Raw genomic sequence first — 57,671 nt, 5'->3', positions numbered from 1 at the left:
CGATGTCCTCACCGTGAGCGCGACGCAGATGGCGGAGGGGTTCGTCGAGCAGCGCCGCGCTGTCGAGATCAATCTCTTTAGCGATCTCGGCATCCCCTTCCATCAATTTGCAGGCGAGCCAGCGTTGCGGATAGCGGCCGGCGAGATCCGGGTATTCTTTCTGCAGTGCCACCGTCACCCAACCGGCGGCCTGATCGATGTCGATGCCGTAGCTGAGTTCCTTGGGGCAGTGGGGCGCGGCACGGTCAGCTGTCGCCAGGACCGCGGCGAGAAGCTCCTTGAGACCGCGATTTTTGGTGGCGGCGGTCGGAATAACGGTGACACCGAGCATCGTCTCGATCCCGGCAACGTCGATGCGATAGCCCATCGCCTCGGCTTCGTCGAAGATGTTCAAGGCCATCACCGTCGGTATGCCAAGTTCGAGCAGCTGCACGGTCAGATAGATGTTGCGTTCGAGATTGGTACTATCGACGACGTTAAGGATCAGGTCCGGCTTCTCGTGCACCAGATAATCACGGGCGATAATCTCTTCCTGGGTGTAGGGGGAGAGCGAATAGGTTCCCGGCAGATCGACGAGACGGATGCCGCGCCCTTCAAACTCGAAGAGCGCCTCCTTCTTCTCCACCGTGACGCCGGGCCAGTTACCGACGTGCAAACGACTGCCGGCAATGGCATTGATCAGGGTCGACTTGCCGGCATTGGGGTTGCCGGCGACGGCGACAGTAATCGGGCGTTGTGCTACAGGTTGAGTCATGACAAAGCCTCCACATTAATCCCCTGCGCTTCCGAGCGGCGCAGGGAGAGACGGTAACTCTTCAGAGCCACTTCCAACGGATCGCCCATGGGAGCGATTTTGATCACCTTGACTTCTACACCGACAAGCACGCCCATATCCATCAACCGGCGCTTCAAGGGGCCAACGACGCCGATGGTGGTGATCCGTCCGCTCTGTCCGGGTTTAAGTTCATCCAAAGTCATTGCACTCTCCTGACCATGATCTTCATCGCCAGCGAACGATCGATGGCAATGCGCGCCTCATCGATCTTGAGCAGGATCGGGGCGCCGTTGTTGAGCATCGAAATGACCTTGCCGGCTCGCAGGCCGAGCTCCTCGATACGGTTATCGCTCTTTTTATGCTTCTCGCCGTTGCACTGGCCGCAGCAGACTTTCTTCTCTTCATGAACGCGGATGTCGACGATCTCGCCGCTTTCGCCGGGGCTGAGCAGGGCCAGTGGCATCATCTGCTGTCTCCTTTGTTGGGGGTGAATATCTCTTGCTTACATGATCTTGAAATCCATTATCAATAATTAGACACAAAAATTGATTTTCATTTTCAATAAGACAGACTAATACACAAACAGGGAGAGCCGCCGCAACATCGTCCTGAGTTGTTTACTTCTTTTCCTGCTTACCCTTCCCCGTCAGACAGGCAGCACAACGCCCGTATATTTCCAGACGATGCTGCTCAATCACAAAGCCGTGTTTGGCGGCAACCTGCTCCTGCAATCTTTCGATGCCGGGATTTTCAAACTCAACGATCGCCCCGCAGACCGTGCAGATGAGGTGATCATGGTGCTGCTCTTCACTGCTGCACTCGTATCGGGTATGACCGTCGCCAAAATGGCGAGGTGCCGCCAATCCACTTTCAGCAAGGAGTTTGAGGGTGCGATGCACTGTAGCGTAACCGATATGGGGATTTTTTTCACGAATGGTCCTATAAAGCTCTTCTGTCGAGAGGTGCGACCCCGCCGCCAGAAATTCATCAAGGATCACTTCCCGTTGCTGGGTAACCTTGAGACCGTGCTTACCGAGATATTCACGAAAGGAATCTTTGTAGTTCAAAAGCAACCTCTAGTTGAAATTGAATTTCAATTTAAACAATGAGGGTTGCGGAGTCAAGGTGTAATTTTATTTTTTCTTTGTATTGCGGAAGATTAATCAGGATTTTCAATGAGACAGTTTGCCCTCGACCGCCAGATAAGTGCCGGGCGGTTGATAATAATTGAGGAATGTCGCGACACGGTTATGACCGCTGCGCCGGAACAGATCGGTCAAATTCAACCCGACGCCCATGTACAGGTTTCTTTCGCCGGGCGCGCTCAGATCCGAGTAGCCGCGGACAAAGTATCCGGCATGCAACTCGACATGCTTCAGAATACTTTGATTGAACCGTTCAAAACCATTGAGTTTAAGAGCAAGCAGGTATTTTGAATTTTCGTAATCGGTCGTGATATCCATCTGCCCCGGATGAACGCCAATCTCCCAGCGCAAATCGACCTTCTGCGCCAGGTCAGGGTGGCGATATCGATAGTAGCTGGCCATCGCCCCCACGGCATTTGCAACGAGATCCTCATAAGAAAAACCATAATCACTGAAGGAATCCCCCGCCTCCATCACGCTCAGAATGGTAAATGACGACAGCGCCCCGAACCAGGCTGCCTCCTCCGGCGTAAAACACCAGTGTTCAAAAAGGCTGGAGATACCTTGAGCGGCTGCATAGGTGGCAAAGACATGACCGAGCTTATCGACTCCCCCCGATTCCGTATTCTGACCGAACCATCCCTCCGATGTCCCCTGGGGAGTACGACTAAAGTAGTCCCAGTTGACAACGCCCCACGCTGTGACCACCCCCACTCCGCCCAGCGTTACATTCATCACCTGACGATTCCGCTCCTTTGCCGTGATTGCCTCCGCACCATCAGCCCAAGCTTGCGTCGAGAAGACCACGAGCAGCATCAGCACAAAAGTTATCGCCCAGACGCTACATCGTCTTTTTGCAGACAAAAAATTCATGCGAGTCCGGCTCCTGCTCAATCAAACTAAACCAGGGAGCACTGATCTTAGCCGCTCACCGGCACGAAGCGATAAAGCCAACCGGTGACGCCGGTCAGGAGATTAAAGAAGAGCATGATGCCGACGATCATGAGGAGGACACCGGTGAGGATCTCAAAGAGGCGAATATAGACGCGGAAGCGCTTGAAGAAGCCAAGGAAGCCGTGGAAGAGGAGGCCGGAGAGGAGGAAGGGGATGCCGAGCCCGACAGAGTAAGCGGAAAGGAGAAAGATCCCCTGGCCGGCCTGGCCGGAGGTCGCGGCGATCATCAGAATGGCGCCGAGGACCGGGCCGATGCAAGGGGTCCAGCCGGCGGCAAAGACGATGCCGACAAAGACGGTGCCGAGGTAGCCGTGCGGCTTATCGTGGAGGTGAACCCTTTTTTCCCCAAGAAGAAAACCGAGCTGAAGGATGCCGGAGAGATGCATACCAAAGACGAAGATAAGGAGTCCGCCGATCTTTTGCAGCCAGCCGAGCCCTTCCTGCAGCGAGCTCATCAGCGCTCCGGACGCGACCCCGGCCAAGGCACCGAGGCTGATGAAGACCAGGGAGAAGCCGGCGATAAAGAGGAGAGAATGACGCAGAACGGTCATTCGCACCTGGTGATCGGGGTGCTCTTCCTGCAACTGGTTAAAGGAGAGACCGGTTATGTAACTCAGATAGGAAGGGATGAGCGGCAGGACGCAGGGCGAAAAGAAGGAAAGGATCCCCGCCGTAAAGGCAATCCACAGACTGATATCCGCCGCCGCTCCCACTATTTTCCCCCGGCGATCTGGGCGTTAAAAAATTTAAGGGCTTCAGTCGATGACCAGTTGCGGGCGCCGAGAATGTGTTCGGCAATGCGCCCCTGCCGGTCAATTACAAAGGTCTCAGGGAATTTAAAGACCTGGTAAAGCTTCTGAACCGTGCCGTCAGCATCGCTGAGGACGGCGAAACTGTGAGGCGTCCCCTTGACAAAGGCTTCGAGATCTTTGACATCTTCATCGGCATTGACGGCGAGCATAACAAAATCCTTGCCGCCCAGGACTTCATTAAGTCGCTCCATTGACGGCATCTCCTCGCGACAAGGGGGACACCAGGTCGCCCAGAAGTTGAGAAAGACAACCTTGCCGCGATAATCGGAGAGTTTATGCTCCTTGCCGTCAAGATCACGCAGGGTAAAATCGGCGGCAAGAGGTTTGCCGACAGGAACAGGCGCTTCTTTATTGCAGGCCGCGAAAAGGAAGAGGCAGAGGGTGAAGAGGAGAAAGCGGGAGAGGGTATACATAGTTTTGAATATCCTTATATGAGAGGGTGAATAAGCAACTTTTTACGCTTCCACCCAAGAAATGTCAAGATGAGGCGATGCCGCCACCTTCCTTCCAAAGCGTCTCGATATCGTCCATCTGTTCCTCACTGAAGCCAAAATAGTGTGCAATTTCATGAACAAGCGTCTCGCGAATCACCTGTTCCAGAGGCACGTCAGTCTCTGCCGCATACGCCTCGATCGCCCCCTGATAAAGAGCGATAAGGTCGGGGAGGCCACTGGCATCGCCCTGGCTCCGTTCCGGGAGCGGGCAGCCCAGATATTCGCCGAGAAAATCGAAAGGATCGGCATCGTCATACTCGGCGAGAAGTTCAGGAGGGGCCCACTCTTCAACGATAAAGGTGAGATTATCGATTTTGGCCAAAAACTCGCACGGGATGGTGGCGATAACCTCCTCGGTCAGGGCGACAAAAGCGCTGCGCTCCATCACGGTTTCTCTCTGTGCAGCCCGAACTTTTCCATGCGGTAAAGGAGGGTATGACGGGGGATACGCAAAAAAGCCGCCGCTTTGGTCTGATTATTATGACAGCGCGTCAGGGCTTCAAGGACCGCTTCCTTTTCGATCGATTCAAGGGAATAGCCGTCATCCGGAAGATTAAGCACCCGCTCCCCTCTACCGTTGCCGTTTCCGGCCGTGCCAACGATCTTCGCCGGCAGGTCGGCGACGCTGATCGTTTCGTTGCGACGGAGCAGCACCATCCGTTCGACGGCATTCTCCAGTTCACGCACATTTCCCGGCCAATCGTAGTCGCAGAGACGACGCAGGGCGTCAGCATCCAGGTGGAGCTGCTCACCGCCGTGGCGCAGCAAAAAGTGGCGGATCAGTAAAGGGATATCGTCACGACGTTCGCGCAGAGAGGGCAGATCGAGGAGGATCACCGCCAAGCGGTAGTAAAGATCTTCTCGAAAGCGTCCCTGCTGCATCGCCCCTTCCAGATCGCGATTGGTCGCCGCCACCAGACGCACATCAACTTTACGACTGCTGCCGCCGAGCGGTTCGATTTCGCGCTCTTGTAAGGCGCGCAGCAGCTTCGGCTGCAGATCGATGGGGAGTTCGCCGATCTCGTCGAGAAAGAGGGTGCCGCCGTCGGCAAGCTCGAACTTCCCTTTACGATCCTTGATGGCGCCGGTAAAGGCACCGCGTTTGTGGCCGAAGAGTTCACTTTCGAGAAGATCGCCCGGTAGCGCCGCGCAGTTGACAGCGACAAAGGGACCTTCGTGGCGCTCGCTGCCGTGATGCAGGGCGCGGGCGATCAGCTCCTTGCCAGTACCGCTTTCGCCACTGATCAGCACCGTTGCTTCACTGCCGGCAACGCGGCGCACGATCTCAAAGACTTCACGCATCGGCGCTGAATTGCCGACCAGTCGGCTGAAGTCACAGCGATCCTGCAACGTATCGCGCAGGCGCTGATTCTCGGCCTTGAGACCGGCGACGGTGAGCGCCCGCTCGACGCAAAGACGCAGCTGGTCGCGGCTGAAGGGCTTGGTCAGATAATCGAAGGCGCCGAGCTTCATCGCCTCCACCGCCTTTTCGACGGTGGCAAAAGCGGTGATGACGATCACGATCGTTTCCGGTTTTTGCGTCTTGATCTGGCGCAGCACATCATAACCGGAGAGCCTCGGCATCTGGATATCGGTGATGACAATGGTCGGTTCTTCTGCAGCAAAGAGCTGCAAACCCTCCTCGCCACTGGCGGCACAAAGGACGCTGTGTCCCGCTTCCTGGAGGGTGAACTCCGTCACCCGGCGCAGGGAATCGTCATCGTCGATCAGCAATATCTTGTTTTTGCTCATGTCGTTCGCTTTCGCAAGTGAGGCAAGACTTTCACCACCCCAGCGGCAAGATTACCGTAAAGGTCGTCCCGACACCAATGGCACTCTCCACTTCAATGCGGCCGCCGTGGCCGACGACGATACGGTGAGTGATCGCCAGGCCGAGGCCGGTGCCATCGCGGCGGGTGGTAAAGAAGGGGCTGAAGATACGCGCCAGATGCTCGGGCGGAATACCGCTGCCGCTGTCGGCAAAGGAGGTACTTGCCTCGTCCTCCCCGGTCTGCGTCGTTATCGTCAAGCTCCCCCCTTCCGGCATCGCCTCAAGAGCATTGAGAATCAGATTGAGAAAAGCTTGTTTAAGCTGATTACGGTCAGCGATCAGTTCGAGGGTTGGGAGACCAGCGAGAGTGATCACGATCTGCTTCTTGGCGGCGGCGAGACGGGTCAGGGCAACCACTTCATCCAGGGCCGCGACCAGATCGATCCGTGTCTGCTCAGCGCTCGCCGGTTTGGCAAAGTCGAGAAAATCAGCAACGACCCGGTTGAGACGATCAACTTCGCGGATGAGGATCGTCGCGAACTCGCTGCGCGGGTCGTCGGCCTTGATCCCGTCACGCAGAATTTCGGCGGTGCCGCGGATCGAGGCGAGGGGGTTGCGGATTTCATGCGCCATCCCCGCGGAAAGTTCACCGAGGGCGGCGAGACGATCGGCTCGCCGCAACTGCTCTTCGAAGTCAAGGATCTGCTCGGACTGACGCTTAAGCTCGAAGAAACTCGCTTCGAGCTGCTGGGCGGCGAGTTGATAACGCTCCTTCTGCTCCTGCTCCTTCCCGGCGAGAAAACCGGTGAGGCCGCCGATGACGTTAAAGAGGATGATCTCCAGATACTGCTCCGGTTCCACCGCCGGGTGGTGCTTCCACTGAAAAATAACGTGCGGAATAAAGAGGACCGAGGTGGTGAGGGCAGTAATCAGTCCGCCGCGCAGCCCGAACCAGAGGCCGGCGAGGACGATCGGCAGATAGTAAAGCCGCCGATAGATGTCGTGCATGCGGGCATCGTGAATATTCGTCACATAATGGAGGACGGTAATCACGGCCACCATCACCACGACAATGGCAATGCGCAGAAAACGGGTGTGGGTCATGCGTGATTTTTAACTGAAGGAGACGGGCATGACAAGGCTTTTCTCTGGACAGGGGGAGCGTGGATTGATTATCCTGCCGCCACGATGAGAACTATCCGCCTCACTATTGAATATGACGGTACCGCTTATGTCGGCTGGCAGCGTCAGGCCAAGGGCCGCTCCATCCAGCAACTTCTTGAAGAAGCTCTTGGCCAGATCGTCCGCGAAAAGGTCGTCCTGCACAGCTCCGGCCGCACCGATGCCGGGGTGCATGCCCGCGCCATGATCGCCCATTTTCGCACCGAAAGTCCTTTTCCTTTGGTCGCCTTTCGCGAAGGGGTCAATCGTTTTCTCCCTGACGACATCGCCGTCCGCGAGGCGGTTGAGGAAACACGCGACTTTCATGCGCGCTTTTCCGCCGGCGGCAAGTGGTACCGTTACCGGATCTTCACCGCCCCGGTCCGCTCGCCCGCCTTCACCCGCACCGCCTGGCATATCCGCCAGGATCTCGACTTCGCGACGATGGCTGCGGCCGCCCGCTTCTTTGTCGGCCGCCACGACTTTGCCGCCTTTCGCACCACCAGTTGCGACGCCCGCACCACCATACGGGAGATCTACTCTCTCGACCTGCAGCGCGACGGAGAGATTATCACCATCGATGTCCACGGCAGCGGCTTTCTCCGTCACATGGTGCGTATCATCGTCGGCACCCTGGTCGAAATCGGCCTGCATAAACGCCCGGCCGAAGACATCCCCCGCCTCCTTGCCCGCGAGCCAGGGCTGCGGGCCGGCGTCAATGCCCCGCCTCAGGGACTTTGTCTGATGGAAGTCTATTATCCGGAAGCGGAATTGATTCAAGAGAGCGGGTTGCTGTAGGGGGACCCCTCTGTTTTCGCCCAATCGGTCCTGATCATCTCTCCTTTTTATGCGGAGGCCGTTATGCCTTACATCCTTGCCCTTGATCAGGGAACGACCAGCTCCCGCGCCATCATCTTCGATCAGCAGCTCCAGGTTTGCGCCCTTGCACAGCGTGAATTCACCCAGATCTTTCCGCGGCCGGGATGGGTCGAACATGACGGGCGCGAGATCTGGGGGAGCCAGCTCGGCGTCGCCGTCGAAGCTCTCGCCCAGGCGGGATTGACGCCCGCCGACCTTGCCGCCATCGGTATCACCAATCAGCGCGAAACGATCCTTCTTTGGGAAAGGAAAAGCGGCCTCCCTCTGCACAATGCCATCGTCTGGCAGGACCGCCGCACCGCCCCTCTCTGCGAACGCCTGCGCAGCGAGGGCTTGGAACCGCTCATCACCGAAAAGACTGGCCTCCTCCTCGACCCCTACTTCTCCGGCACCAAGCTGGCCTGGCTCCTCGACCATATCCCCGGCGCCCGCCAGCGCGCTCTTGCCGGCGAACTCGCTTGCGGCACCATCGACAGCTGGCTGGCGTGGAACCTCTCCGCCGGTGCTCTGCACATCACTGACGTCAGCAATGCCTCACGCACCCTCCTCTTCAACATCCACACCCTCGATTGGGATGATGACCTGCTGCGCATCCTCGACATCCCCCGCGCCCTGCTGCCGGAAGTCGTCGATTCCAGCGCCGTCTACGGCACCACCGCCGGCCAGCTCTTCGCCGCCCGCGTCCCCATTGCCGGAATCGCCGGCGACCAACAGGCCGCCCTCTTCGGTCAGGGATGTTTTGTTCCGGGGATGGCGAAGAATACCTATGGTACCGGTTGCTTCATGCTTATGCAGACCGGAACACAGCCGGTGGTGTCGCAGAACAAGCTCCTCACCACCGTTGCCTGGCGGATGGGCGGCGTCACCGAATATGCTCTGGAAGGGAGCGTCTTTATTGCCGGAGCAGCAGTACAGTGGCTGCGCGACGGCCTCGGCATCATCCGCACCTCCGGCGAAGTCGAAGCCCTTGCCGCCTCCGTCCCCGATAATGACGGCGTCGTCCTTATCCCCGCCTTTGCCGGCCTCGGGGCGCCGCACTGGGATCCCTATGCCCGCGGCACCATCGTCGGCCTGAGCCGGGGAACGACCGCCGGCCACATCGCCCGCGCCACCCTGGAGAGCATCGCTTTTCAGAGCGCCGACCTCCTCGCTGCCATGGAGGCCGACGCCGGCATGCAACTGCGTGAACTGCGCGTCGACGGCGGTGCCACCCGCAACCGCCTGCTCATGCAATTTCAGGCCGACCTCCTGCGCGTGCCGGTGGTACGGCCGGGAATCATGGAGACGACCGCCCTCGGCGCCGCTGCCCTTGCCGGTCTGGCCGTCGGAGTGTGGCCGGATCGAGACACACTTACCGCCCTCTGGCAAGCGGAGGAGACGTTTACCCCGGCCATGCCGCAGGATGAGGCGATCCGTTTGCAGGGACGCTGGCAGCGCGCCTTGGAGCGGGCCAAGAACTGGGAGCAACCATGAAACGCGCCGAACTTTTACAAAAACTCCAACAGCAGACGCGCTGGGACATGATCATCATTGGCGGCGGCGCCACCGGTCTCGGTGCTGCAGTGGAAGCGGCAAGCCGCGGCTACAGTACCCTCCTGCTTGAAGGGCAGGACTTTGCCAGCGGCACCTCCGGCCGCAGCACCAAACTCATCCACGGCGGGGTGCGCTACCTGCAACAGGGAAATATCGCCCTGGTCCTTGATGCCCTGCACGAGCGAGGCCTCCTCATCCGCAATGCCCCGCATCTGGTGCAGAACCGCTCCTTTATCGTCCCCCTCTACGATTGGTGGGAAGGCCCCTTTTATGGCGTCGGCCTCAAACTCTATGATGCTCTTGCCGGCAAGCTCGGCCTCGGTCCCTCACAACTCCTGTCCCGCGCCGAAACCCTGAAACAGTTGCCGACGCTTGAGGAGAAGAGCTTGCACGGCGGGGTGATCTACCACGATGGCCAGTTCGACGATGCCCGTCTCGCCATCGCTCTGGCCCGCACCGCTGTCGATCAGGGCGCCACGGTGATCAACCACCTGCCGGTAACGGCATTGATCAAACAGAGCGGCCAGGTCTTCGGTGTCATCGCCAAAGATGTTGAGAACGGCCGGGAATACGAGCTGCACGCCAAAGTGGTGATCAACGCCACCGGTCCCTTCTGCGATACCATCCGCCGCTTTGACGACCCGGCTGCTGCGATGCTCCTTGCTCCGAGCCAAGGGATTCATCTCGTCCTCCCCCGCGCCTTCCTCCCCGGCGAGAGTGCGATCATGGTACCGCACACCGACGACGGCCGCGTCCTCTTTGCCGTCCCCTGGCACGAGCGGGTCCTCCTCGGTACCACCGATACGCCGGTCGACAGTGTCGACTTCGAACCGCGTCCCCTGGCAGCGGAGATCGATTTCCTTCTCCAGCACGCCGCCCGCTATCTCCGCGAGGATCCGCAACGGGAGGATATTCTCAGCATCTTTGCCGGGCTACGCCCTCTGGTCAAAAACGGCGACAGTCACGACACCGCCTCGTTGTCCCGCGACCACACCCTCCTCGTTTCGCACAGCGGACTGGTCTCCATCACCGGCGGCAAATGGACAACCTACCGCAAGATGGGGGAGGAGACCATCAACCTCGCCGCTCGCATCGCCGTCCTGCCGGAACGCCCCTCACGCAGCGCCGAACTGCCGCTGCACGGTGCCGACGCCATGGCTACTGGTGAGTGGGCTAGTTACGGCAGCGATGCCGCCGGCCTCGAAGCCCTCTGTGTCACCACGCCATCCCTGCGCCAACTCCTTCACCCCGCCCTCCCCTATCGCCGCGTCGAGATCATCTGGGCAATTCGCCACGAATGGGCATCCAGCGTTGAAGATCTTTTGTCCCGCCGCACCCGTGCCCTGATTCTCGATGCCCGCGCCGCCATCGCCATCGCCCCGACTGTCGCCGCCCTTCTCGCTGTTGAACTCGGCCGGGACGACGCCTGGCAGGCCGAGCAGATTGCCGCCTTTACCACTCTGGCGCAAGGATATCTGCCATGATTGAGATCAAGGATTCCGATATCAAACTCGAATTCTTCCGCGCCACCGGCCCCGGCGGCCAGCACCGTAACACCACCGACTCGGCGGTGCGCATCCGCCACCTGCCGACCGGTATCGTCGCCCAGGCAACCGAGAGCCGTTCACAGTGGGAGAACCGCGCCGTCGCCATGAAGCGGTTACAGGCGCTGTTAGAGCGGCGCAACCGCAAGGTCAAGGTACGGGTGGCCACCAAAGTGCCGTACGGCGCGAAGCGGGATCGGTTGACGGAGAAGAGACATCAGGCGGCCAAGAAGAGCCAGCGCTCCGGAGCGGGGGAGGAGGATTAAGATCGCTGCCCTTGACGTCTCCCCGCCAAGGTGTCAAGGTGCGAGACATCTGCTCCCTCCGGCCCGGATTCCCCGGGCCGTTGCTGTTTCAACCCCTCCCCCCTTCCTGCCGCGAGGTCAGCTCCATGTCCATGCCGATGAATCGTCCCGCTCAGTTGGCCCTTATTGACCAGAACCGCCAGGAATACGGCGACCGCTACGCCGGCCTCTCCTTCCCTTCGGCCAGCGCCGCCGACAGCGCCCGGGTCCGGCGCAGTGCCCTGCTCGCCGATCTGGAGGGCCGCGCCACCCTCAGCGCCAACGCCAGCAAACTGGAGAGCCTAAAGCTCTCCCCTGGCTGCCGCGCCTGCCTGGAAGGGAACTGGTCGTGCCTCTTCATCACCGGCAACTGCAACTGCCGCTGCTTCTACTGTCCCACCGCCCAGGATGTCGGCGGCGCTCCGGGGACCAACAACCTCGACTTTCCTAAAACCGACGATTACGTCGATTACCTCGCCCGCTTCGGCTTCACCGGGGCGAGCATCAGTGGCGGCGAACCGCTCCTGGTTCTGGAAAAATCGCTGCAATATCTCCGTGCCATCCGTCGTCGCCTCGGGGACGGGGTGCATCTCTGGCTCTACACCAATGGCACCCTCCTCACCCGGGACATCGCCCGGCGTCTGCGTGACGCCGGCCTCGATGAAATCCGCGTCGACATCGGCGCCACCGACTATGCCCTCGACCAGCTAAAGCTGGCGGTGGGGATTATCCCGCACATCACCGTCGAGATCCCGGCGATCCCCGAGGAGGGAGACCGGCTTCAGGAGAAGCTGGTGGAGATGGCCGACAGCGGCGTCAACTACCTCAACCTCCACCAGCTGCGCCTCACCAACCACAACTATCCCCAACTGGCAGGACGGGGCTACACCTACCTGCACGGGGAGAGCGTGACGGTTCTGGAATCAGAACTGACCGCCCTGGAGCTCCTCCGCTACAGCCTCGATCACAGCTTGTCCCTCGGGGTGAACTATTGCTCCTTTGTCTATAAAAACCGCTTCCAGGGGTCCGCCGGCCGGCGCCGGGCCGGGGCGCAGATCGTCAAGAAGTATGAGGAGATCACCGCGGCCGGCTATCTGCGCAGCCTCTCTCTGAGTGGACCCGGCGCGGAGGTACAACGGCAGGTCGAACGGCTGCAACGCCTCGATCCCGCCGGCCAAAAATGGCTCCTCGCCCCGAACGGCACGGAGCTGCATCTCGCCTCCTCCCTCTGGTCGGGACAGGACGACTCGGGGCTGGAACTGAAGTTGCGCTACGCCGAGGCCCGCATCCTGCCGGCGATCAGCTACCGCAACGCCTTTATCGAAGTCCCTCTCAACCCGAAGCGCAAAGTAGCAGTGGAGCGGCAAGCGGTCAGTGGGGAGTGGCGGCTGGGTGGGGCTGAATGGCGGCAGTTGCAAGAGGAGATCGCGGGAAGCGGGACTTTTCCGGCGAGCGGGAGCTCGCCGTTACAGCAGGAGATGCGGCGCTTCGAACAGCTACCGGTGGGCCTGCAGGACTATTTTTAGTCGGCGGGGAGGGAGAGGGAAAAAGGAGGGGGATTTACTGGCTGTTCATTGAAGGTCAGGAATTCTTCACTTCCACGGCCTGCAGCGCATCCTGGAGTGTCGAGAGGCGGAAAGGTTTCTGGATGAACCCGGCCAGACCTTTAGCGCCGAAAAGGTGAGAGATCTCCTCCTCGTTGTAACCGCTGGTCATAATGACTTTGACTTCAGGGTCGAGCTGGCACATGAGACAAAAAGCTTCTTCTCCCCCCATGCGCGGCATAGTCAAATCCATCACGATCTGGCCGATAGTAGCCCGATGTTCCTTGAAAAGCGCCAACGCCTCCAGGCCATCACTTGCGGTCAACACCTTAAAACCGAGTTCCTCCAGCATGACTTTACCGACAGCAAGGACTGCCTCCTCATCGTCGACCAGTAAGACCTGTCCGCTTCCGTGCCATGATGAATCGGGCGGAGCGTCAACGTGCAAGGTGGCCGGAGTCAAGAGCGCCGGCAGCAACACTTTAAAGGTGGTTCCGCTGCCAACCTCACTGTCAACCGTGATGATCCCCTTGTGCCCCCGCACGATCCCCATGACTGCGGCCATTCCCAACCCCCGACCGGTGAACTTGGTAGTGAAGAAGGGGTCATAGATACGCGTAATGGTCTCCTTCGCCATGCCGCAACCGGTATCAGCAACTTCGAGGCAGGCATAAAGTCCTTCGCTCAGGTCATGACCTAACCAGGATTCATCCAGGTCATCGCGATGGCAGTCCACTGTCCCGGTAGAAATAGTGATAACCCCGCTACTGTCGCCAATGGCCTCGGAGGCATTTATGACCAGATTCATGATGACCTGACGAATCTGGGTGATGTCTGCTTCGACAGCAGGAAGGTGTTGACTGAAATTGCTACGAATCTCGACTTTCTTGGAAATCGATACCTCCAGCATTTGCATCATCTCTTCTACGACCCGGTTAAGATCGAGCTTCTCTACAACAAACTTTCCTCTTCCCGAGTAGGCGAGCATCTGGCCGGCGAGGCCCGCAGCCTTTTTGGCGGCTATCTGGATCTGGCGCAGGTGAGTGGCGACAGGAGATTCCGGGGCGAGACGCATAAGCGCCAGATCAGTATTACCGATCACTACCATAAGAATATTATTGAAGTCATGGGCGATGCCTCCGGCTAAAACCCCGAGGCTTTCCAACTTCTGGACATGCAGCATCTGCTCCTCGATGTGTCGCCTTTCTTTTTCCAGGTGTTTTTCCTCGGAAATATCCTGACCGATTGTCATCAAGTGTGGTCGCCCCTCCACGAAGAAGCGGGCAAAAAAGTAACGGGCCCACAAAGAGCGGCCAAAGGAGGTGGTCATCTGCGCTTCCACCTGCCTGGCGGCGCCGTCAGTCAGAACCATCTCCGCTACGGAGGTCAAGCCCGCATCCTGCCAGGACTTAAGCTCTCTGAAGGACTGGTGCAGAAGAACCTCGACTGGTCCACCGGCAATATCTGCTGCGGCCTGGTTGATCTTGTTGCAGATCCCCGTCTCCCCATCAAAGACACGGATTCCCATCGGCGCCTGAGCCAGCAGTATTTCGCTAAAGCTTAGTTCTCTGCGCAGGGCATCTTCGGCCAAAGTCCGGGCGGCAACCTCCCTGGCCAACTTCTTGTTCCAAATCACGACCACCATGATGATGGCCAACAAGATAGTGCTGATCATTCCGACCCATTTCAGAACATCGCGGCGATTGATGCCATATTCGTAGTGAATCGGCGGAACCCAACGGGCGATAATCGCCTCATGTTCCGCAGGGGTGAAGGTCGCCAGCGTCTTGTCGATGATTTTAGCCAACTCCGGCCAGTCGTTGCGGACCGCCATCGCCTGATTGTCACTGCCGAAGGGGGACGGGGCCGCGACCATCAGATTGTCGAGTCCTTTGGTCCTGGCAATGTAGGTGGCCACAGCAAGACTGCCGATGTAGGCATCGGCCTCCCCGGCCGCCAACGCATGCAAGGCCTCATCGGTCGTCTCCCTGATCAGTTGCTTGACGGCGGGAAAACCTTCTGCCAGCCACTGGACGGTGGCGTAGTCACGCTCAAGGACGACGGTTTTTTCGGCCAGATCTGCGATCGAATCGACAAAGAGGCTGTCGTTCCGAGTAAATATCACCGACGGCGACTTCAGGTATTCATTCGTAAAGGTGAGATATTCCGTCCTCTCCGGGGTGATATAGGCAGCAGGAAGAATATCAAAATTATGATGCTGGCGAATATCCTGCAAAGCCTGCGACCAAGTATAACCTGGCACATAATCGATTTTGAAGCCGGCCCGTTCTGCCACCATGTTCAGATAATCGACGGAAATGCCCCTTACTCCCTTCTCCGCAGTGAAGGAATAATAAGGCATATAGTTGCCGATATGGACGCGCACCACGTGCTTCTGCGCCAGCCAGGCCTGCTCTGCCGCGGAAAAGTCGGGTTTATTCGATGTTTCGCCAACAATAGGCGGTTGCATTCCAAACCAACGGGAATAGATCTTGTTAAACTCATCTACCGGCAATGCTGCCAGCCCCTTATTGATAATGGTGACAAGTTCCGGCCAATCCTTGCGCGTGGAGTAGACAAGATTCAGAGGTTTATCTGTGGCAACGTAACCAATCCGGATTGTGCGGGCAAATTTCTTGAAATAGTCTTCGTACATGGTCGAAGCGATTATCGCTGCTGTGGCCTTCCCTTCCATGACCATGCGCAGCGCTTCTGTTTCGGACGTTTTTTCGAGGACGGTTATCTCCGGGTAGGCAGAAAGGAGCGAGCGGTAGAACTTGTTCCCGGCGAGGATGGCAACCGTCTTGCCGCGAAAATCGTCGAGAGAATTAAAACTCTGCCGGTTGTCATCGGAAACGACAAAGACTGGATAGTTCGTGAGATAGACACTGGAAAAAAGGAAGGAGGCGGCGCGATCCTGGTTGGTCACGGTCAAGGCCAGTCCATCGAGCTCACGTCTTTCAGCCTTTTCAACTGTCTCTTTCCAGGGCCCGGCGACCAGCTGAATCTTCGCCCCGGTCGCGGTGCTGATCCGTTGCAACAGGTCGACCTCAAACCCCTCTAGCTCCCCGGAAGGGCGCCGAATCACGTAAGGGGTCCAATCTTCACCGACGCCAAGACGGATCACCGGATGGGCGATAAGGAAAGCTTGCTCTTCAGTAGACAAGGAGACTTTTCCAAGAGCAGACGGCGGGGAGGAAGCTGCCCCCTGACTCGAAAAGGCCGGGGGGACAAAGAGACAGAGCAGGGTGAGCAGGACTATCAGTTGACAAACGAAGCGAGGAGGATGCATCTCACGGGCCTTTCCATGACAAGGAACAAGACAAATTGTCATTTCTTCCATGTTTAATCTTTATCACAAACATATAAGTGTGACAACGACAACACGACCCAAGCGAAACAATCCCCGCCCTTCGGACAGCGCCGTCGACGGTGCCCTGGCCCGACGCAGTACCCTGATCACCGATCTGGATGGACGCGCTACCGGTGGGCCTGCAGGACTATATTAGCAGGCGGAAACTGCCTGGTTAAAGTGAGATTTCAGGCCTTGAGCTCCCCTCCTTTATTAAGGAGGGGCCGGGGATGGTTAGTCCTTCCCCAAACTCCACATCTTCCCGCCGCGGCAGGCGATGAAAAAGAAGACAAAGCAATAGAGTGCGGCCAACTCACCCTGGTTCACCGCCGGAAAGAAAGCGGCGCCGCCCTGAAATTTCCAGTGGAATTGGAAATAGGCCACCGCCATCATGCCGCTACAGAGGAAGGCCGCGAGACGGGTACGGATCCCGAGGACGATCGCCGCTCCTCCCACCAACTCAATGATTCCGCCGAACCAGAGCTGTGAACCTATGGCCGGCTGGGAGGTGGTCAGCACCCCCAAAATCTTCTGGACGCCGTGGAACGAGAACATGAATCCTGCCATAATCCGCAGTAATGCGTAGGCAAATTCGGTAAAATTCCCCAGCCATTTCATAATATTATCTCCTGTTAGACGGACAGCTTCCGATCACCGCGCCAATCTTCTGCCGGCGGACGGCCAAAAGTTTGTCGATTCGTCCCTGCGAAATTCAGACTTCTTTCATCGGGAGGGCATTGGAGAGAAAGGCTGCGAATTCCCTGTCTGTCCCTTTGATGTGGCCGAACAACCAGCTGACCAGTGCCATATTTGCCTGAATGACCAGGGGGGAAGTGACGCCGGAGCTATCCAGCTGCTTTTCCATTTTCTTGAAATTCTGGATAAAGCTGTCATGTTCCTTTTTATGCACTGCGTAACCGGGGTAACTGTGCCGGATCTGCAAATCCTCTTCCATCGCAAAGTGAAATTTAACGTAATCATCCAAAAAGGTGAATATTTTTTGCAGTTCTGTTTGCGCTTTCCCGAGGCTGTACGCTGACTGAAAGTCATTGAATCTTTTGAACATCTCCTTGTGCTGATTGTCAATCTCTTCATTACCGGTCGCCAACTCTTGATTCCATTCAATGGTCATGACTAACCTCCTCTATAATATTAAAGCATTACTTCTTATTTCTAACCTTACACAGAAATTTCAAAAACTGATCCTGAACAGGACGATAACGACATACTTTACAGGTTACAATACAAAACGGCGCCCGTCAGCACAATACTGATCCCAGCGGCGGCCTCGCCCGGCCACCCGAATCAAGCAGATAAAAAACGTCTCACTTTGCAACCCATCCCGGATCATAAAGTCAACAGCGAAGTCGAAAACCACAAAAGCTGAAACCCTTAAATCTGATAATCCAAAGGCTCGCCTTCGACGAAGAAGCGGAGATTGCGCGGGGTGACAAAAAGATGATCCCCGACTTGCAGCTCCAGCTCACGATAACGCTCGCGCGCAACCTCGGCGGCAATCGATTCGCCGTTATCGAGCCGCTCCAGCTCCAGACGCGGCATACCACCGGCTGCGTGAATATAACAGACCACCGTCTCGATCGCTTCCTGACTGGTCCGCTCGCGGCTGACGTCGAGATCATGGGGGCGGACATAGGCGACAACCTCCTGCTCCGACTGACTGCGATCGACAGTGTCGATCCTGGCCTGCCCTGCATCGATCCGCCCCTGGAAGAGATTAACATTGCCGAGGAACTGATACACGAAAGGATTGGCGGGACGGTCGTAGACCTCGGCCGGCGGCCCGACCTGTTCAATCTGCCCGTGGTTCATCACCACCACTTGATCCGAGACCTCCAGTGCCTCTTCCTGATCGTGAGTGACAAAGACGCTGGTGACGTGCAATTCATCGTGGAGGCGTCGCAGCCAACGCCGCAGCTCCTGACGGACCTTGGCATCGAGGGCGCCGAAGGGCTCGTCCAAGAGGAGGACTTTCGGCTTGACCGCGAGGGCCCGGGCTAAGGCGACACGCTGGCGCTGCCCACCGGAGAGTTGCGAGGGGAAACGGTTCGCCTGACTCTCCAGCTGCACCAGGCGTAGTAGCTCTATGACCTGCTCGCGGATCTCTGCCTTGCTTGGGCGCTCCTTGCGGGGTTTTACCGTCAGACCAAAAGCAACATTGTCAAAGACCGACATGTGGCGGAAGAGGGCATAATGCTGAAAGACGAAACCGATCTTGCGGTCGGCAACGCTTTGGCTAGCGACATCCTCGTCGTGAAAGAGGATGGCGCCGCTACCGGGATCGGGCTGCTCCAGTCCTGAGATAATACGCAGGAGAGTGGTCTTGCCGCAGCCGGAGGGACCAAGAAGAGCGACAAGTTCACCGCTCGGGACGATGAGATTTATATCCTTGAGAGCGGCAAAGGTGCCGAAAGTTTTATTAATATTGCGAATTTCGATACTCATGGTTAATCCTCTGCCGGGATCGGCGCAAGGGCCGCAGCCATCTCCTGCCGCGCCTTCCACTCAACCAGACTCTTGGCGACCAGGGTCAGAAGCGCGAGGATGGCGAGGAGGGAGGCGACGGCAAAGGCGGCGACAAAGTTGTATTCGTTGTAAAGGATCTCGACATGGAGAGGAATGGTGTTGGTCATGCCGCGAATATGGCCGGAGACGACCGAGACCGCACCAAACTCCCCCATCGCCCGGGCGTTACAGAGGGTGACGCCGTAGAGGAGCGCCCACTTGACGTTGGGAATGGTCACCCGCCAGAAGGTCTGCCAGCCGTTGGCACCGAGGACAAGGGCCGCCTGCTCTTCATCGCTCCCCTGCTCCTGCATGAGGGGGATCAGCTCGCGGGCGACAAAAGGGAAGGTGACAAAGACCGTGGCGAGGACGATCCCCGGCACCGCGAAGATGATCTTGATATCGTGCGCCGCCAGCCAAGGGCCGAACCAGCCCTGCAAGCCAAAGAGGAGGACATAGATCAGGCCAGAGATGACCGGCGAGACGGCAAAGGGGAGATCGATGAGGGTGAGGAGCAGGCTCTTGCCGGCGAAGTTAAACTTAGCAATCGCCCAGGCAGCAGCAAGACCGAAGATCAGGTTGAGGGGGACGGCGATACCGGCGGCGATCAGGGTGAGCTTGATCGCTGCCAGGGCGTCGGGATCGTTAAAGCTGGCAAAATAAGCACCCAGACCCTTCTCCAGCGCCGCCGCGAAGACCGCCGCCAAGGGGAGGAAGAGGAAGAAGCCGAGGAAGAGCAAGGTCACAGCGATCATTCCCCGCTTGATCCAGACGTTCTCCTCGGATCTGGCCAGAGCTACCGGGCTGTTGCTGGCGCCTTTGAGCATTGAAATCGTCGCGGCCATGGTCAGGCTCCTGTCCGGTAGCGGTGACTGCTATACCACTGCAAAAAGTTGATGAGGAGGAGGATGGCAAAGGAAGCGAGGAGCATAACCGTGGCAATCGCCGTGGCGCCGGCGTAGTCGTATTGTTCAAGTTTGGCGATGATGAGGAGCGGGGTGATCTCGGTGAACATTGGCATGTTGCCGGAGATGAAAACGACCGAGCCGTATTCGCCGAGCGCCCGGGCAAAGGAGAGGGCAAATCCGGTGAGGAGCGCCGGGAAGACCGCCGGCAGAATCACCCGGAGGAAGGTCTGAGTCCGACTCGCCCCGAGGCTACGCGCCGCTTCTTCCGTCGCCGGATCGAGCTCCTCCAGGGCCGGCTGCAAAGTCCGGACGACAAAGGGGAGGCCGATGAAGGTCAGGGCAATCGTCACGCCGAGCGGGGTGTAGGCGGCCTTGATGCCGAGCGGTTCGAGATAGCGGCCGACCCAGCCATTCGAGGAATAGATCGCCGTCAGCGCGATGCCGGAGACCGCGGTCGGCAGGGCAAAGGGGAGATCGACGAGGGCATCGATGATCTTCTTGCCGGGGAAGGAATAGCGCACCAGCGTCCAGGCGACGATAAAGCCGAAGAAGGCATTGATCAGGGCGCCGACCAGCGACGCGCCAAAGGTGAGACGATAGGAGGCCACCACCCGCGGGTTGCTGACGATCGCCCAGAACTCTCCCCAGCCGAGGGTCGCGGTCTTGAGAAAGAGGGCGGAGATCGGCAGGAGGACGATCAGGCACAGGTAAAAGACCGTATAGCCGAGGGTCAGGCCGAAGCCGGGGATGACGCTCGCTTGTTTGAGTTGCGGCCATTTCATATTGCAATCCTTACGGGAATTAACGCCCCGGCTGGTAGATCTGGTCGAAGATGCCGCCGTCGGCAAAGTGCTTCTGCTGCGCCTGCTTCCAGCCGCCGAAATCCTTGTCGATAGTGAGGAGCTGCATGATTGGGAACTGTTTTTCGTACTTCCTGGCCACTTCCGGAAGGCGCGGCCGATAGAAGTTGCGGGCGGCAATCTCCTGCCCCTGCGGCGAGTAGAGGTAATGCAAGTAGGCCTCGGCGACCTTGCGGGTGCCGTGCTTGTCGGCAACCTTGTCGACGAGCGCCACCGACGGTTCGGCGAGGATGGAGAGGGGGGGAGAAACGATCTCGAACTTGTCGGCACCAAACTCTTTAAGAGCGAGGAAGGCTTCGTTCTCCCAAGAAAGGAAGACATCGCCGAGACCGCGCTGGACAAAGGTGGTGGTGGCGCCGCGGGCCCCGGAATCGAGGACCGGCACATTCTTGAAGAGGGCAGTGATAAAGGCGCGGGCCTTGGCTTCATCCCCGTTGTTCTGCTTGAGGGCATACCCCCAGGCAGCTAGGTAGTTCCAGCGCGCCCCGCCCGAGGTCTTGGGGTTGGGGGTAATCACCGTGACGCCGGGCTTGACCAGGTCGTTCCAGTCCTTTATCCCCTTGGGATTCCCTTTGCGCACGAGAAAGACGATGGCCGAGGTGTAAGGAGCGCTGTTGTAGGGGAGACGCTGCTGCCAATCGACGGGGAGGAGCTTGGCTTTCTCGGCAATGGCGTCGATATCGCCGGCCAAGGCAAGGGTGACAACATCGGCTTCGAGACCATCAATGACGCCACGCGCCTGCTTCCCCGAGCCGCCGTGCGACTGCCGGAAGCTGACCTTGTCGCCACTTTGCTTCTGCCACTCCTTGGCAAAGGCGGCATTGAACTCGCTGTAGAGCTCACGGGTCGGATCGTAGGAGACATTGAGGAGGGTGACCTCCGCCGCCTGCACATGGAACGCTGCCAGCAACAGGACCAGAACAACTAAAACCAGACTCTTTCTCTCCATGATCGGCTCACTTTCTTTTTATTCTATCGATTAAGTAGATTTATAAAGAAAAAAATCTGTCCGTGTTAAATCTGAAAATCGACCACACTCTTTTGCTGGCGCGCGACCTCTTCGGAACGCTTCACCATATCTGCCAGAGAGGTATGATCGAGAATATCGGCAATCGCATCGCGCACATCCTTCATCACAAGATGAATGCCGCAGGTACTTTCATCGCGGCATTCAGTACAGGGACGATAAGCGGTGACGCTCACACACTCGACCGGCGCCAGCGGTCCGTCAAGGATGCGGACAATCTGGCCAGCACTGATTTCACTTGGCTGCTTCCCTAACGTATAACCGCCGCCCTTCCCTTTCCGGCTCGACAGGACCCCGACATTCTTGAGTTGCAACAGTATTGCTTCCAGAAATTTCCGGGGAATACGTTCCTGCTCGGCGAGATCGGCAATGAGAACCGGGCCCTCTCCATAGGAACGGGCCAGAGCGAGGACAGCCTGCAAGCCGTATTTGGTCTTTTTTGATATCATAAATCCTATCGATTTTATAGACTTTAACAAAAAATAGCAGAGGAGCCGACGCCATGTCAACTCCTTTTCCTCTCAAAGTTACAGGACCCACAAAAAACCGATCGCCGTCAAAACCACCAGCGCCCGATGGCAGGACAGCACGGTGCGACTCAAGTTGTACTGCCGCAAGCGGCCAAGGACCACCCAAGAGATCGCGGCCGACCCGAGGAGGAGGGGCGGGATCAACAGACGCAGTGTGCCGAGTTCGGGGGTAAGGCGGGGCAGATCGAGGCCACCGGCAAGACCGAGGGCAGTGAAGAAGAGAGGTACGATCTGCGCGCCCCCTTCGGCCAGGGCGCGCAGATAGATGACAAAGATTCCGGTCATAGCCAAGGGAAGATAGGCAAAGCCGCAGAGAGTGAAGGTGACACGCCAACGGCCGCGCCGACCGAGTGAGGCAAGCATGGCAAGGGCGAAGTAGGCGGCGACGATGGTGAGGGATAGCCCGACTTCAGCGGGACTCCAGCGCACGGTCGGAAAGACCTCCCCTTGCCGGCCGACGAGGAGGGGCGTCCCCTTGGCGGCGAGGACCACCCCGGCAAAGATGACGCTGAAGAGGGCCTCGGCAAAGCTGCGGCGCGTCTGGCTGAAGAGGCCGCTGGCTGGATTGCGCAGATCGAGCTGCATCGAGTGATGCGGGCAGTGGCGCACGCAATCGAGGCAGAGGATGCAGTGATCCGAATTATCGATGCCGCTGGGATGGAGCCCCATCGGACAAGCCTTCTCTTTGATGCAATCATCGACCCGGCAGCGACTGACGCAGACGTGCGGAGTGCTGCGCATCTCCAGTAAGGAAATTCGCGCCACCAGACTGACCACCCGCCCGAGGGGACAAAGGTACTTGCACCAGCCGCGCCGCCCCAGGAGCAGATCCGCCGTCACCGTGGCAACGAGCAGCCAGGTCAGGAGGAGGCCGGTGGCGAGGGCCCAGGAAAACATGCCGCTCGCCTGCTCCAGCAGCAGGATCATCGCCAGCGCCGCCAGACTCAGGGAAGGTCCGCAGCGCCGCAGCAAGCCCGCCGGATCGTGGCGAACAGAGCGAGTGGCGCCAATGGCGGCGCTGAGCCCTTCGAGGGGACAGAAGCTGCACCAGCTGCGCGCACCGAAAAACGCGGTGACCAGCAGCAGCGGCCACCACACTGTCCAGACCGCGAGATTGGCGAGATTGTTATAGGAGGGGCCAAAGAGGGTATAAAGGATGACGGCAAGGAGGAGCGGAATCGTCCCGCGCCGCAGCAGACCGGGGAAATCGGGACGGCGGGCGAGGCGCTCGATCGCCGGCAGGGTGAGGAGATTGAAGCGCCCTTCGTTACTACTCTGCCCCGACAAAAAGATCTGTTCGGCGGTGATCTCGTCGCTGGCGCAGACCACCACAGCGCGGCTCAACACCTGATAAAGTTCACTGCAGTTGAGGGGCCAGTCGTGGCCGACCAGGCGGTTGAGCGCTTCCTGAGAAAAGCGCTTCACCCCTTTATGATGTTTGGCGTTGAGAGACTGCAAGAGGCTGCGGGCGATCACCGGAATGTCTTTCTGCCGTTCGCGCAGCGGCAGCAGCTCGACCACTTCTCCTTGCAGCTTTTCCTGGAGGCCGGCAAGAAATTCGTGGCGCGCGACCTTCTCCCCAAGCAACTCGCCGCAAGTAGCGATGATCCGCACCCGTGCCAGGCGCCACTCTACTTCGCCGTGTCGACGAAAACGACCGGAATCGAGGAAGCCCAGGAGGGCGGCCTGCACGCCGAGAGTCAGACAATCGACATTGCGCAGAATCATCTCGCCGCCGGCGGCAAGTTCGAGCATGCCGCGTCGTGCCCGGCGGGCCGAGAGGGTGCTGTCCGGGGCGTGGCCGAAGAGGGCCGATTCCTGGGCGAGTTCGAGATGGAGAGCATCTGGAGCGACGCTGGCGCCGACCGGGACTGCGCGCAGCAGCGGCGGCGTGGCGCAGTCGAGAAAGAGGATCGGCCGGCCGGGGGCGCCGTGAAAGTGGATAAGGCGGGCCGCCAGATCCTTCCAGGTGCCGCGTTCGCCGAGGATCAGCACATGATTCGCCGCATTGCCGAGGGCGGCAAGTCGGGCATTGAGCTGGCGTACCCAGGGAGAGCTGCCGGGAAAGGAGCCGAACTCGGGGATCAGCTGCCAGCCAATGACGTTGGCCAACACTTCGCGGTTTTCCCGCTCGTCGCGCTGATGGCGCTGCGCCCAGGTGCCGAGCTGGCGGGCAAAGTCGCGGCAGAGGTTGGCGTAGAGCCGGGGGCACTCGGGGAGGAGCGCCTCGAAATCCTGCCGCCCCAGCCGCGCAGCGCGCACCTCGCTCAAGGCCCGGACATCGGCGGTGCGTGGTTCGCCGGTGAGGAGCGAGCGCTCGCCAAAGACCTCCCCCGGCCCGAGTTCAACGAGGTTGAAGATCTGGCCGTGCTCCTCTTGCAGCTCGACCCGCACCGTGCCGGCCAGGATGAAGTAGATCGCCTCCGGCACTGTCACCCGAGACAAAATGACCTGTCGGGACAAAAAGTCGCATTGCGTCAAGCGCGACGCCAACCGCGCCAGTTCGTCCTCCGCCAGTCCGGACAGCAAGCGAATCCCCCGCAATTCCGCAACATCAATGGTCATACGCCCTGCCCTCAGCCGGTGGTCTCCCGGTTCGCCAAACGAAGCGGGCGACCTATTAACAGGTCGCCCGCAGAATGGCTACAATTCCCGTGCCGGAGGGAACTGCCGAACAAATCAAACTCTGGGCATAATCCTACGCCAATCCTTCAAAGAGGACGCTCGACAGGTAACGCTCCCCCGAATCAGGGAGGATGACGACGATGGTCTTGCCGCTAAACTCCGGGAGTTTGGCGATACGTACTGCGGCTGCCATCGCTGCCCCGCAGGAAAGGCCGACGAGGATCCCTTCCTCCTTGGCGAGACGGAGGGCGAATTCGATCGCTTCATCATTGCTGACCTGCTCGACGCGATCGACCATGGTGAGATCAAGGGTGTCGGGGATGAAGCCGGCGCCGATCCCCTGAATCTTGTGGGGCCCGGGCTTGATCTCCTGGCCGGCGAGACGTTGGCTGATGACCGGCGAATCAGCCGGTTCGACCGCCACCGAGATGATCTTCTTCCCTTGGGTATTCTTGATATAACGGGAGATGCCGGTGATCGTGCCGCCGGTGCCGACTCCGGAGACGATGACATCAACTTCACCGTCGGTATCGTTCCAGATCTCTGGCCCGGTGGTGGTTTCGTGAATCGCCGGATTCGCCGGATTTTTGAACTGGTGCAGCAAGAGATAACGACCCGGATCAGAGGCGGCAAGGGCTTCGGCTTCGGCAATCGCCCCCCCCATTCCCTTGGCGCCGGGGGTGAGAACGAGATTGGCACCGAAAGCCTTCAACACCTTGCGCCGCTCCAGGCTCATCGTCTCGGGCATAGTCAGGGTAACGGGGATACCGCGCGCGGCGGCGACAAAGGCGAGGGCAATACCGGTGTTGCCGCTGGTCGGCTCGACGATCTCAACGCCGGGCTTCAGTAATCCCTTCTGTTCGGCATCCCAAATCATCGCCGCACCGATGCGGCACTTGACAGAATAAGCGGGGTTGCGGCCTTCGATCTTGCCGAGTATGCGCGTTCCGGCCGGGGCAACGCGGTTGAGTTGGACCAGCGGGGTCCGGCCGATAGTGAGGGAGTTGTCGCTAAAGATGTTAGCCATGGGACGCTCCTTTTAGAGAATGGTTGAGGATCAGACGATCCGGGAGAGTTGCGCTAATAATTCTTCTGCTGTCAGATCCGCCGCAATGACGGTTCCAAAGCTCGCGCCGTGACGGCGATACAGGGCAAAACGCGGTTGGCGTTCTCCCTCTCCGCTTGCACGCAGAGCCGTGGTGATGATGCCGACATCGGCCAGTTGCGGCTGGCTGCAGCTGTTGGAACAACCGCTAATGGCGTAGGTCAGCCCCAGGCCGGCGTTGGGGAGGCCATCGAGTATTTCCCGGGCAATGACACGAGTCGGCGCCAGCCCCATCCGGCATTCGTGGTTGCCGGGACAGATGCGGAAATTGACCTGTTCGTCACGGCGCTCACCGGCAAAACCGAGCTGTGCCAATTCCTGGCGCAGGCGCATGGCGGCGCTGTGCCCGGCCGGGAAGAGTAGGAAATTCTGATCGGCGGTAACCAGAAGCTGTTCGTTTCCGTAGCGCCGTGCCAGCTCGGCAAGATGACGAAAATCACTGCTCGAGACCTGTCCGGCAAAGATCCGCGCTTCGATCACACTCTCTTCCGCTTCGATCTTGAGGTTGCAGCCGAGGCCGCGACTCGGTTGCAGCGCCACCTCGGAGATCGCCTCCAATGCCAGAAGTTCACGAAAACTCTCTTCGCCGATGTCGCGAAGCAGATGCTTAAGGCGCTTGCCCGCCGGGGTGTGCTGACGGTAGAGGTGAATAATCGCTTCAAGGTGCGCCAGCAGTTGTCCTTCACTCAGTTGCCGGGCAAAAAGGAAGGCCGGTTGCGGCTCGCGGCCGAGGCCGCCGGCGACCCAGAGGTCATAGAGCTCGCCTGCTTCCGTTGTCGCGACATGGACAATGCCGGCATCCTGAATCAGGTGACGGGCGCCGCTATATCCGGCATCGACGCTGATCTTGAACTTCTTCGGCAACCCTTCAAAGTGGGGGTTGCCGCTAAAGTGCCGGTGCAGCCGCCGCGCCAACCCTTGCGTGATGCTGAAGCCGGGGGCCACGGTCGTGCTGCAGGAGATGCCGCGCACCGCGCCGCCACAGGCGCCGCGGCTGGTGAGGCCGACCGCTGCCAGCTGCCGTCCCACCTCTTCGACGCTCTCCGGCCGCAGCCAGTGCAGCTCAATACTACCGCGACTGGTGAGATGGAGGAGATGGTTACTGAAACGTTCGCTGAGCGCGGCAATCGCCTCAGCCTGCACCGGGCTCAACAATCCGCCGGGGATCTTGATCCGCAGCATCAGGTCATTGTTGTCATTCTGGCGGTAGATGCCATCGATGCGCAGGGTTTGTAGGTCGGCAGTCATGGAAAAACTTTCTTTGTCAGGTGCTATTCTACAGTGAAATTAAAACGACGCAAAAGCCACCACCCCCGACCCCTCCTTGCCAAGGAGGGGTCGGGGGTGGTGAGGGGTCAGCGTAAACAATTAGATCCCCGACCCCAGCAACTCTTCCGCATCAAAGAGGCCGTCGCTGCAGAGTTTGGCGACGACCTCCTCAGCCAACGCAGCGAAGTCGGTGTTCACGGAGACTTCGATCGCGACAAACTCCTCCGGGGAGAAGCGGACCCGCGCTGTCTGCAGGAGAATCGACTGCGGATCATCCAACGCTGCCAGGGTGATTAAACCGGCGTCAACGAGTACAGCGGCCAATTGTACCGCTTGCTCTAACTCGCAGGAGTTGTCGTTGACCAGCTGGGTGTGGCGGCCGAGGGAGTATAGCTTTTTTTCGACCAGCTTGGCGACAGCCAATTTCTCCACTTCGGCAGCAGCAATGGGAGGAAAATCTGATTGTCGCGCTATTGATGTCATGATCGAATCCCTTTCCTGCACGGTGAACCAATCTCTCTACGCATCAATAATTATATTTTACGCGCTTATTTGTCAACAATAAAATAACTTATTTACTCAAGAATTTTTATATTAATTATACACTTAATAGTGTGATAAATATTTTTACCAAAAAAAATGCGCAACCATCCATAAAGAAGAGACAGTTACACAGCTCAACAAACAGGAAATATATCCCTCCCCCCGACAAGACCCCGCGGGGGAATAAGGAGGAGGTCGGCAAAGGAAAGAACTAGAAGAAGCAGACAGAAAAAACTAAAGAGACTAGTCAAGAAGGAAGGATAAACGCATTAGGGCGAAAGTTTACTGATTGTGGACGTTCTGCTCGGCCCGCATTTGCCGGGAAGCAATAGCGAGGGGGAGGAGATTCCGGTGCTTTTCCAATGCGTGCTCCAGGGAAAGTCCGTCATTGATGACGATGTCCTGCGGCGAAAATACTGTTTTGGCGAAATGGAGACCGTCATTGCGCGCATATACGCAGACCTCATAACGGTGCCCGGCAATCTCTACCGCACTTTTATGTACAAGAATTTCGCTATGTTCCATAATAAAACTCCAGAGGGTGAAAATACACAAATCAGCATAAGAGCAAGGAATATACCGGAGCCCGTCAGAAGATATGAAAAATCTAATTTTTAACAAAAAAAAGGATCACCCCGGCCGTAGTCAGAGTGATCCTTTCTTCATTGCTGTATTTTATTCGGACTTAGCGGTTGCGCTGCACCACAAAATCGGCGAGTTCGTTCAAAGCCTCTTTGGCCGGACCTGGAGCAAAAACCGTCAAATATGATTTGGCCCGTTCCACCAACTCCGCGGCACGCTGACGAGTATATTCGATCCCTTGATAACGGGTGATCAATGCGCAAATCGTAATAATATCGGATTCCGGCAACTCTTCCTGCTCGACAATGGCGGAGATCGTCTGCCGCTCACCTTCACTACAGACACGTAACACCTGAATCAACGGCAGAGTCACCTTCCCCTCAGCCAAGTCATGACAGTGGGCCTTGCCGAAATCTGCTTCTTCAGCGACATAGTCCAGGGCATCGTCCATGAGCTGGAAAGCAACGCCGAGATCCATCCCGAAATCGCGTAAGGCATCGTCCTGTTCGGGGGTAGCGCCACCAAGAAAACCGCCGCATTGACAAGCTGCTGCAATCAAGACCGCTGTTTTGGTGCGAATCACCGTCATGTAGCGTTCTTCCGCCATGTCGATATCGCAAGTACTGATCAGTTGCAGGACTTCGCCTTCGGCCATCTTGGTCGTGGCGTCGGAAAGGATTTGCAAAACGCGCAAGTCGCCACTGCGCACCATGACGGAAAAAGACTTGGCAAAAAGGAAATCGCCGACCAGGACCGAAGCTTCATTCCCCCAGACAGTGTTGGCCGAGGCATTGCCGCGTCGCAAGGAAGCGGCGTCGACCACGTCGTCATGCAGAAGGGTGGCAGTATGAATAAATTCAACCACACTCGCCAGATCGATATGCTGAGTCCCCTGATAACCGGCCATCTTCGCCGTCAACAACAAAAGCAAAGGACGGACCCGCTTGCCACCGCTGGCCAGAACATATTCACCGACCTTGCGAATCAACGGCACATCCGACTCGAGATGTTCGCGAAACTTGGCTTCAACCTTTTCCATGTCACCGCGCAACAGCGCCAGCGCTTTATTCATCCAGGCTCTCCGTCCTTGGCACATTCAGCAAGCGAAACGAGCGCTATCCTATAGAAGCGGACGGTTGGTTGTCAAAGTTTTTTTCCGGCGAGACGTTCAATCGATGCCCAGAAAAAGAGCACCACAACACCAACCGTGAGCTATTCCTGAACGATCGTCATCGCCCGGAATTTGGCGTAACGCTGCTCGACAAGCTCGTGCGGCGAAAGACGCTTCAGTTCTTCCAGATGTTTCTTGAGATAGCCCTTGACACTGACGGCGGTGGCGACTGGATCGGTATGGGCGCCGCCGACCGGTTCGGGGATGACATCATCAATAATGCAGCCGAGGGACATGATATCAGTGGCGGTCAGCTTCAGCGCCTCGGCGGCGACCGGACCTTTGCTGCCGTCGCTCCAGAGGATGGCAGCACACCCTTCCGGGGAGATAACCGCGTAGACGGAATATTCCATCATCATCACCCGGTTGCCGACAGCAATCGCCAGGGCACCGCCGGAACCCCCTTCGCCGGTAACAGTGACAATGACCGGCACCTTGAGGGCGGCCATCTCGCGGAGATTACGGGCAATCGCTTCCGCTTGGCCGCGCTCCTCGGCACCGATGCCGGGATAAGCGCCCGGGGTGTCGACAAAGGTGAAGATCGGCAATCCGAACTGCTCGGCCATCTGCATAACCCGCAATGCCTTGCGATACCCTTCCGGATTCGGCATGCCAAAGTTACGGTAGACCTTCTCCTTGGTGTCGCGCCCCTTCTGGTGGCCGATAACGCAGCACGGTTCGCCGTCAAAACGGGCAAAACCGCAGACCAGAGCGGGATCGTCGCGGAAATTGCGATCACCGTGCACCTCAAACCAGTCGGTAAAGATGTGCTGGATATAATCAAGGGTAAAGGGGCGGTTGATATGGCGGGCCAACTGGGTCCGCTGCCAGCGGGTGAGATTGGCAAAGATCTCTTCGCGCAACTGCACCGCCTTCTTTTCCAGCTTCTTGATATCCGCCGAAAAATTGACTTTATCCGTCGAATATCCCTTTAGTTCCATGATCTTCTGTTCAAGTTCGACTAAAGGTTTTTCAAAATCCAGATAAAACTGCATAGAGTTATCTCCTTACTTTATCTGCTCAGTGGCAAGAAACGGCTGGATAATAGCTTATTTACTCAAAAGAAACTACGTTATAACCAAAAAGCTCTTTGGCATCAGCCAAAAGTTCATCGGACGCTGCCACCCGGCACTCTGCGGCGAGACGAATGATCGTCTCACTGCGATTCGGAATCGTCAGGTGCAGGCGGGTTTCACATTTCCCGGGATGGCGCAGACAAAGGGAGCGCAAAGCCTGAATTCGCTCTTGATCGACCCCCGGCGCCGAGAAGCGGAAAAGAACACGGCGGGTGGCCCGCTGCAGAGCATCGGCCATCGCTACAATCTCCGTCGCCAGCACCTTGGCCCCCTTCTCGCCGAGATCGATGGTGCCGGTGATCAGGAGCGGATCTTCGCCTTTGAGGTATTCCAGGGCCGCAGCATAAACTTCCGGGAAGGCGATGACCTCGACCATGCCGGACAAATCCTCCACCGTCGCAAAGCCCATGCGGTCACCCTTCTTGGTGATTGTCTCCTTGAGGGTCGAGACGATACCACAGATGCGCACCTCGGCTTTATTGCGTTGCTCACCGAGTTCGCCCAGCGTGCAGGTGGTGAGGCGCTTGATCGCATCGGCATAGCGCTGCAGGGGGTGGCCGGTAATGAAGAAGCCGAGGACCTCTTTCTCAAAGTTGAGCAGGGTCTTTTCGTCCCATTCGGGAATATCGGGCATGATCAAGCGCCCGTGATTCCCGACCCGGACGACCTCTTCCTCGCCAAAGAGGGAGCTTTGCGCACTCTCCCGCTCCTGCTGAATCTTCTGGCCGATCGCCATGCTCTCTTCGAGGGTGGCAAGGAGTTGAGAACGTCGCGCGCCGATGGTGGAGAAAGAGCCGCATTTGATCAAGGCTTCAACAACGCGCTTGTTGACCTTGCGCAGATCGACCCGGTCACAGAAATCGGCAAGATCGGTAAACAACCCGGCACAACGCGCCTCAACGATCGCTTCGATCGCTCCTCCCCCGACCCCTTTGACTGCCCCGAGTCCGAAACGGATCGAATTCTCCCGCACACAGAAAGAAGCGTCAGAGAGATTGATATCGGGCGGCAGCACCTCGATCCCCATCTCACGACAGTCATTGATATTCTTTAGGATTTTGTCGGTACTCGACATGTCCTCGGTGAGGAGCGCCGCCATGAACTCGACTGGATAGTGCGCTTTGAGATAAGCAGTCTGGTAAGCGATGAGGGCGTAGGCGGCCGAGTGGGACTTGTTGAATCCGTACTCGGCAAACTTGGCCATCAGGTCGAAGATCGCCGCCGCGGTTTTGTGATCGAAGCCGTTCTGATCCGAACCCGCCAGGAAGATGTCGCGCTGCTTCGCCATCTCCGCCGGATCCTTCTTCCCCATGGCGCGGCGCAGAAGGTCGGCACCGCCGAGGGAGTAGCCGGCCAGAGTGCGGGCGATCTGCATGACCTGTTCCTGATAAACGATAACGCCGTAGGTATCCTTGAGGATCGGTTCGAGCTCGGGGAGATCGTAAACGACCTTTTTCCGCCCGTGCTTGCGTTCGATAAAGTCGTCGACCATCCCCGAACCGAGAGGACCAGGACGATACAGGGCGCAGGCGGCGATGACATCTTCAAAGCAGGAAGGTTTGAGTTTGACCAGCATCTCCTTCATCCCGCTCGATTCGAGCTGGAAGACGCCGGTGGTATTGCCGGCGGAGATCAATTCATAGCTGGACACATCGTCATCACGCAAGGTGGTGATGTCAAAGTCCGGATCCTTGCCGGCGCGGATGAGTTTGACAGCATTGGCGATGACCGTCAGGTTCTTCAAACCGAGAAAGTCGAATTTGACCAAGCCGATCTTTTCGACGTACTTCATCGAATACTGGGTGGTGATCGAGCCGTTCTTATCGCGATAGACCGGGCAGAACTCTTCCATGACATCGGGGGAGACGACGACGCCGGCGGCATGGGTCGAGGCGTGGCGCGCCAACCCTTCGAGGCGCAGGGCAATGTCGAGGAGTTCGCGGACCCGGACATCCGCATTGGCGCTCTCGGTGAGTTTAGCTTCCTGCTTGATCGCATCAGCGAGCTTGATGTTGAGGACCTCGGGGACGAGTTTGGCAATGCGGTCGACGTCGCCGTAGGGGAGATCGAGAGCGCGGCCGACATCGCGAATAACCGATCGTGCCGACATCGTTCCAAAGGTGATAATCTGACAGACTTTGTCGCGGCCGTACTTGCCGCTGACGTAGTCAAGGACCTCCAGGCGGCGATCCTGACAGAAGTCGACGTCGATATCAGGCATGGAGATACGTTCGGGATTGAGAAAACGCTCAAAGAGGAGATTGTAGGGGAGCGGGTCGAGATCGGTAATGCGCAGGGCATAAGCGACCAGGGAACCGGCCGCCGATCCGCGCCCCGGGCCGACTGGAATCCCCTGATCCTTGGCCCAGTTGATGAAGTCAGCGACAATGAGGAAATAGCCGGGGAAACCCATCTGCTTGATACAGTCGAGCTCGAGCTGAAGACGATCGCGATAAACCTCTTCCTGCTCAAGCGTGAACTCTGACTGACGGGCGCGGATGATCTTGAAGCGTTCGAGCAATCCCTGCCGGGCTTCAGCGGCGAGCATTTCGTCGAGAGTCGCGCCGTCCGGCGTTTCAAAGTGGGGGAAGTGATAATCCTTGAATTTGCCTAGATCGAGATCACAGGCCTCAGCAATGACCAGGGTGTTAGCGAGAGCTTGCGGCGCATAGGCAAAGTCGGAGGCCATCTCCGCTGAGGATTTCAGATAAAATTCAGCCGCGGAGAAATGCATCCGTTTCGGATCGGTGATGGTCTTGCCGGTCTGAATGCACAGGAGGACTTCGTGGGCGCGGGCATCCTCTTTATTGAGATAATGGCAATCGTTGGTCGCCACCAGCGGCAGAGCGAGCTCCTGCGCAATCTGCATCAGGCGATCATTAGCAATGCGCTGTTCGGGGATGGTGTTCTCTTGCAGTTCGAGGTAGTAACGACCGGGGAAGAGAGCGGCGTACCAGGCCGCTGTCGCCTTGGCATCCTCCATCTTGTTTTGTCCGGCGAGAACCGCCACTTCGCCGCCAAGACAGGCGGAGAGACAGATCAAACCTTCGCTGTGCCGGGACAGGAGCTCTTTGTCGATGCGGGGTTTATAGTAGAAGCCTTCCTTGTACCCCGCCGAGACGAGATAGGACAGGTTGCGGTAACCGACACTGTTCTGGCAGAGGAGGACGAGATGGAAGCCCGATGCATCCTCGCTCCCCTCCTTGGCAAAGCGGGAACCGCTGGCGACATAGACCTCCGAGCCGACGATCGGCTTGATCCCGGCCTCCTTGCACTTCAGATAGAACTCCAGCGCCCCGAACATGTTGCCGTGATCGGTGAGGGCCACGGCAGGCATGCCGTATTCCTTGGCCTTCTTGATCAGATCGCCGATACGGATGGCGCCGTCGAGGAGGGAGTACTGACTGTGCAGATGAAGATGAACGAAGGGGGTAGGTTCCATATATATTGACAATTTCACCAAAGACAGAGGGAATGATGGCAGAGATAAAAAAACCGATTCCAGCAAAACGCGAAGCGTTGCGACAACCGGTTTCCTGCGTCAGGACGGAGCGGATATTAGCACCCGGCGCGGGAGCCGGTCAAGGAACAAGAGGATAATTTTAGCTTGATTAAAACTCGTTTTCAGATTTTTCTTGCATGCGCTCCTCGCGCCCGCTATTCTTGTCTTACTAAATCTTACCGGAGGTGCCCAATGGAAACGACACTCCTCTCCAGCAAGGGGCAGGTCATTATTCCTAAAACGATCCGTTCCAGCCATCACTGGAAGGCCGGGACGCGCTTTGTGATTGAAGAGGTGCAAGGGGGCGTGCTGCTCAAACCTATCAGCAGTTTTCCGGAGACTGACCTGCAGAGCGGTCTGGGTTGCACCGGCTATAAGGGTGCGGCAAAAAGTCTGGAGGAGATTGCGGCGGATGTGGATGAGGATGTGGCCCGGACGTGGCGCAAGGACCAGCGCTGATGGTGACTTTCGATACCAATCTCTGGGTGCGCTACCTGACCAACGATGACGAACGGCAGGCCCGGCGCGCCCTGGCGCTGCTGGAGCAGGCCGAGGCCGTCTTTCTCCCGAAAACGGTCCTGCTGGAACTAGAGTGGGTGTTGCGGGCGGCCTACCGGATCGAAGCGGCGGTCATCCACAAGTCATTGTTGCAGATTCTTGGCTTACCGATGGTGACGGCCGAATCGGCCGGTCAGGTTGCCGCGGCACTCGATTTGTATGGCGGGGGTTTTGATTTTGCCGATGCCCTGCATCTTGCCGCTAGTGAGGGAGCAGAGGGGCTCTATTCTTTTGACGAACGGTTTATTCGCAAAGGGGGAGATGCGGTACCGCCGGTTTGGGGGGTGCCGGAGGGGTAGTGGGGGACGAGGGAAGAAGAGAGAGCAGTGCGAGTGAAAGAAAACGAAATCGAAAGGCGGCCGCATGGCCGCCTTGGTATTGATCTTGGACGATAACTTAAATTAATTATCACTACTTGAACCATCAACAAAAAACGCCATCCATCAGCACATTGCTGACCCGGCGGCGTCATCGATCCATTATCCCTTTATCCATCTCAAGTCCTCTCTTTGACCCGCCCCCAACCGAGCGCATGAAAAAACTCACACTTTTTACCCCGCCTCTCCCCGCCTTGTCAATGTGACATCGCTTCCCGGTGGTATCGCTGCGTTCGACCACCGGCTAATGGCTGTGAACCCTCCGGGTTCTGCTCTTGCATCCCGGCGGGATGGCAGCGATTAGCCGGGGATTGAGACCGGAGGCCGACATCCCCGGTGGACAGGGCGATTGCTGCGAAAATTTTAGCCGTGGCGATACCGACCCCCCCCGGCCGCTCCTTAAGCAAGGAGGGGAGCTAAATCGGGCGCAAGTCTACGGCATGAAAAACGGGCGGCCACAAGAGCCGCCCCTACCAGATATTTTCCGGGCTCGGACGTCCCCCTATCGCCGCCGCCGGAGAGCGGTGGACGTTTGGCGATAAAGGCGGACAAATGTCTGAGCGCAGCGAGTTTTTGTCCGCCCGCCAAATATCTGCCGGGCGCAGGGAACCCGCGCAGCGGGCCAGGTGATGGGGTGCCCTTTTGCTGCTTACTCATTTTGGGCAAGCAAAATGAGTAAGGCGTCGTCGGGGGCGCAACCCCCGGAACCTGGGCGGTTTAGAGGGTCACACCGATCAAGCCGGATTTTGCAATCGGGCCGCGGCCACGGCGGCCTGGCCGAGACTCAAGCCTCCGTCATTGGGGGGGACGAGAGAGTGAGTGAGAACGATAAAATCAGCCCTTTTCAGCTCAGTAATAACTGATTCCGTCAGCAGGCAATTTTGAAAGACCCCGCCGGAGAGCGCGATGGTGTTGATCCCGGTCGCGAGCCGTACCTGCGCGCAAATCGCACCGACAACGGCCACGAGGGTGGCGTGAAAACGCGCACTGATCTGTGCGATCGGGATGCCGGCAACCAGGTCGGCGACGAGCGCCCGGATCATCGCTCGCGGAGCAAAGACAATAGCATCGGCAACGTTGTCAAGGGCAAAGGGATAAGGAGGATAATCGCCGACCGCGGCAACCATCTCCAACTCAATCGCCGCCTGTCCTTCGTAGCTGACGCGGTTGCGCAGACCGAGGAGCGCGGCCACCGCGTCAAAGAGTCGCCCGCAACTGGAACCCAGAGGGGCGTTGATCCCCTTTTCAATCATCGTCACAATCAACCGCTCATCGCGTGACGCAATTTCCTGCAGAAAGGGGAGACGGGGATAGTCGCGACCATACGCTTGCTGCAGATAAGCCAGCGCCATCCGCCACGGTTCCCGAGTCGCCAGATCCCCTCCCGGCATCGACGTCGGCGTAAAATAGCCGACGCGGCGAAAATCATGGAGATCTCCCAGTAAAAACTCCCCCCCCCACATCGTCCCGTCGTTGCCATAACCGAGCCCGTCGAAGATCACCCCGAGAGCCGGACCACTCTGTCCGTTCTCCGCCAGACAACTGGCCAAATGGGCATGATGATGCTGGACACCGATGCGCTGGACGCCGGGAAGGGATTCGGCGAGGCGAGTGGTCTGGTATTGTGGATGAAGATCGTGTGCCACCACCGTGGGATGGAGTTGCAGCAGACTTTGCAGGTGCGCAGTCATGGCGACATGACCGGCGTAGCTCTCCAGATTGCCAAGATCACCGAGATGCTGACTAAGATAGGCGCGATCGTTGCGGGTCAGACACAGGGTGTTCTTCAACTCCCCGCCGAGAGCGAGGATTGACGGTGAGTTGGTCGGAAGAACCACGGCGCGCGGGACATAACTGCGGGCCCGGCGCAACAGGAGCGGTTTATCGGCCAGGACACGGGCGATCGAATCGTCAATGCGGGTATGAATGCGCCGGTTATGGAGCAAAAAGGCATCGGCAATACTCCCGAGTTCATCCAGGGCCTGGGCATCGTCAGCGGCGATCGGCGCGTCACTGTGGTTGCCGCTGGTCATGACCAGAGCGGAAAAGCCGCCTAGAGCCAGAAGGAGATGATGCAGGGGCGTATAGGGAAGCATGATTCCGAGATAACGGTTGCGCGGGGCAATGCCTGGAGAAAGGGTCAGATGGTCTTTCGCCGACAACAGAACGATCGGGCGTTCAACGCTGGTCAGCAGGCGCGTCTCGGCCTGGCTGATCTGGGCCAGAGCGTGCGCCTCTGTCAGCGAAGGGACCATCAGCGCCAACGGCTTTTCGTCCCGCCGTTTGCGCCGGCGCAAACGCGCCACTGCTCCGTCATTCTCCGCATCGACAGCGAGATGATAACCGCCCAGCCCCTTGATGGCGACAATTTTGCCGGCCTGCAACAGCGCTATGGCCCCGGCGAGAGGATCTCCGTCAAGGGGAATGCCCGCGAAAGAAAGGAGGGTCAGGCGTGGACCGCATTCCGGACAGGCGATCGGTTGGGCATGGTAGCGCCGGGATGAGGGGTCGCAGTACTCGGCGGCGCAGGCGGGACAGAGGGGGAAATCGGCCATCGTCGTTTGCGGTCGATCATAGGGGATGCCGGTAATGATCGAAAAACGCGGGCCACAGTTGGTGCAATTAATAAAGGGGTAGTGATAACGGCGATCATGCGGGTCGAGGAGTTCGGCGAGACAGTCGTCACAAAGGTGGGCATCCGGGGCAATCGCCGCGACCTTGACGCCGGCGCCGGAACTGGCAAGGATGACAAAGGAACTTTCTTCCGGGAAAAGGGGGAGGGCCGTACTCTGCAAGCGCTCGATTCGGGCCAAGGGCGGTGACTCATGTTGCAGGGTGGCGATAAAAAGATCGAGAATCGCGGGCTCGCCCTGCACCGCAATCACCACTCCGCGACCGTCATTGTGAACCGTGCCGGCCAGACCCAGCCGCGCCGCTAACTGGGCGACGAAAGGCCGGAAACCAACCCCCTGTACCAGCCCATCAATCTCGATTTGCAACCGTCTCTGCGCCATCTCATACTCCTTACGCAGCAAAGTAACACAGCTCTTTTATGGCGCGCTACCGGGAGAAAAAATCCTGCTCAAGTTTTTTTTATAAAGAGGGTTGCAACGCGTCAAAGGCCGGCATATACTTTAAACCAAGAGATAAGATTCTCTGCCCTGCATGTGTGGACGTAAACGCCCACGCCGAATAATGCTTCATCGGGATTGTTTCAGGGTTGCGGTGTGCAAGCCCACAGCAGCGAGTGGGAAGTCTAAAGCAACAACAAACGGTCCCACCTCATAGTAATCGCTGTGAGGCTAAACCAACCCACGGCAGGCGCGGAGAGCAAAAAGAAAGGGTGTCGGTTACTACCGGCGCCCTTTCTCACATCTTGTCCCTCCCCTTTGACCTCCCTATTTTATCATCACAAAGGTTCTTCTTCTTCATGAATCCATCAACAGATCTGCAACGCATTTTTCTTCCCGGCCGTGAAATCATCCTTATCGGCACCGCTCATGTTTCGCAGGAATCGGTCGACATGGTCCTCCAGGTCATTGCGAGCGAAGAACCGGATCGTGTCTGCGTCGAACTCGACAGCCAACGTTATCAGGCCCTCAAGGACGATTCCCGCTGGCAATCCCTCAATCTGGTGCAGGCCATCCGCAGCGGCCAGGGATCCTTCCTCCTCGCCAACCTTGCCCTCGTCTCCTTCCAGAAACGGATGGGGATGCAGACCGGCGTGCGCCCCGGCGCCGAGTTACTGGCCGCCGCCAGCGCCGCCGAAGAGAACGGTATCGCCCTCAGCCTCGTCGATCGCAACATTCGCACCACCCTGTTGCGAGCCTGGCGCATGACCGGCTTCGGCAAACGACTCAGCATTATGGCCGCCCTGCTCTCCGGACTCTTCGACAGCACCAAGATCGACGAAAAAGAATTGGCCCGGTTGCGACAGTCCGACGCCCTCAACGGCATGATTGAAGAGATGGGGAGCGCCCTCCCCTCGGTCAAAGCGATCCTCATCGACGAGCGCGATCGCTACATGGCGCACAACATCCGCAACGCCAGTGGCAGCAAGGTCGTGGCCGTCGTCGGCGCTGCCCATGTGCCGGGGATTCTCCGTCACTTTGACAGCGATGCTCTGGACGATATCAACGATCTTGAAATCATTCCCGAGCCGGGACTTATCGCTCGCGCTTCTGCCTGGCTGATCCCCGGAGCGATCGTTGTCGTCTTTATCGCCGGCTTCTTCCTTGGCGACAAAGGCCGGCTCATGGAGGCCGCCTTCGCCTGGATCCTCGCTACCGGCTCCCTCTCCGCCATCGGCACGGCCGTCGCCCTCGGCCATCCCCTCACCATTCTCACCGCCTTTGTCGCCGCGCCGATCACCACCCTCCATCCTGCCCTCGGTGTCGGCTTCTTTACCGGCCTCACCCAGGCCTGGATCGTACCGCCGACGGTGCGCGACCTCGAACACGTCAGTGACGATGTCGTCACCATGCGCGGTTGGTGGGGTAACCGCGTCACCCGCGTCCTCCTCGTCTTTTTCTTCTCCTCCCTCGGCGCCTCTGCCGGGCTCTTCCTCGCCTTGCGCTGGCTGACTAAGGTCTTTTAGCGTCTCTGGACGATGCGACTCCCCTCTTTTTGCGCGACGATTTCAATCCGGCTGGGGATACGCTCTTTGAGCTCGGCCACATGCGAGATAATGCCGATTACCCGCCCGGCCTGATGTAGTTCGATAAGTGTATTCAGGGCGAAATCGAGGGTCTCGCCATCGAGGGTGCCAAAACCTTCGTCAATAAAGATGCAGTCGAGATAGCGGCCGCCGCTCTGGGCGAGAACAACATCGGAAAGACCGAGAGCGAGGGCCAGGGAGGCAAGAAACGATTCCCCGCCGGAGAGGGTAAAGGCGGGGCGGCGCTCGCCGCAGTAATCATCAATGACATCGAGATCAAGACCGCCGGTGCTCTTGCCATCGCGGGGGATCTCGGCACGGAGGAGATGATAACGCCCGCGGCTCATCTTGCTCAGCCGGCGCGAAGCAGCAATGGCGACTTCTTCAAAGAGGGCCGCCAGAACATAACGTTGCAGGGTCATTCGTAGCGGATTCTGCCCCCCGGCCAGATCGGCCAAGCGCCCGACAACCGCAAAATCTTCTTCCAGACGGTCAATGGCCGTCCCCTTGACCCCGATATTTTTTCGGGCGCTCTCCAGAGTCGCAGATTCCCCGACCAAGGCACCAATCTCCTGTTGCAGCACACCGACCTCGCGGTCGATAACATCCTTACCTTGCGACAACGCTTCCAGGTCCGGCCGAGAACGACCGGCGCAGAGCATTGCCGCCCGCTCCCGGCGCACCGTTGCTGCCGCCAGATCCTGGCGGAATCGCTCCAGCTCCTCCTTGCGGCGAGCGAGGACGGCGGGCTCCAGTCGGGCGGCACGACAAGCGGCAAGATCACTAAAACCTTCGCCAGCAAGGCGTTCGGTCAACTCTTCCTGTAAAGAGATCAAGGCCACGGAGCGACGTTGCACCTCTTCCTCTGACTGTGTCAGCTCGCCGCTGTTCTTTTGTTGCGTGGCGGCGATTCGAGCAAACAACTCCTCTGCCTGCCGCGCCTCGCTGTTGACGCGGGCGACGAACTCTTCGCTGGCAGCAATGCAGGCCGCAACTTCCGCGGCATTCATCCCGGCGGTTGCGATTTCACCCTTGGCAACCAGCCCGTGCAGACGCTCCACCGTCGCCGTCGCCGCCAGCAAAGCTTCCGCCGCCGCTGGTTCTTGTTGCAGATATTGCTGGCGTCGGGCACTGCGGGCGTCGCGCTCCTGGCGAGTCTTATCAAGGATTCCGGCGGCGCTGGCGGCAATCTCTTTCTCTTCTCTGCAGCGGGCCAGTTGCTGCTGCAGGATTTCCACAGGCTCGCCTTCTGTCCCCTGCAGGGCATCAAAAAGTCGCGCCCGACTCGCCATGCAGCCCTGTTGCCAACCGGAAATCTCGGTCCGCCGCGCCGCTTCCACCTCCCATTCTGCAACGGTGGACGTACAGCGCTGTGTTGCTTTTTCTAGTGCGTCCTCGGACAGAATCGCCCCTGTCGACAGGGCCGGGTGAGGATGGGCGGTGGCGCCGCACACCAGGCAGGGCTCCCCGTCCGTCAACTGAGCGGCAAGATGGGCGGCCTGGCCGGCGAGAAACTGCCGATTCAATTCCTCCAGTTCTCCCCGCGCCGTTGCCGCGGCTGCTTCCGTGACCTTGACGGCCGACGTTACCACGGCCAGTTCGCTGGTGAGCTGCTGCAAGCGGAGAGTCTCGGCATCAAATTCCCCTCGCACCTTGAGCAGTTGCGTCAGCCGCGCTATCTCGCCATCGATCTCACCCAGACGACCACTGGTCACGGCCAACTCTTCGATCCGCGCCGTCAGCGACTCAATCCCCTGCTCTTCGCACTGCCGTGCCGCCTGTAACTGGTCAAGCTGTTGCTGCGCCGTTACCGCCGCTGTCTGCGCCTTCTCCAGATCCTGACGGTAGCCCTCCAGCTCACGCAGCAGTGTCAAGGAGTGGCGCAATTGTGCGGCGCCTTCCACCTTTGCCGGAATCAGACCCTGTTCTTCCCGACAGACGGCCAGGCGTTGCCGGACGATTTCAACCTCTTCTCCAAGACGACTCTGTGCTGCACCGAGGAAGGCAATCCGCTGCCGCAATCCCGCGACTTCCCCTTCTCCGCGCTGCACGGCACTTTCGAGATCGACAAGCAGAAGCGAGCGGGAGGCGGCCTCAATCGCGGTCGCATTCAGCGTCATGAGCTCGCTCTGCCCTTCGAGCTGAGCGAAAAAGAGCTGCGCCTGATCATACTCCCGGAAATTTTCCGCATCGGCCTGCGCCGATCGCAACTGCTCATGACAGAGCTGCTGGCGCAGAATCAAGGTGCTCAGCTCCTGCCCCCGCTCAGCACGGCGCGCCGCCACAGCGGCGATCCGTTCGTCCAGTTCGACCGCACTGCCAACCTGGCAGGCGACAAGGATCCCTTCAACTTCCGCCTTGAGTTTTTTCAGCTCTTCTCCGAGGAGCGAACGCCGCTTTTTCAGCGCATCCTCGACGAATTTATAGCGGCCGGTATTGAAGAGTTTTTCGAGGATGCGCTCCTTTTCGTCGGACTTGGCCAAAAGGAGCCGGCGAAACTCCCCCTGCGGCAGGACGACAACCTGACGGAACTGGTCACTGGAAAAGCCGAGGAGGGATTCGATGCGCTCGCGCACTTCGTTAATCTTGCTGAGCCGTTCGCCGATTATCTCCCCGTCGACCGAGACCTCACAGAACTCCACCTGATGATTCAGCTCACGCACCTTCTCTTTATGGAGAATCGTCTGCGCCGGGCGGCGCTTGAGGGAATAGGTGCGGGGGCCGACACTGAAGAGAAAGTCGACCTGACAGATCACCTCTTTGGCGGCGCGCTGCGAACGGAGAAAATGTTCACTGCGCCCGGCACCGCTCGCTTCGCCGTAAAGGGCGTAGCAGATGCCGTCAAGGAGAGTGGTCTTGCCGGCGCCGGTCGGACCGTTGATCAACAAAAAGGCATTATCGCCGTAAAGGGTGAAGTCGACGACCTCCTCGCCGACAAAGGGGCCGAAGGCGCGCAGAGTCAGTTTGAGCGGTCGCATGATTCCTCCCCCTGCTCCTGGCGCAGCAGGTCGTTGAGAACCTCGGCGAGCACGCTCGCTTCGCTGCTGCTGAGGCCATTGCTGCTGACGTGATGGAAGAAGGCGCTGACGATCTCGCTCTCGCTCTTGTTACGGACGACGATTGCGTCGCCGCTTGTGCCATTGCCGGCATATGCGGTGCGGGTGATATTGAGGAGATTAGGGTAAGCCGTCCGCAGCTTGGCAGCGTAATCGAAGAGGGCGCTGCGATCGGTCAATTCAATCCAGAGATAGTCGTCGGCACCGGGATCGTTCGCCGCTGCGGCCAGGATCTCTGTCAATTCGCCAGAGAGGGTACGCATCTCGCGCAAGGGGACGAGTTCGACCAGGGTGCGGGTAAAGGAACCGTCCGCGGCGAGATCAAAGATGGCGACGACCTTGCTCTGGCCGGTTTCAGAGAAAGAATATTTAAGGGGAGAGCCGGCGTAAAAAACCTTGGCACCGACCTGCTGCGGGCGATGCAGATGGCCAAGGAGGGTGAGCTCGAAGGGGGCGAAGTGCAGCGGATCGACGAGACTGGAGCCGCCGATGGTCAGGGGGCGCTCCGATTCGCTCGCCTCTCCGCCGCCGGTGAAACAGTGGGCGAGACAGAGATTGCGACCCGGCGCCAGGGGAAGCGAGGCTACGACCCGCTCCATCGCACTATCAAAATCGTCGATCTCCAGATCGCCGAGGTGCCTCTTCAACGCCAAAGGGTCGATATACGGCAAGGGCCAGAAAGTGACCGGTCCGGCGTCGTCATGAAGGATGACCGGCGCAATCCCCTCGCTCATCCCCGAGGCGATAAAGAGCCCCTGATCCTTGAGGAGACGGCTGGCAAAGGCGAGTCGTTCGGCGCTGTCGTGGTTGCCGGGGGTGATGATCACCTTGATACCGTGGTCGATGAGCAGACGGGACAGGAAGTCGTCCATGACCATCGTCGCCTGCACCGGCGGGATGGAGCGGTCATAAAGATCGCCACTGATGACGACAACATCGACCTTTTCACGCACGGCAATAGCGACGATCTGTTCGAGAATGTGCTGTTGATCGACGGTCAAATGGAGATCGAAGATGATCTTGCCGAGATGGAGGTCAGCGAGGTGAAGGATACGCATGGGGGTTCTCTATGGAGGAGTGTGTTTATAGTCAGGATTACATGTAGGGGGCACGGCGTGCCGTGCCCCTACATATCCACGGAATCTATCTCATCATCCTCGTCCTCGTCCCCTTCAACAAAGACGGCATCCCCCGGTCTTTCCAGAGAGAAACGACCGTACTTGCCGGCGCGCAGGGCACGGAGGAAGAACTCACCGGCGCGGGTGAGATCGATACCGCCACTAAGGAGGCAGCCATGGCGGCGGCCGATCTCGGTGAGGAGAATCGCCGGATCCGACTCCTTTTCAGCCAGTGGGTAGCTTTGCACCAGAGCATCGCGGTAGCGTTCGAGCATGAAGGCAATGGCAAAGTGGGCCACATCCTTGGAGTCGAAGGCATTGGCGCCGATAGCACCGCTGGTAGCGAGGCGGAAGGCGCCGAGTTGATCGCGCAGATCGGGCCAGAGGAGGCCCGGCGTATCATCGAGAACGATGTGGTTGGCGAGTTTGATCTGCTGCTTGCAGGTGGTGATTGCCGGTTTGTCGCCGACTCGGGCGATCTTTTTGCCGGCAAGGGTATTGATCAAGGTCGATTTGCCGACGTTGGGGATACCGACCACCATGACGCGCAGCGTCCGCCCTGCTTTGCCCTTATGCGGGATCAGCTGCTGACAGAGGCGAAGAATCTGACCGGCTTCGCGGAGATTCTTCGCTTCGATCGGCAGAGCCAGCACCCCCTTCTCGGCTTCGAAGTGCTGCACCCACTCCTTGGTCACCCAGGGATCGGCGAGATCCTGCTTGTTGAGAACCTTGACGCAGGGCTTGACCCCGCGCAGCTTCTGCAACAGGGGATTGGAACTCGAACGCGGCAGGCGGGCATCGACGACTTCAATAACAACATCGACAATGGCGAGGGCTTCGCCGATCTCCCGCTTTGCCCTGGTCATATGCCCCGGATACCATTCAATCGCCATCTATGGACTCATTTCTTTTTATTATGTACAGATTTTGAGCCTTGCAAGGTAACAGATAGCGAGGAATGGCACAATGACCGAATTTAGCGGAGCTTTTCATCTTTACAGGAGCAGGAACCGGATCCCTCCTTGCAATCCCCCTTGGCCGGACCACCACAGCCGCCGCGCAGACGCTTGTTGCGGAGCATGACACCAATCGCCAGACCGGCAAAGGCAAGGAGGAATAAGCAGAGGACAACAAGAAGGGTCTTCATGGCGGGATCTCACGGAGTGAAACCTTACCACCCCTGGCCCCTCCTGAAATAGGAGGGGGAATTTAAACTCCCCTCCTTTGTTAAGGAGGGGTTGGGGGTGGTGGTTAGTTTACAGGTCAGCCAGACCCTGGGCATGGCGGATAAAGCGCTTCATCCCCTTCTCTTCTTGATCTTTCAGGGTTTGAAAGAGGTGTGCGGCTTTGGCGTCATCGCAGTTTTGCAGGAGATGTCCATAAAAAGCGATCAGCGCTGTTTTGTAACAGATGGCCGCTCCGACCAGAGCATCGAGATCCGTGCGGCAGGCATCGGTCAGAACCCCGGAGTTCGCCGCCGGGAAGGGGATTTCAATCCGCTTGAACCAGTAGTCAAGGGCTCCGGGGTGAGCCGCTTCCATGAAGTCATGAATCGCCAGCGCCAAGCGCAGTTCATGATCAATGAGGTAGTCGAGCATCAACTGATTGCGGGGGGAGATCTCCTGCCCGGAAAAATCCTGATAATGCTGACTGACGGTGCGGTGATAAGGGGCCACCTGGTGCTGAAGGATATCGCGGGTCTGAGCAAAACGCATGGTCGACTCCCGGTACGCGGTTACAAACCGAAATTGTCAAAGAGGATGTTGTCCCCTTCAACGCCAAGGTTTTCCAGCATCTCGACCACCGCCCTGGTCATCATCGGCGGGCCGCAGAGATAATACTCGCAATCCTCCGGGGTAGGATGATCCTTGAGATAACTGCTGAGGAGGAAATGATGAACAAAACCGACCGCACCGCTCCAGTTATCTTCCGGCTGGGGATCAGAGAGGACAAGGTGCCAGCTGAAGTTATCGTGCGCGGCGGCCAACGCCTCGAATTCCTCGACATAAAAGGCTTCACGCAGACTGCGGGCACCGTACCAAAAGGAGATTTTCCGTTGGCTGTGCAAACGCTTGAGCTGATCGAAGATATGTGACCGCAAGGGGGCCATGCCGGCGCCGCCGCCGATAAAGATCATCTCGGCATTCGTCTCCTTGGCAAAGAATTCACCAAAGGGACCGGAGATCGTTACCTCATCCCCCGGTTTGAGATTGAAGATAAAGGAGGACATCTGCCCCGGCGGCGCATCCGGGACAGACGGCGGCGGCGGCGAGACGCGGACATTAAGCATGACAATCCCCTGCTCTTCCGGGTAGTTGGCCATGGAGTAAGCACGCATGATCGGCTCTTTGACTTCGGAGCGATAGCGCCACAGGTTCATGCGATCCCAATCGGCGCGGTACTCTTCTTCGATCGCCATCTCTTTGTATTCAACAACATGCGGCTGGGCCTCAATCTGGATGTAGCCACCGGCGCGGAAATCGAGTTCCTCTCCGGCCGGAAGTTCGAGGACCAACTCTTTGATAAAGGTGGCGCAATTGTGGTTGGAGCGGACCTTACAGCGCCACTGGCGGATGGCGAAGATCTCCGCCGGCAGCTCCAGCGCCAGATCCTGCTTGACCCCGACCTGGCAGGACAGACGGTAACCTTCCCGCGCCATCCGTTTATTGATATGGGCGGTCTCGGTCGGCAGGATATCACCGCCACCGGCCGGAATCTTCACCTTGCACTGGCCGCAGGTGCCGCCACCGCCACAAGCGGAAGGGATGAAGATTTTGTGGTCGGCGAGGACGGACAACAGCTTGCCGCCGGGAGAAACGGTGATGCTCTTTTCCGGGTCATGATTGATGGTCAGGACGACCTCTCCCCCAGGGAGGAGACGGGCCCGGGCGAGGAGGATCAGGGCCACCAGCGCCATGATAATCCCGGTGAACATCAGGATGCCGAGGAGGATGGCGCTCATAACTGAATCCCGGAGAAGGACATGAAGGCAAGAGCCATCAGCCCCATGATCATGAAGGTGATGCCGAGCCCTTTCAGACCATCCGGCACATCGCTGTATTTGAGTTTTTGCCGGATAGCCGCCAGCAGAGTGATCGCCAGAGCCCAGCCGAGACCGCTGCCAAAGCCGAAGACGACACTTTCGGGAAAGTTATATTCCCGCTCGACCATGAAGAGGGAGCCGCCGAGGATGGCGCAGTTAACGGCAATGAGGGGAAGAAAGACGCCAAGGGCATTATAGAGGGCCGGAAAGAAGCGATCGAGAACCATTTCGAGAATCTGCACCATCGCCGCAATCACGCCGATATAACAGATCAAACCGATAAAAGTAAGGTCGAGATCGCCGAGACCAAGCCAGGCCAGGGCGCCGGCTTTGAGCAGGAACTTGTAGATCAGGTTATTCACCGGCACGGTGATCGTCTGCACCACCACCACCGCCACCCCCAGACCGATGGCGGCATCGACCTTTTTCGAGACCGCCAGGAGCGTACACATACCGAGAAAGAAGGCGAGTGCCATATTTTCAATGAAGATCGAGCGCAGCAGGAGGCTGAGGTAATGTTCCATCTTTATCCCTCCCTCTCGACCTGCGTGGTTTTCCAGGAACGGAGGGCCCAGATGATCAGCCCGATCAGGAAGAAGGCGCTCGGCGGCAGCAGGAAGAGACCGTTGGGGAGGTACCAACCTCCTTCACTGACCGTCTTCAGGATCGTCGCACCGAAGAGTTTTCCGGAACCGAGGAGCTCGCGAAAAAAGCCGACGATCAACAGAACGACACTGTAACCGATGCCGTTGCCGATACCGTCGACAAAGCTGAGGAGGGGCGGATTCTTCATGGCAAAAGCTTCAGCCCGCCCGAGGACGATGCAGTTGGTGATGATCAGTCCGACAAAGACCGAGAGCTGCTTGCTGATCGAGAAAGCATATGCCTTGAGGAACTGATCGACAATGATGACCAGGGTGGCGATGATCGTTAACTGGACGATGATGCGGATACTGCCGGGAATCTGATTACGGAGCAGACTGACAGACAAATTGGAAAAAGCGACAACCATCGTCACCGCCAGCGCCATGACCACCACCGTCTCCAGCTTTGAAGTGACTGCCAACGCCGAGCAGATACCAAGCACCTCAAGGGTGATGGGGTTTTTATTAAAGATCGGATTTAACAGGGTCTCTTTGTAAGAACTCATGGTTGCATGCCTCCATCCTTACGCAGTCCGGCCAGGAAAGGTTTATAGCCGTTCTCCCCCAGCCAGTAGGCAATCAGATTGCTGACCCCGCGCGCGGTGAGGGTGGCGCCGGAGATACCGTCGATCTGATACCGGGCATTGACGTTGTCGGCATCGACCGGCCCTTTGAGGACCTTCAGCTTGACTTCGCCCTGCTCATTGTAGACCTGCTTTCCCGGCCACTTGGCGAGCCAGCTGCGGTTGTCGATCTCGCCGCCAAGACCGGGGGTCTCGCCGTGCTGGTAAAATCCGAAGCCGCTGACGGTGGTGAGATCGGGGGCCAGAGCGATGAAACCGTACATCGTCGACCACAGCCCCTTGCCATAGACCGGCAGAATCATCTGCTGCAATGTGCCGTCCTCCTCGACAAGATAGACCTCCATGCTACGGGGGCGGACCTTGATCCCGGCAAAATCCTGCGCCAGAGGGATAACATAGGGGCTGCCGGCGGCACTCGCAGTGACAAACTGGCCGCTGGCGAGATCGACGCTGCGACTACTGACCTTCTTGAACTGTTCATCGACAGACCTGGCAGGATCGTAAAGACCGGCAATCTGCAGGATATTGCGCCGCTTCTCTTCTTCCTGATTCTGCTCCTGCCGATGCTTCAACCCGATGGCGGCCACCGAAACAAGGATCGAACAGACCAGGCAGACAAGAAAGGCGACGGTCAGGACTTTGCGCGTACTATCCCTCGACATGACGCAGCCCCCTTCGCTGAATATGACGCCTGAGGACGAGATGGTCGATAAGAGGGGCACACAGGTTACCAAAGAGGATGGCGAGCATCATCCCCTCGGGGAAAGCCGGATTGACAACGCGGATGAGGATACACATGGCGCCGATGAGTAACCCGTAGTACCACTGCCCTTGCGGCGTCATCGCCCCGGAGACCGGGTCAGTGGTCATGAAGACCGTTCCGAAAGCAAAGCCGCCGAGGACAAAGTGCCAGTAAAAGGGGAGGCCGAACATCGGATTGGTGGCGCTGCCAACCACGGTAAAGAGGGTGGCCAGGAAAGAGGCGCCGAGGACACAAGCCAGCATGATCCGCCAGGAAGCGACGCCGGTGACCAAGAGGATCGCCGCACCGATGAGGCAGGCGAGGGTCGAAGTCTCCCCCATCGAGCCGGGGATGATGCCGATGAAAGCTTCCATCCAGGTGACGGAAGCGGTGACCGCCTCCATCCCCCCCTCTGCTGCACGCGCCAACGGAGTGGCGGAAGTGTAGCCGTCAACGGCAATCCAGTTCTTGTCGCCGCTGTTCTGGGCAGGATAGGCAAAGTAGAGAAAGGCCCGCCCGGCCAGAGCCGGGTTCATGAAGTTCTTGCCGGTGCCGCCGAAAATTTCTTTACCGATCACCACCCCGAAGGTGATGCCGAGCGCAACCTGCCAAAGGGGAATGGTCGGCGGACAGATCAAAGGGAAGAGGGAGCCCGTCACTAAAAAACCTTCATTGATCTCGTGCTTGCGGACAACGGCAAAAAGAACCTCCCAGAATCCACCGACAATATTGGTAACGAGATAGACCGGCACAAACCAGACCGCCCCCATCAGGAGATTATCGACCAGACTCACGGGATCACCGCGAAAACCGAGCATATTCAGGAGATCGCCGCGCCAGCCGCCAGGGAGTCCACCGTCCAACTGAAGAACCCGGTCCGCTTCATAACCGGTATTCAAGAGGGCCATAAAAAAACAGGGGAGGAGGGCAATCACCACCGTGACCATCACCCGCTTGAGATCCATGGCATCGCGCACATGCAGGGAACCGGTGGTCACCTCGCCAGGCGAATAGAGGAAAGTGTCCGCCGCTTCATAAAGGGGAAAGAGCCGGGCCAGCTTGCCGCCGGGCTGGAAGTGCGGCGCCACCCTGTCAAGGAGAGACCGGAGTTTTTTCATGCGCTCTCCTCTTCAATCTTGTCAAGAATCCGGCGCAGATGCTCGCCGTAATCGTTCTTGCCGGAACAGACGTAACTGCAAAGAGCAAGATCCTCGGCATCGAGCTCCAAAGCGCCGAGACTTTGCGCCATTTCAGTATCACCGGCGAGGAGGGAGCGCAGGAGCCAGGTGATCTGCAGATTCAGGGGCATGACCTTTTCAAAGGCACCGATCGGCACCATGGCGCGATGGCTGCCGTGGGTCTCGGTCCTTAAGGGGAGGCCGTGGGTCGGCAGCAGCGATGAAGCGAAGAGGGGCTTGATCGAATATTTGTCGAAACCGGGGAGGAGCCAATCGAGAAATTTCTTTTCCCGCTCTTCGCGGATAACTGAAATTTGCTGATGATAGCGACCGAGAAAAGCGATCTCGCCGACGCCCGCGTGGCCGAAGAGGACGGAACCGGAGATCAGGCGATTCTCGCCTTCGCGGAGCTCGCCGGCAGTCAGCTCCGCCAGATCGGCACCAAGGCGGGTGCGGAGAAGGCGAGGATTCTGCACCTGCGGGCCAGCCAGGGCGACGATCCGCTCAACCCTGATACGGCCGGTCAGGAAGAGGGCGCCGATAGCGATGACATCCTGATAGCCGAGATGCCAGACCGACCGTTTCAGATCGACCGCTTCGAGAAAATGAATATGGGTGCCGACGAGCCCGGCCGGATGCGGGCCGGAGAAAACAGCGGGATTGATCCCGGCCGGAAGCGGAAGGTTGACGCCGGCAGCGTGACAGAGATGAACCTTGCCAGCGGTCAGGGTCCGCAGCGCACTCAAACCGGCGGCAAAGTAATCGCGTTGTTCATTGATGACCAGGGCCGGATCCGCCGCCAGGGGGTTGGTGTCGATGGCGGTGACCAGGATCGCCGCCGGCCGGGTGCCGGGGATTGGTACCTTGCTGAAAGGACGACTCCGTAACGCCGTCCACAAACCGGAAGCAAGGAGACGCTCTTCGATCTCGGTGGCGGCGAGGGAGGGAATTTCCGCCGCCTTGCAGACCGGGAAGGAGACTTCATCGTCGCCATCCAGCGTGATGACCGTGGAGATAAAAGCCCGCCGTTCGCCGCGATTGATCGCGTTAACGACGCCGCATCCCGGTGCAGTATAATGGACGCGGGGATTCTTTTTGTCACTGAAGAGGGGTTGGCCGAGCTTGACCCGCTCCCCTTCCTGCACCAGCATCGTCGGCTTCATGCCGGGATAGTCGTGCGCCAGCAGCGCCACGCGTTGCACCGCGGCGCCGGCGTCGATGCGCTGGACAGGTTTGCCGGCAAGGGGAAGGTCAAGACCTTTTTTGATAAGAATCATCGTTTGCCCGGTTGATTGATTCGCTGGAAAAATTCAAGGGAGCGGGCAGGAGCCCTCTCCTGCACTAAAGTTGTGGGATGATAACCATAAAGGTTGAGAATGTCCAGCTACGAGGACGCGGGAAAGTCGTCTTTTACCCCCGCCGCCGCTTCAGCCACTTTTCGATCTCGACAGCAAAGAAGACCAGCGAGGAGAGAGCCAGGGTCAGGGCCAGTTCGGCCAACGTCAGCGCCTTGGTCTTGAAGATCGGTTGCAGTAGTGGCACATAAATGGTCGCCATTTGCAGGGCAAAGGTGAGCAAAATCGCCCCGGTCAACGGTTTATTACTGAAGATGCCCTGGCTGAAAAACGACTCCCGTCCGGAACGGATCGCCAGCACATGCCCCATCTGACTGAGACAAAGGACGGTAAAGACCATGGTCTGCCAATGGGAGCTACCATCGTGTAGCGACCAGGCCTGGGTGGCGAGGGCAACGCCCCCCATGAGGAGGCCGACCCAGATAATGTGGAGGCCGAGACCGCCGGCAAAGATACTTTCCTGCGGATGGCGCGGCGGCCGCTCCATGATCCCCTTCTCCGCCGGCTCCACCGCCAGGGCGAGGCCGGGGAGACCGTCGGTGACCAGGTTGATCCAGAGAATATGGATCGGCAGGAGAGGGATGGGGAGGCCGAGAAAGGGGGCAAGGAAGATCGTCCAGATCTCGCCGGAATTACTGGTCATGGTGTACTTGATGAACTTGCGGATATTGTCGAAGATCCGCCGCCCCTCTTTCACCGCCTTGACGATGGTGGCAAAGTTATCATCAAGGAGGATCATGTGTGCCGCTTCCTTGGAGACGTCGGTGCCGGTGATCCCCATGGCAATGCCGATGTCGGCGCGCTTGAGGGCGGGTGCATCGTTGACGCCGTCGCCGGTCATGGCGACGAACTGCCCCTTGTCCTGCAACGCCTTGATGATCTTGAGCTTCTGCTCCGGCGCCACCCGGGCGTAGACACGGATATCTTCCACCCGCTCTTCAAACTCTTCCAGGGTGAGCGCTTCCAGTTCCCGGCCGGTGAGAACCGCCTTGCTCCCTTCCTCCAGAATTCCGAGACGGCCGGCGATGGTCGTGGCGGTCAGCGGATGGTCACCGGTAATCATCACCGCTTTGATCCCGGCGCTTTTGCATAAGCGCACTGCCTCTTGCGCTTCTTCCCGCACCGGATCCATCATCCCCACCAGACCGAGGATAATCAGTTCCTTTTCGACCAGCTCCGGAGTTAAATCCGTCGGCAGAGTCTCCCAGATGCGCATAGCCATGCCAAGGACACGCAGGCCGTCAGCGGACATCCGCTCGTTGACTTTCTCCAACTCCCCGCTATCGACCGGTTGCAAGCCGTCATGCGTCAAAACCTTGGTAGATTTATCGAGGAGGACATCAATGGCGCCTTTGGTCAGGGAGACGAATCCCCCCCCGCCCCCCTTTGTCAAAGGGAGGGGTGAATTTGCTCTGCGGATCAGAAAAGGCGCATCGGCAGGGATTTCATGAAAGGTCGTCATGCATTTGCGTTCGGAATCGAAAGGGATCTCAGCGACGCGCGGATAGACTTTCTCCAGATCCTTTTTGTCAAAACCATGCAGTGCGGCGATATCATAAAGGGCTACTTCCGTCGGGTCACCAATCATTGTCTCGGCCGCACCAAGCTCCGCATCATTGCTCATCGCCAGGGCGGTAAAGAGCTCGATCCGCTCTCCCTTCCCCAACTCCGCACCGGTGTGGAGCGTGCCGTCGGCATAAATCTCTTCCACCGTCATTTTGTTCTGAGTCAGGGTGCCGGTCTTATCCGAGCAGATATAGGTAACCGAGCCGAGAGTTTCGACCGCCGGCAGTTTACGGATCAGGGCATTCTGCCGCACCAGCTTACGGGCGCCGAGAGCCAGGGAGATGGTCACCACCGCCGGCAGAGCTTCAGGGATAGCGGCAACCGCGAGGGAGATGGCAGTGAGGAGCATGAGAAGAGGCGGTTCACCCCGCAGCAGGCCGACGCCAAAGATGATGGCGCAGATCGCGAGAACAACCAGTGCCAGCTTCTGCCCAAAGGTAGCGAGCCGCTTCTGCAAAGGGGTTTTGACCTCGGCTTCATCCTGCAGGAGGGTCGCAATCTTCCCCAACTCCGTCGCCATGCCGGTCGCCACGATCACCCCCTGACCGCGGCCATAGGTGACGATCGTCCCTTTGTAAACCATATTCTTCCGGTCACCGAGGGGCAGGTGCTCATCGTCCAGGTGGTCGACGATTTTCTCCACCGGCAGAGATTCGCCGGTGAGATTCGCTTCTTCGATCTTCAGCTGCGCCACCTCGATCAGGCGCATATCTGCCGGTACGACCTTGCCGGCTTCGAGAATCACCACATCACCGGGGACGAGCTGTGCCGCCGGCACCGTCGTCGGCGTACCGTCGCGCAACACCAGAGCGGAATGTTCCGACATCTTCTTGAGCAGGGCCATGGCCTTTTCCGCCCGGTATTCCTGGACAAAACCGATGACGGCGTTGAGCAGAACGATAACGATAATCGCAATCGTGTCGGTCGCTTCGCCGATGACACCGGAGATGATAGCGGCGGCGATCAGAACCAGGATCATGAAGTCGCGAAACTGGTCGACCAGCATCATCGCCAGTGTCTTTTTCTTCTTTTCAATCAATTCGTTGGGGCCGTGCTCCAGCAAGCGGCGCGCGGCCTCCTCCGTCGTCAAACCCTGCGGCAAAGCTCCGAGTTCGGCGATGATCTCCTTGATCTCTTTTTGATGCCAGTGCATGGTTTTTTCTCCGGAATTGCGCGGAAGAGCCAATCGGACTCTTCCGCGCAACTATCGTACGACAACCGAAACTTGAGGAAGAGATCTATTTGAAACGGGATTTAGCCGAGTCGATCGATTCGCCGATAGCGGTCCAGGCCAAGTCCATCCCCGCCTTCAGATCCTGCCAGGCACTCTCACCCGCCTTCTGCGCCTCCTCGATCTTCTGTCGGGCGGCTGCCTGTTTCTCCTTTAAAGTCGCCATCTGCTCGTTGTATTCGCTGCGCAGCTCGGCCGAGACCTCGTTGGCCTTTCCGGCCAGTTTGTCGATATCGGCATTCAATTCTGCCAGTTTTTCCTGCATCTTGCGTACATACTCGTCTCTGCTGCTCATGTTTGTTCTCCTTTGGGTTGAGGGTTGTTTTGCTGTGCGCTATTGCGCCGCCGCAGCCATTTGTCGATCTCCACCACCAGCACGACTGTGACCGAAACACCAAGCACCCGCAGCCACTCGATGCCGGTGAGCGGCACGGTGCGGAAGATCCACTGCAGGGGCGGAGCATAAATAAAGGCGAGTTGGGCAATGGCCGCGGCGATCATGCTGTAAAAAAGGATCGGGTTGCTCATGGCATTTATTCGGAAAATCGACTCGGTCTCCGAGCGACAGTTCCAGGCCTGGAAAAATTGAAAGAGAACCATGGTGGTCACCGTCAAGGTGCGGGCATGCTCCAAAGAAGCGCCCCCATTGAGTGCCGTCATAAAGGTCAGGATGACACCGGTGGTAATGACCAGCCCTACCAGGATCGTCCGCTCGATCAGCAAACGCGACATGATCCCTTCCTGCGGATTCCGCGGCGGACGGTTGAGCACCCCCTTCTCCGCCGGCTCAAAAGCCAGGGCCACATCCTGCATGCCGTTGGTCACCAGGTTGATCCAGAGGATCTGCGCCGGGATAAAGGGGAGCGGCAGACCGAGCGCCACCGAGGCGGCGATCGACAGGATGTCGGCCACTCCGGTAGGGATAAGGAAGAAGATAACTTTGCGCAGGTTGTCAAAGACGATCCGGCCTTCGCGGACGGCACTGAAGATGCTGGTAAAGTTATCATCGGTCAGCACCATGTCCGAAGCCTCCTTGGCGACATCGGTGCCGGTGATCCCCATGGCGATACCGATATGCGCGGCCTTGAGAGCCGGGGCATCATTAACGCCGTCACCGGTCATGGCGACCACCTCGCCGTGGCGAATCAGCTGGCGGGTGATACGCAGCTTATGGACCGGGGCGACCCGGGCATAGACCGAGACCTTCCGTACTTTGGCAAAGAGTTCATCATCGTCCATCCCCTCCAGTTCCTGACCGGTCAGAACCCCGCCGCCCTCATCGATAATCCGCAATTCTGCCGCGATGGCCTGAGCGGTCACGGCATGGTCGCCGGTGATCATCACCACCCGTATCCCCGCCTGCTTGCAACCGGAAATAGCCTCGACTGCCTCGCTCCGGGGCGGGTCGATCATCCCCTGCAGACCGGCCAGGGTTAAACCGCTCTCCGCGTCGAAATGGGTCAGGTCATCCATTTCAGCGGGGGCCTCTTTCCAGGCAAAGGCCAGTACCCGCATCCCCTCGCCGGCAAAGGCGGTGGCGCTCCGCAATACCTTTTCAATCTCCTCCCGACTGGCGGCACACATCTCCACCACCCGTTCCGGCGCCCCTTTGACCAGGATCAGCTTCTCACCGTCAACTTGATGCAGAGTGGCCATCCAGCCCCGCTCCGACTCAAACGGAACAAGTGCCAGCTGGCGGTAAGCCCCCTTCTCCCCGGCGATATTTAATCCCCCCTTAAGGGCGGCGACAATCAATGCCCCCTCAGTGGGATCACCATCGACCTTAAAGAGTCCATCCTCCTCATAAATATCCGATTCGTTACAAAGGAGGCCGATACGTAAAAGGACGGCCAGAGACTCACCGGAGGCGGCAACGTCATTGCCAACCGGCAGAATCTCTCCCACCGGTTCGTAGCCGCTGCCGCTGACGCTGTAGATTTGCTTTCCGGCCAAAAGTCGGGTGACGGTCATCTCGTTACGGGTGAGAGTACCTGTCTTATCGGAACAGATGACCGTAGTGCTGCCAAGGGTTTCGACAGCCGGCAATTTACGTACAATGGCATTTTTGCGCGCCATGCGCGCCACTCCCACCGCCATGGTAATGGTCACCACAATCGGCAAACCCTCGGGAATTGCCCCGACTGCGGCAGCCACGGCGATCAGGAACATCTCCTTGATGCTGTTGCCCATCAACAACCCAAGGAAAAAGAGTCCCACCGCAGTCCCCAGGACGATCAACCCGACTTTTTTTGAAAATTTCTCGATCTTTTCCTGGATCGGCGCCTTGACCAGTCCGATCTCCCGAACCTCGTCAGCAATACCGCCGAGAATAGTACTGCCGGCCGTCCCGGTGACCACTCCCCTGGCCCGGCCGTTGACTACAGCCGTCCCCATGAAAGCCATATTGAGCTGATCCGCCGGCGTCAATCCTTCTTCTGCAATCGTCGCAACCTTCTTTCCCACCGGCAGCGACTCGCCGGTCAGCATCGCTTCATCAATCCGCAGTTCGTTGGCATGAAGGAGCCGTAGGTCAGCCGGCACCCGCGTCCCTGAAGCCAGAAGGACAATATCCCCCGGCACGAGATCAACTCCGGGGATCTCCTTTTCATGTCCGTCACGAAGGACCCGCGCTTTGGCCACAAGGAGATTTTTCAGGGCGCGAACACTCTCCTCGGCTTTAAATTCCTGAATATAGCCGATGATCGCATTCAACAGCACCACCGCCATAATCACGCCGGTGTCGATATATTCGCCCAAAAGAAAGGTGACGACGGCCGCAATCAGCAGGATATAGATAAGGGGACTGGTGAACTGGTGCAGGAGGATCTTCAGCCGGCTGAGCTCCTCGCCCTCGGCCAACTTGTTGGGGCCATACTCTATAAGACGCCGCGCCGCCTCCTCACTGGAGAGTCCCTCTTCGATCGAGGTGCAGGCTTCCAGCGCCTGGCGGGCATCCATCTGGTACCATTCCATGCTTCACTCCTGAGTTAGCACCGACTTAACGGTTAATCACAACGGGCACACTATAGAGTACCGGTTCAAAGGCCGTTTGCAACCGCCGATCGGATAACCGGCAGGGAGCAGGGAGCTAAGAGGATTGAGGTGAACAATGTCCTCGGAAGACGCAAGAACGTGGCAGCTTCTTTGGCCGTTTTAAGGATCGAATCGGGAAAACGAACACTGATTGCGCTCATAGTTGTGTCCATAATTTTCCCCTGGCGACCTCCGTCGGTGAGCAGGATGACCTCTAGGCAGGCGGAAAGATCCGCTGTCTGCAGCAGGAGGGTCCTGAAATTAATCTTGCCACCTGCAAATAGGTGCCAATGAAGTCGATGAACTGCCAGGATTACGGGACTTGCAGGCTGTAACTCTGCGGGGTGTAAAGCAGTATCAAAACCCCCACTTTGTCACTTAATCCCATGACCGGAGACGCTACCATGATGTCCCGGTTTTCCAGAGAACTAACCGTCAACGTGTCTTCCTGCAGCACCGATGCAGGAAATATGTCGGTTACTGGCTTGCCTTCAAACTTTTTGTTTGTCGCTACCATTATGGTGCCGTCAGGTTTTGCGACAACGATTTCCTTCATGTTC

At 58.4% G+C, this 57,671-nt stretch carries 49 protein-coding genes and 1 other RNA gene (1 of these 50 running past the window's edge); 9 read left to right on the top strand and 41 right to left on the bottom strand.

The features are described 5' to 3' along the window. From feoB to CVU69_00205, 10 genes are all read right to left on the bottom strand, one after another. On the bottom strand, positions 1 to 754 hold the 5' end (the start) of the coding sequence (gene feoB, locus CVU69_00250; GenBank protein PKN13641.1) for a ferrous iron transport protein B. It extends 1,430 nt beyond the left edge of the window; only the first 754 of its 2,184 coding nucleotides appear in the window; its start codon is at positions 752 to 754; the stop codon falls past the left edge of the window. Next, positions 751 to 978, bottom strand: a complete 228-nt coding sequence (locus tag CVU69_00245; GenBank protein ID PKN13640.1) for an iron transporter FeoA — start codon at positions 976 to 978, stop codon at positions 751 to 753. The genes feoB and CVU69_00245 overlap by 4 nt, the downstream gene beginning before the upstream one ends. Next, on the bottom strand, positions 975 to 1,241 hold the full coding sequence (locus tag CVU69_00240) for a ferrous iron transport protein A (GenBank protein PKN13639.1): 267 nt from the start codon (positions 1,239 to 1,241) through the stop codon (positions 975 to 977). Before CVU69_00240 ends, CVU69_00245 begins: the two co-directional genes overlap by 4 nt. A gap of 151 nt (positions 1,242 to 1,392) precedes the next feature. Beyond that, positions 1,393 to 1,848 carry a transcriptional repressor gene (locus CVU69_00235; GenBank protein ID PKN13638.1) on the bottom strand — a complete coding sequence of 152 codons (456 nt, stop codon included), beginning with the start codon at positions 1,846 to 1,848 and terminating at the stop codon, positions 1,393 to 1,395. A 99-nt stretch (positions 1,849 to 1,947) separates the two neighbouring features. Further along, the gene (locus CVU69_00230) at positions 1,948 to 2,793 is read right to left on the bottom strand and encodes a DUF2279 domain-containing protein (GenBank protein PKN13637.1); all 846 of its coding nucleotides are present in this window, start codon (positions 2,791 to 2,793) and stop codon (positions 1,948 to 1,950) included. Positions 2,794 to 2,840: 47 nt separating this feature from the next. Next, on the bottom strand, positions 2,841 to 3,587 hold the full coding sequence (locus tag CVU69_00225; protein PKN13636.1) for a cytochrome C biogenesis protein: 747 nt from the start codon (positions 3,585 to 3,587) through the stop codon (positions 2,841 to 2,843). After that, on the bottom strand, positions 3,587 to 4,099 hold the full coding sequence (locus CVU69_00220) for a thioredoxin (protein ID PKN13635.1): 513 nt from the start codon (positions 4,097 to 4,099) through the stop codon (positions 3,587 to 3,589). Before CVU69_00220 ends, CVU69_00225 begins: the two co-directional genes overlap by 1 nt. Positions 4,100 to 4,163: 64 nt before the next feature. Then, positions 4,164 to 4,565, bottom strand: a complete 402-nt coding sequence (locus CVU69_00215; GenBank protein PKN13634.1) for an acetylglutamate kinase — start codon at positions 4,563 to 4,565, stop codon at positions 4,164 to 4,166. Next, positions 4,565 to 5,932, bottom strand: a complete 1,368-nt coding sequence (locus CVU69_00210) for a DNA-binding response regulator (GenBank protein ID PKN13633.1) — start codon at positions 5,930 to 5,932, stop codon at positions 4,565 to 4,567. Before CVU69_00210 ends, CVU69_00215 begins: the two co-directional genes overlap by 1 nt. Before the next feature lie 31 nt (positions 5,933 to 5,963). Next, positions 5,964 to 7,055 (bottom strand): sensor histidine kinase, encoded by a 1,092-nt coding sequence (locus tag CVU69_00205; GenBank protein PKN13632.1) that lies wholly within the window; start codon positions 7,053 to 7,055, stop codon positions 5,964 to 5,966. An 84-nt stretch (positions 7,056 to 7,139) separates the two neighbouring features. Between CVU69_00205 and CVU69_00200 the strand changes: the two genes are divergently transcribed. The 5 genes from CVU69_00200 (at position 7,140) to CVU69_00180 (ending at position 12,878) form a co-directional block, all read left to right on the top strand. Further along, positions 7,140 to 7,910 (top strand): tRNA pseudouridine(38-40) synthase TruA, encoded by a 771-nt coding sequence (locus CVU69_00200; protein PKN13631.1) that lies wholly within the window; start codon positions 7,140 to 7,142, stop codon positions 7,908 to 7,910. A gap of 63 nt (positions 7,911 to 7,973) precedes the next feature. Further along, entirely contained in the window at positions 7,974 to 9,464 is a 1,491-nt protein-coding gene (gene glpK, locus CVU69_00195; protein ID PKN13630.1) for a glycerol kinase, read from the top strand. Next, positions 9,461 to 11,008: an FAD-dependent oxidoreductase gene (locus CVU69_00190; GenBank protein ID PKN13629.1), complete on the top strand. Its 1,548-nt coding sequence runs from the start codon at positions 9,461 to 9,463 to the stop codon at positions 11,006 to 11,008. The genes glpK and CVU69_00190 overlap by 4 nt, the downstream gene beginning before the upstream one ends. Further along, the gene (locus CVU69_00185) at positions 11,008 to 11,334 is read left to right on the top strand and encodes a peptide chain release factor-like protein (GenBank protein PKN13849.1); all 327 of its coding nucleotides are present in this window, start codon (positions 11,008 to 11,010) and stop codon (positions 11,332 to 11,334) included. Before CVU69_00190 ends, CVU69_00185 begins: the two co-directional genes overlap by 1 nt. Before the next feature lie 137 nt (positions 11,335 to 11,471). After that, positions 11,472 to 12,878 carry a radical SAM protein gene (locus CVU69_00180; GenBank protein PKN13848.1) on the top strand — a complete coding sequence of 469 codons (1,407 nt, stop codon included), beginning with the start codon at positions 11,472 to 11,474 and terminating at the stop codon, positions 12,876 to 12,878. Between the two features lie 55 nt (positions 12,879 to 12,933). Here CVU69_00180 and CVU69_00175 read toward each other — a convergent pair whose 3' ends face one another. From CVU69_00175 to CVU69_00100, 16 genes are all read right to left on the bottom strand, one after another. Then, on the bottom strand, positions 12,934 to 16,239 hold the full coding sequence (locus CVU69_00175) for a hypothetical protein (protein PKN13628.1): 3,306 nt from the start codon (positions 16,237 to 16,239) through the stop codon (positions 12,934 to 12,936). A gap of 243 nt (positions 16,240 to 16,482) precedes the next feature. Beyond that, positions 16,483 to 16,866: a DoxX family protein gene (locus CVU69_00170; protein ID PKN13627.1), complete on the bottom strand. Its 384-nt coding sequence runs from the start codon at positions 16,864 to 16,866 to the stop codon at positions 16,483 to 16,485. A gap of 94 nt (positions 16,867 to 16,960) precedes the next feature. Further along, on the bottom strand, positions 16,961 to 17,380 hold the full coding sequence (locus CVU69_00165; protein PKN13626.1) for a hemerythrin: 420 nt from the start codon (positions 17,378 to 17,380) through the stop codon (positions 16,961 to 16,963). Between the two features lie 260 nt (positions 17,381 to 17,640). Next, positions 17,641 to 18,711, bottom strand: coding sequence for a sulfate ABC transporter ATP-binding protein (locus CVU69_00160; GenBank protein PKN13625.1), 1,071 nt, complete (start codon positions 18,709 to 18,711; stop codon positions 17,641 to 17,643). 2 nt (positions 18,712 to 18,713) lie between these two features. Then, a complete protein-coding gene (gene cysW / locus CVU69_00155; GenBank protein ID PKN13847.1) occupies positions 18,714 to 19,598 on the bottom strand; it encodes a sulfate ABC transporter permease subunit CysW in 885 nt (294 codons plus the stop codon). A 20-nt stretch (positions 19,599 to 19,618) separates the two neighbouring features. Beyond that, positions 19,619 to 20,461 carry a sulfate ABC transporter permease subunit CysT gene (cysT, locus tag CVU69_00150; GenBank protein ID PKN13624.1) on the bottom strand — a complete coding sequence of 281 codons (843 nt, stop codon included), beginning with the start codon at positions 20,459 to 20,461 and terminating at the stop codon, positions 19,619 to 19,621. Positions 20,462 to 20,480: 19 nt separating this feature from the next. Beyond that, positions 20,481 to 21,488, bottom strand: a complete 1,008-nt coding sequence (locus CVU69_00145; GenBank protein ID PKN13623.1) for a sulfate ABC transporter substrate-binding protein — start codon at positions 21,486 to 21,488, stop codon at positions 20,481 to 20,483. A gap of 65 nt (positions 21,489 to 21,553) precedes the next feature. After that, entirely contained in the window at positions 21,554 to 22,015 is a 462-nt protein-coding gene (locus tag CVU69_00140; GenBank protein ID PKN13622.1) for a transcriptional regulator, read from the bottom strand. Between the two features lie 78 nt (positions 22,016 to 22,093). After that, positions 22,094 to 24,661 carry a cyclic nucleotide-binding protein gene (locus tag CVU69_00135; protein PKN13621.1) on the bottom strand — a complete coding sequence of 856 codons (2,568 nt, stop codon included), beginning with the start codon at positions 24,659 to 24,661 and terminating at the stop codon, positions 22,094 to 22,096. Between the two features lie 133 nt (positions 24,662 to 24,794). Next, on the bottom strand, positions 24,795 to 25,748 hold the full coding sequence (cysK, locus tag CVU69_00130; protein PKN13620.1) for a cysteine synthase A: 954 nt from the start codon (positions 25,746 to 25,748) through the stop codon (positions 24,795 to 24,797). A 30-nt stretch (positions 25,749 to 25,778) separates the two neighbouring features. Beyond that, a complete protein-coding gene (locus tag CVU69_00125; protein PKN13619.1) occupies positions 25,779 to 27,074 on the bottom strand; it encodes a nitrite reductase in 1,296 nt (431 codons plus the stop codon). Between the two features lie 120 nt (positions 27,075 to 27,194). Further along, positions 27,195 to 27,578, bottom strand: coding sequence for a hypothetical protein (locus tag CVU69_00120; GenBank protein ID PKN13618.1), 384 nt, complete (start codon positions 27,576 to 27,578; stop codon positions 27,195 to 27,197). 342 nt (positions 27,579 to 27,920) lie between these two features. Further along, positions 27,921 to 28,163, bottom strand: coding sequence for a hypothetical protein (locus CVU69_00115; protein PKN13617.1), 243 nt, complete (start codon positions 28,161 to 28,163; stop codon positions 27,921 to 27,923). A 160-nt stretch (positions 28,164 to 28,323) separates the two neighbouring features. After that, entirely contained in the window at positions 28,324 to 29,292 is a 969-nt protein-coding gene (locus CVU69_00110) for an octaprenyl diphosphate synthase (protein PKN13616.1), read from the bottom strand. Between the two features lie 140 nt (positions 29,293 to 29,432). Beyond that, positions 29,433 to 30,386: an acetyl-CoA carboxylase carboxyl transferase subunit alpha gene (locus CVU69_00105; GenBank protein ID PKN13615.1), complete on the bottom strand. Its 954-nt coding sequence runs from the start codon at positions 30,384 to 30,386 to the stop codon at positions 29,433 to 29,435. Between the two features lie 58 nt (positions 30,387 to 30,444). Then, on the bottom strand, positions 30,445 to 33,909 hold the full coding sequence (locus CVU69_00100; GenBank protein ID PKN13614.1) for a DNA polymerase III subunit alpha: 3,465 nt from the start codon (positions 33,907 to 33,909) through the stop codon (positions 30,445 to 30,447). Between the two features lie 252 nt (positions 33,910 to 34,161). Between CVU69_00100 and CVU69_00095 the strand changes: the two genes are divergently transcribed. Together CVU69_00095 and CVU69_00090 are read left to right on the top strand one after the other, a co-directional pair. After that, complete coding sequence (locus CVU69_00095; protein PKN13613.1) at positions 34,162 to 34,428, top strand: AbrB family transcriptional regulator; 267 nt, start codon at positions 34,162 to 34,164, stop codon at positions 34,426 to 34,428. Further along, positions 34,428 to 34,826, top strand: coding sequence for a VapC toxin family PIN domain ribonuclease (locus tag CVU69_00090; GenBank protein PKN13612.1), 399 nt, complete (start codon positions 34,428 to 34,430; stop codon positions 34,824 to 34,826). The genes CVU69_00095 and CVU69_00090 overlap by 1 nt, the downstream gene beginning before the upstream one ends. A gap of 812 nt (positions 34,827 to 35,638) precedes the next feature. On the opposite strand, the gene hypF is transcribed toward CVU69_00090, so the two are convergent. Beyond that, a complete protein-coding gene (hypF, locus tag CVU69_00085; GenBank protein PKN13611.1) occupies positions 35,639 to 37,918 on the bottom strand; it encodes a carbamoyltransferase HypF in 2,280 nt (759 codons plus the stop codon). Positions 37,919 to 38,054: 136 nt separating this feature from the next. On the opposite strand from hypF, the gene ssrS reads away from it, so the two are divergent. Both ssrS and CVU69_00075 read left to right on the top strand, forming a co-directional pair. Then, positions 38,055 to 38,238: non-coding RNA, 6S RNA (gene ssrS, locus CVU69_00080), on the top strand. 96 nt (positions 38,239 to 38,334) lie between these two features. Beyond that, a complete protein-coding gene (locus CVU69_00075; protein ID PKN13610.1) occupies positions 38,335 to 39,501 on the top strand; it encodes a TraB family protein in 1,167 nt (388 codons plus the stop codon). Here CVU69_00075 and CVU69_00070 read toward each other — a convergent pair. The 14 genes from CVU69_00070 to CVU69_00005 form a co-directional block, all read right to left on the bottom strand. Further along, positions 39,498 to 42,539 carry a hypothetical protein gene (locus CVU69_00070; protein PKN13609.1) on the bottom strand — a complete coding sequence of 1,014 codons (3,042 nt, stop codon included), beginning with the start codon at positions 42,537 to 42,539 and terminating at the stop codon, positions 39,498 to 39,500. The two genes, CVU69_00075 and CVU69_00070, sit on opposite strands and share 4 nt — an antisense overlap. Beyond that, positions 42,521 to 43,675, bottom strand: coding sequence for an exonuclease sbcCD subunit D (locus CVU69_00065; GenBank protein ID PKN13608.1), 1,155 nt, complete (start codon positions 43,673 to 43,675; stop codon positions 42,521 to 42,523). Before CVU69_00065 ends, CVU69_00070 begins: the two co-directional genes overlap by 19 nt. Positions 43,676 to 43,743: 68 nt before the next feature. Next, complete coding sequence (gene ylqF / locus CVU69_00060) at positions 43,744 to 44,628, bottom strand: ribosome biogenesis GTPase YlqF (GenBank protein ID PKN13607.1); 885 nt, start codon at positions 44,626 to 44,628, stop codon at positions 43,744 to 43,746. Positions 44,629 to 44,991: 363 nt separating this feature from the next. After that, on the bottom strand, positions 44,992 to 45,450 hold the full coding sequence (locus tag CVU69_00055) for an aminoglycoside phosphotransferase (GenBank protein ID PKN13606.1): 459 nt from the start codon (positions 45,448 to 45,450) through the stop codon (positions 44,992 to 44,994). 20 nt (positions 45,451 to 45,470) lie between these two features. After that, positions 45,471 to 46,697 carry an NADH:ubiquinone reductase (Na(+)-transporting) subunit F gene (locus CVU69_00050; GenBank protein PKN13605.1) on the bottom strand — a complete coding sequence of 409 codons (1,227 nt, stop codon included), beginning with the start codon at positions 46,695 to 46,697 and terminating at the stop codon, positions 45,471 to 45,473. After that, positions 46,694 to 47,302, bottom strand: coding sequence for an NADH:ubiquinone reductase (Na(+)-transporting) subunit E (nqrE, locus tag CVU69_00045; GenBank protein ID PKN13604.1), 609 nt, complete (start codon positions 47,300 to 47,302; stop codon positions 46,694 to 46,696). Before nqrE ends, CVU69_00050 begins: the two co-directional genes overlap by 4 nt. Positions 47,303 to 47,304: 2 nt before the next feature. Next, entirely contained in the window at positions 47,305 to 47,928 is a 624-nt protein-coding gene (locus CVU69_00040; protein PKN13603.1) for an NADH:ubiquinone reductase (Na(+)-transporting) subunit D, read from the bottom strand. Beyond that, on the bottom strand, positions 47,925 to 48,668 hold the full coding sequence (locus tag CVU69_00035; GenBank protein PKN13602.1) for a Na(+)-translocating NADH-quinone reductase subunit C: 744 nt from the start codon (positions 48,666 to 48,668) through the stop codon (positions 47,925 to 47,927). Before CVU69_00035 ends, CVU69_00040 begins: the two co-directional genes overlap by 4 nt. Next, a complete protein-coding gene (locus CVU69_00030; protein ID PKN13601.1) occupies positions 48,655 to 49,866 on the bottom strand; it encodes an NADH:ubiquinone reductase (Na(+)-transporting) subunit B in 1,212 nt (403 codons plus the stop codon). The genes CVU69_00035 and CVU69_00030 overlap by 14 nt, the downstream gene beginning before the upstream one ends. Beyond that, entirely contained in the window at positions 49,863 to 51,203 is a 1,341-nt protein-coding gene (locus tag CVU69_00025) for an NADH:ubiquinone reductase (Na(+)-transporting) subunit A (protein ID PKN13600.1), read from the bottom strand. The genes CVU69_00030 and CVU69_00025 overlap by 4 nt, the downstream gene beginning before the upstream one ends. 133 nt (positions 51,204 to 51,336) lie before the next feature. Next, positions 51,337 to 54,000, bottom strand: a complete 2,664-nt coding sequence (locus tag CVU69_00020; protein PKN13846.1) for an ATPase — start codon at positions 53,998 to 54,000, stop codon at positions 51,337 to 51,339. An 85-nt stretch (positions 54,001 to 54,085) separates the two neighbouring features. Beyond that, positions 54,086 to 54,373, bottom strand: coding sequence for a hypothetical protein (locus CVU69_00015; protein ID PKN13599.1), 288 nt, complete (start codon positions 54,371 to 54,373; stop codon positions 54,086 to 54,088). Next, entirely contained in the window at positions 54,370 to 57,051 is a 2,682-nt protein-coding gene (locus tag CVU69_00010) for an ATPase (GenBank protein PKN13598.1), read from the bottom strand. The genes CVU69_00015 and CVU69_00010 overlap by 4 nt, the downstream gene beginning before the upstream one ends. A gap of 373 nt (positions 57,052 to 57,424) precedes the next feature. Further along, positions 57,425 to 57,671: hypothetical protein (locus tag CVU69_00005; GenBank protein PKN13597.1), on the bottom strand; the 247-nt coding region annotated here is incomplete at its 5' end.

It is taken from the genome of Deltaproteobacteria bacterium HGW-Deltaproteobacteria-4, from assembly GCA_002841765.1.
Classification (GTDB): Bacteria; Desulfobacterota; Desulfuromonadia; order Desulfuromonadales; family UBA2197; genus UBA2197.
This window is presented reverse-complemented; position numbering and strand designations above follow the sequence as displayed.

What these genes read in the sequence shown, in the direction of transcription:
- CVU69_00245 (PKN13640.1), bottom strand. Translation starts at nt 978, where the DNA reads ATGACTTTGGATGAACTTAAACCCGGACAGAGCGGACGGATCACCACC.
- CVU69_00240 (PKN13639.1), bottom strand. Translation starts at nt 1,241, where the DNA reads ATGATGCCACTGGCCCTGCTCAGCCCCGGCGAAAGCGGCGAGATCGTC.
- CVU69_00230 (PKN13637.1), bottom strand. Translation starts at nt 2,793, where the DNA reads ATGAATTTTTTGTCTGCAAAAAGACGATGTAGCGTCTGGGCGATAACT.
- CVU69_00220 (PKN13635.1), bottom strand. Translation starts at nt 4,099, where the DNA reads ATGTATACCCTCTCCCGCTTTCTCCTCTTCACCCTCTGCCTCTTCCTT.
- CVU69_00215 (PKN13634.1), bottom strand. Translation starts at nt 4,565, where the DNA reads ATGGAGCGCAGCGCTTTTGTCGCCCTGACCGAGGAGGTTATCGCCACC.
- CVU69_00210 (PKN13633.1), bottom strand. Translation starts at nt 5,932, where the DNA reads ATGAGCAAAAACAAGATATTGCTGATCGACGATGACGATTCCCTGCGC.
- CVU69_00205 (PKN13632.1), bottom strand. Translation starts at nt 7,055, where the DNA reads ATGACCCACACCCGTTTTCTGCGCATTGCCATTGTCGTGGTGATGGTG.
- CVU69_00200 (PKN13631.1), top strand. Translation starts at nt 7,140, where the DNA reads ATGAGAACTATCCGCCTCACTATTGAATATGACGGTACCGCTTATGTC.
- glpK (PKN13630.1), top strand. Translation starts at nt 7,974, where the DNA reads ATGCCTTACATCCTTGCCCTTGATCAGGGAACGACCAGCTCCCGCGCC.
- CVU69_00190 (PKN13629.1), top strand. Translation starts at nt 9,461, where the DNA reads ATGAAACGCGCCGAACTTTTACAAAAACTCCAACAGCAGACGCGCTGG.
- CVU69_00180 (PKN13848.1), top strand. Translation starts at nt 11,472, where the DNA reads ATGAATCGTCCCGCTCAGTTGGCCCTTATTGACCAGAACCGCCAGGAA.
- CVU69_00175 (PKN13628.1), bottom strand. Translation starts at nt 16,239, where the DNA reads ATGGAAGAAATGACAATTTGTCTTGTTCCTTGTCATGGAAAGGCCCGT.
- CVU69_00170 (PKN13627.1), bottom strand. Translation starts at nt 16,866, where the DNA reads ATGAAATGGCTGGGGAATTTTACCGAATTTGCCTACGCATTACTGCGG.
- CVU69_00165 (PKN13626.1), bottom strand. Translation starts at nt 17,380, where the DNA reads ATGACCATTGAATGGAATCAAGAGTTGGCGACCGGTAATGAAGAGATT.
- CVU69_00160 (PKN13625.1), bottom strand. Translation starts at nt 18,711, where the DNA reads ATGAGTATCGAAATTCGCAATATTAATAAAACTTTCGGCACCTTTGCC.
- cysW (PKN13847.1), bottom strand. Translation starts at nt 19,598, where the DNA reads ATGCTCAAAGGCGCCAGCAACAGCCCGGTAGCTCTGGCCAGATCCGAG.
- cysT (PKN13624.1), bottom strand. Translation starts at nt 20,461, where the DNA reads ATGAAATGGCCGCAACTCAAACAAGCGAGCGTCATCCCCGGCTTCGGC.
- CVU69_00145 (PKN13623.1), bottom strand. Translation starts at nt 21,488, where the DNA reads ATGGAGAGAAAGAGTCTGGTTTTAGTTGTTCTGGTCCTGTTGCTGGCA.
- CVU69_00140 (PKN13622.1), bottom strand. Translation starts at nt 22,015, where the DNA reads ATGATATCAAAAAAGACCAAATACGGCTTGCAGGCTGTCCTCGCTCTG.
- CVU69_00135 (PKN13621.1), bottom strand. Translation starts at nt 24,661, where the DNA reads ATGACCATTGATGTTGCGGAATTGCGGGGGATTCGCTTGCTGTCCGGA.
- cysK (PKN13620.1), bottom strand. Translation starts at nt 25,748, where the DNA reads ATGGCTAACATCTTTAGCGACAACTCCCTCACTATCGGCCGGACCCCG.
- CVU69_00125 (PKN13619.1), bottom strand. Translation starts at nt 27,074, where the DNA reads ATGACTGCCGACCTACAAACCCTGCGCATCGATGGCATCTACCGCCAG.
- CVU69_00120 (PKN13618.1), bottom strand. Translation starts at nt 27,578, where the DNA reads ATGACATCAATAGCGCGACAATCAGATTTTCCTCCCATTGCTGCTGCC.
- CVU69_00115 (PKN13617.1), bottom strand. Translation starts at nt 28,163, where the DNA reads ATGGAACATAGCGAAATTCTTGTACATAAAAGTGCGGTAGAGATTGCC.
- CVU69_00110 (PKN13616.1), bottom strand. Translation starts at nt 29,292, where the DNA reads ATGAATAAAGCGCTGGCGCTGTTGCGCGGTGACATGGAAAAGGTTGAA.
- CVU69_00105 (PKN13615.1), bottom strand. Translation starts at nt 30,386, where the DNA reads ATGCAGTTTTATCTGGATTTTGAAAAACCTTTAGTCGAACTTGAACAG.
- CVU69_00100 (PKN13614.1), bottom strand. Translation starts at nt 33,909, where the DNA reads ATGGAACCTACCCCCTTCGTTCATCTTCATCTGCACAGTCAGTACTCC.
- CVU69_00095 (PKN13613.1), top strand. Translation starts at nt 34,162, where the DNA reads ATGGAAACGACACTCCTCTCCAGCAAGGGGCAGGTCATTATTCCTAAA.
- CVU69_00090 (PKN13612.1), top strand. Translation starts at nt 34,428, where the DNA reads ATGGTGACTTTCGATACCAATCTCTGGGTGCGCTACCTGACCAACGAT.
- hypF (PKN13611.1), bottom strand. Translation starts at nt 37,918, where the DNA reads ATGGCGCAGAGACGGTTGCAAATCGAGATTGATGGGCTGGTACAGGGG.
- CVU69_00075 (PKN13610.1), top strand. Translation starts at nt 38,335, where the DNA reads ATGAATCCATCAACAGATCTGCAACGCATTTTTCTTCCCGGCCGTGAA.
- CVU69_00070 (PKN13609.1), bottom strand. Translation starts at nt 42,539, where the DNA reads ATGCGACCGCTCAAACTGACTCTGCGCGCCTTCGGCCCCTTTGTCGGC.
- CVU69_00065 (PKN13608.1), bottom strand. Translation starts at nt 43,675, where the DNA reads ATGCGTATCCTTCACCTCGCTGACCTCCATCTCGGCAAGATCATCTTC.
- ylqF (PKN13607.1), bottom strand. Translation starts at nt 44,628, where the DNA reads ATGGCGATTGAATGGTATCCGGGGCATATGACCAGGGCAAAGCGGGAG.
- CVU69_00055 (PKN13606.1), bottom strand. Translation starts at nt 45,450, where the DNA reads ATGCGTTTTGCTCAGACCCGCGATATCCTTCAGCACCAGGTGGCCCCT.
- CVU69_00050 (PKN13605.1), bottom strand. Translation starts at nt 46,697, where the DNA reads ATGAGCGCCATCCTCCTCGGCATCCTGATGTTCACCGGGATTATCATG.
- nqrE (PKN13604.1), bottom strand. Translation starts at nt 47,302, where the DNA reads ATGGAACATTACCTCAGCCTCCTGCTGCGCTCGATCTTCATTGAAAAT.
- CVU69_00040 (PKN13603.1), bottom strand. Translation starts at nt 47,928, where the DNA reads ATGAGTTCTTACAAAGAGACCCTGTTAAATCCGATCTTTAATAAAAAC.
- CVU69_00035 (PKN13602.1), bottom strand. Translation starts at nt 48,668, where the DNA reads ATGTCGAGGGATAGTACGCGCAAAGTCCTGACCGTCGCCTTTCTTGTC.
- CVU69_00030 (PKN13601.1), bottom strand. Translation starts at nt 49,866, where the DNA reads ATGAAAAAACTCCGGTCTCTCCTTGACAGGGTGGCGCCGCACTTCCAG.
- CVU69_00025 (PKN13600.1), bottom strand. Translation starts at nt 51,203, where the DNA reads ATGATTCTTATCAAAAAAGGTCTTGACCTTCCCCTTGCCGGCAAACCT.
- CVU69_00020 (PKN13846.1), bottom strand. Translation starts at nt 54,000, where the DNA reads ATGCACTGGCATCAAAAAGAGATCAAGGAGATCATCGCCGAACTCGGA.
- CVU69_00015 (PKN13599.1), bottom strand. Translation starts at nt 54,373, where the DNA reads ATGAGCAGCAGAGACGAGTATGTACGCAAGATGCAGGAAAAACTGGCA.
- CVU69_00010 (PKN13598.1), bottom strand. Translation starts at nt 57,051, where the DNA reads ATGGAATGGTACCAGATGGATGCCCGCCAGGCGCTGGAAGCCTGCACC.